Here is a 57,671-nt window from a genome sequence, read left to right as displayed (position 1 = left end):
GGCGCAACGTCAAGGTGATCTTTAATCTTTGATATAAGATTTTGCGGCGTTTTGCACGGTATTAATCAGCGACTTGACGCCATTCAACTGTGAGCCGCTTATCTGCTGTTCTAGCCCAAGTTGGTGGAATAGCGCCAACAGGTTAGTCGCTAAAACTTGTTCCGGTGTTTTGCCTTCTACGGCAGTCAAGATCACCGCCAGTAAGCCTTTTACAATGCGGCCTTCGCTGTCGCCATAAAAATGCAGATGACCGTCTGGCAGTAATTGATGCCCTAACCAAACCCGGTTTTCACAGCCGGACATTTCAGTGTCTTGCTGTTTTAAATTTTCAGGCAGTGCGGGCAGTTTCTTTGCCAGTAAGATTAACTGGCGATAACGATCTTCCCATTGGCGACATTGGTTAAAGGTTGCAATGAGCTGTTGTTGGCTGATTTCCCGGCCGAATGGGTGTGGTGCAATCCGGTTTTCAGCGGTTTGAGTCATAATGTCATTCATCCTGTAATTCATTCATCCTGTAATAGAGAAAGGCCAAATCTTACTGCTTGAATTAAAGCATCGGCATCCTGCCGGTTGTTGTAAGGCATAAAGGAGGCGCGCAAACAGCCTCTGATACCTAAAGCTTCGATCAGTGGTTGGGCACAGTGCTGACCGGAGCGTAAGGCAATATTTTGTTCTGCCAGAATAGCTGCCAGATCACTGTGATGAATGTCGGTAAAATTAAAAGCCAATAAGCTAGAACCGGCAATGCGATAGCTGGTAAATCCGGGTAAAGCGGAGAGTTGTTCTTCGGTATAATCGGCAAGTGTGACCGCATGGGTTTCGGCTTTGGCAATATCAATATCTTTCAACCATTCCAGCGTGGCAGAAAAACCAATAATACCAGCAACATTCGGTGTGCCTGCTTCAAACCGGAAAGGCACCGCTTCTGGTATAAAATCGCTGAATGAAGTGTGGGAGAGCATTTTTCCGCCGCCTTGCCAGGGAGACATGGCATTAAGTAATTCACTTTTACCATAAAGTATACCAACGCCGTTCGCGCTGTAGAGTTTGTGAGCGGAGAATGCGTAGAAATCGATATCTAATTGTTGGACATCAATGGGATTGTGAACAACGCCTTGTGCGCCATCGACAACGACTAGACAACCGTGTTGGTGTGCTATTTCTGTTATTGCAGTGAGATCAACTGTTCCGCCAGTCACGTTGGACATTTGGCTGATTGCTATCAGTCGACTATGTTTGTTTATCAGTTCAGGCAGAATGTTGATATCAGGCAATTTACCATTGCCTAGAGGCCATTTAATAACTCTGGCGCCGGTTTGTTCTGCCAACATTAACCAAGGGATCAGGTTGGAATGGTGTTCCTGTTCACTCACTATAATTTCGTCACCAGGCTGGAGATGAGTACGGAAATAACTTTGAGCAACTAGATTGAGGGATTCCGTTGTTCCTTTTGTCCAGATAATATTTTCAGCTTGTGGCGCGTTGATGAGTTCGGCAACCTGCTGCCGGGCCAGTTCATAGCGGGATGTGATTTCCTGCGCTGCTTGGTGCTGACTACGATGTACGGTAGCGCTACTGTTTTGATAATAATTTTGTGTTGCCTTTATCATGGCTTGTGGTTTGAGTGCGGTGGCGGCACTATCCAGAAATACTGTCTGTTTTTGTGTAGAAAATTGTTGTGCTGGAAGCTGTTGTAGCGCTGGAAATTGCTGGCGGAACTGTTCTGGTTCGAACTTTTTCATAGATATATTAATTTTGTTTTGGTGGTTATGGTGCTTAACCATTTGTTTCTGGCTGAAAATGGATATACCTGTCATCTTTCAAGTTGCCTCTTTGTTGGCTGCACTCACTCACCCCGGTCACATAGTTATCTATGCTCCCGGGGATTCGCTCCCTTGCCGCCGCGATGCATCTTGAAATCCATAGGGTATAGGTTATTACATTGAATAATATTGCCATGTTCGAGTCTTTATGCCAAAAAAAAGCACCGCAACTGCGGTGCATTAAAAAATCACTATGGACAGACAGGGTAAATGTACAGGAAGTGAAAAAAAACAGTAGCTTAAGCTACAGGGTCTGGTTTCCCAGACAACTTGCAAACACAACATCACAACCACAAAGCCAAAAGTTTCATAGCGTTAAGCTGATTCACTTTTCGTTCCGGCTTAGGAAGTGGCGCCACTATAGGGATTTACTGGAGTATCCTCAATGGACAATTTATAATGATTCGGATTACAAAAACTAATAACTAAATATAAAGAGTTACCGGTATCGCTAACATTACATAAGGGCTCACATGTCCAAACGTTTACCACCACTTAATGCGTTGCGGGTTTTTGATGCCGCAGCGCGCCATTTAAGTTTTACTAAGGCGGCAGAAGAATTATTTGTGACGCAGGCCGCAGTTAGCCACCAGATGAAAAGTCTGGAGGATTTTCTTGGGTTGAAGTTGTTTCGTCGTCGCAATCGCTCACTATTGTTGACTGAAGAAGGTCAAAGCTACTATTTGGACATTAAAGAGATATTCACGGCGATAAATGAAGCAACACGTAAACTTCAAGCCAGAAGTGCCAAAGGAGCTTTGACGGTTAGCCTCTCACCTAGCTTTGCTATCCAGTGGCTGGTTCCAAGGCTGTCCAGTTTTAATTTAGCGTATCCGGGCATTGATGTCAGAATACAGGCGGTAGACAGAGAAGAAGATAAGCTTGCTGATGATGTTGATGTTGCCATATTTTATGGTCGTGGAAATTGGCCGGGGTTACGTACTGATCGCCTTTACGCAGAATATTTGCTTCCCGTTTGTTCTCCTTCGTTACTGACCGGAGAAAATCCTTTGAAAACCCCCGCAGATTTGGCGCGTCATATGCTGTTACACGATTCTTCTCGTCGTGATTGGCAAGCGTATGTGCGCCAGCTTGATATGCAGCAGCAGATAAATGTTCAGCAAGGACCAATATTTAGCCACAGTGCAATGGTGATCCAAGCCGCTGTTCACGGGCAGGGTATTGCACTGGCGAATAATGTCATGGCTCGGACTGAAATTGATGCGGGGCGTTTAGTTTGCCCATTTAATGATGTGTTAGTGAGTAAGAATGCATTTTACCTTGTTTGTCATGACAGTCAGGCTGAATTGGGGAAAATTGCCGCATTCAGACAATGGGTTTTGGCGCAGGCAGCCAGTGAGCAGGAGAAATTGGGCTTTATTACCAATGAGTAAGAACCGGAATAAGGCATTCGGGCTGTAAGAGCTCTCAGATAGAATATGAAAAAGGAAGATAACAGTGAATAGTCGCTTAATGCTTATCTTTGCTGGTTTCAGTGGTTTTTTCTACGTGGCGTTTGGGGCTGTAGGGTCACATTTATTATCTCCGATGATGGAAAAATATCAGATAAGTTGGATTGATCTCGGTCTGCAATATCAGGGGATTCACACTCTGGCAATGATGGCGATGTCTGCCATGCTAATGCGTAAAGTTGTGCTCTGGTTTTACTGGAGTGGCGTCTTTTTTGCAGTAGGTATTTTGTTGTTTAGCGGCAGTCTCTATTGTATGGCCTTATTGCAGGTTAAATTTTTCACTTATATTACGCCAGTTGGAGGGTTCAGCTTTCTTATCGGCTGGTTTTTAGTATTAATTGGCGCTTTGCGTCTAAGGAAATCGGCGCTTCGCCATGAATAAAATTGCTTTATATTGCCGCCCTGGTTTTGAAAAAGAGTGTGCAGCAGAAATCACTGATAAAGCGGGGCAAAAAGAGATTTACGGTTTTGCCCGGGTGAAAGATAACAGTGGCTATGTCCTGTTTGAGTGTTATCAACATGAAGATGCTGATCGGCTGATTCGTGAGATCCCATTTCGCGAGCTGATTTTTGCCCGCCAGATGCTGGTTGTGGGTGAATTATTGCGAGATTTGCCTCCTGAAGATCGGATAAGTCCGATTATTGGTATGCTGCATGGCGTCATTGAGCGTGCAGGCGAGTTACGGGTTGAGGTGCCTGATACTAATGAAAGTAAAGAGTTATTAAAATTCTGCCGAAAATTTACTGTTCCGTTGCGTAGTGCTATGCGGCAGGAAAAGATCTTGCTGATTCGGGAAAATGTTAACCGCCCGGTAATACACGTTTTCTTTATTGCTCCGGGTTGCTGTTATGTTGGTTATTCTTACAGTAACAATAACTCGCCATTTTATATGGGTATTCCCCGGTTGAAGTTTCCTTCGGATGCGCCAAGTCGTTCAACATTAAAACTGGAAGAAGCGTTTCATGTTTTTATCCCATATGACGAATGGGAAGAGCGATTAGCTAGCGGTTTATATGCGGTTGATTTAGGTGCGTGTCCGGGTGGTTGGACTTACCAACTGGTGAAACGTAGTATGATGGTGCATGCGGTAGATAATGGCCCAATGTCGGAAAGTTTGATGGATACGGGGCAAGTTAAACATCACAAAGTTGATGGTTTTAAGTTTGAACCTTCGACAAAAAACATTTATTGGCTGGTATGCGACATGGTGGAAAAACCGGCAAAAGTGACGCAGTTAATGGCAGATTGGTTGGTTAATGGCTGGTGCCGGGAAGCCATTTTTAATCTTAAATTACCGATGAAAAAGCGTTATGAAGAAGTTGCTCATAATTTGCAGAAAATGAACTTGCAATTAAAAGAGGGTGGTGTAAATGCACAAATTCAGGCAAAACACCTTTATCATGACAGGGAAGAAATAACGGTTCATGTCCGTCGTATTTGGTCTGCTTATGCAGCTAGCCGGAATGATTACTAATTCACGATTGTTCATCATCATTCTGGAATAAACCGATAAAATAAGCTTTCCTAAAGCGCCTCAGTTATATTCTGAGGCGTTTTTTTCAATATTGAATGACATTATTGCATTTTGTCCCTCATTACTGTGTGGAGTAAAATGAGTGTGTTAGAAGGATTTAATTCATTTTTTCAGTTAAGAAAGTATCACATAATGCTCTGTTATGAGGTGATTTTATTTAATGTGACAGTGAATTATTGTATGATTTGCGTCTTAAAATTGTTGATTTTTTCACTTGACTTAAGGTAAATAGCGAAATGAATATATTATTATAATCGTTTAATTAAACGTAAAATTAGTGTGAAACAACTTAATAAATTAAGATTATAAAATTGAAATAGTGAAATAGATCGTGTTTTTAATGGGTTTAATTAAGATTTAAAGTATGAGGTTTAATTATATCAAAATTAAATTTATTGTTTATATTTGTCAATTATTAATAGATGTTGCTATTATTATTTTATGTTAAAAAATTACGAATATAATTTAATTATATTGGGAAAAGTGCTTTAGAATAAAGTAAATATTAACTGCTCTGTGATATATGTTTTTTATTGATTTAATTAAGTTGCTATTAATTTGTTTAATAATATATAGGTGTTTACTGGTTTAGAGTCTTTCCATATATGTCATATCGTTCAATATTTCAGTCGAAGGTGGTAGATTATTCTGATTTTGCCTATTCATATAACGGCTTGGGATAATTGCTGATTAAAATTATCAGTAATAATGCTATAAATTTTTTAAAGTTTACTTCATGGATAGTTAAATAAATAGATAATTAATTCGTAAGAAAATACCGCTATGAAATTAGCGGTATTCTTTTCGCCTTAAATAGTTATGTTATATAAAACAATCGCTTATTTGTTTTATGTTATTTTTATCACGTTTATATTAAAAAAATATGTTAATTGCTTTTTACATAATTAACTTTAATGTTACGTTTATGTGAAAGGGATTTTAGTTGTTAATTTGTATGACCAGGGTCGGTCTGTGGTTTTCAGGTTTTATTGACTTGTATTTAATAAAATAAAAAGATTTTTATATCTAAGTCCTGAATTTATGGAGAAATATATGTCTTTAAAGAAGAAAATTTCATACTCGGAAGACAAAGACGTTAGCGGTTCAGAGAAGGCAAATGAGTTGCTGAAATGGTTACAGGCTTATATACCAGGTAAAGATTCTAATATTGTTGTTGAACATGAGCCCAGTAAAGATGCTGCTAAAGAATTAATCCGGGGTGATTATCGTTGGGGGCATCAGGACGACGATAAATCTAAAGCTTTCCAATTAAAGTATACTTTTCTGGAGAGTAAGCCGGATGATATGCCGTGGCATATTTCTGAATTTTCAGCATTTAATGAAAAACAAAAAGCTGCGGCGAAACTGTCAATACAATCTTGGGCTGATGTGGCTAATATCAATTTCGTTGAAACCACTGATGCCAAAGAGGCAAATATCACTTTTGGGTTCTTTGATGTTAGTTTGACGGGGAGTTATGCATTTGCTTATCTGCCAAGGCCAGAGAAGACGCAGTTAGGGACTTGGTATAACGCCAAAAGCCGTACTTTCTCAAACAACGATATTGATGTGAATGGCTATGGCCGTCAAACGTTTACTCATGAAATTGGCCATACTCTGGGGTTACAACATCCGGCTGATTATAATGCGTCTGATGAGGTAAGCCCAACTTATAAGAACAGCGCTACTTATTTTGAAGATAGCCGTGCTTATACCGTCATGAGTTATTTCAGTGAGAAAAATACGGGTCAGGACTTTAAAGGTATTTATTCTTCTGCGCCATTACTTAACGATATTTCTGCCATTCAGGCGGTATATGGCGCGAATAATACCATTCGTGCTGATGACACAGTATATGGCTTTAATTCCAACACAGATCGTGACTTCTATACCGCAAAAGATGAGAACAGCAAGCTGTTGTTCACCGCTTGGGATACAGGTGGCAATGATACGTTTGATTTCTCTGGTTTTACTCAGGATCAACGCATCAATCTGAATGAAGCCTCTTTCTCTGATGTCGGTGGACTGAAAGGGAACGTCTCTATTGCCCGTGGCGTCACGATTGAAAATGCGATTGGCGGCAGTGGTAATGATGTTTTGATCGGGAATGATGCCGCCAATACTCTGAAAGGTGGAGCGGGTGATGACATCATTTACGGTGGCTTAGGCGCAGATAATCTCTGGGGCGGGGAAGGCAAAGATACCTTTGTCTACCTGAGCGCCAAGGAATCACCGCCGCTTGAGCGTGATTGGATCCATGACTTTGTTTCCGGTGAAGACAAGATTGATGTGTCATTGTTCGATCTGGGTGAAGCCGGGAAGGGGGGCGTCAGGTTTGTAAGGGAATTCACGGGTGAAGTCGGAGAAGCGGTGCTTCGTTATAACACGGTTGATAAGGTGAATGATTTCGCCATTAATTTGGGCGGTGAATTTTCCTACGATGATTTTTGGGTGAAGATTGTCGGAGAGCCAATATTAGAGTCTGATTTCATTCTTTCATAACATAACAACACAACCGCATCTGATTTGGATGCGGTTATTTGTTTGGAGGCGGCATGGTTTTTGCAGCTTGGTATCTGAAATTTGCATTCTTTGTTGCTCTTGCATTCAGCATTATCGGAGGAAGTATGGCAAGTAGTCTTGTTCTCCCACACGCCAGTGAATTGAAAGGCGTATGGCAACTGTCGGACAAACATCAACAATGTGATGTGTCATTGACTGACCAACCCTTACCGGAGGGATCAATTTGGTCACTTAATGGTGATAACGATTGTTTGGCGTATATGTTTGGCGAAGTGCCTGCCGGTTGGCGGCCTACGCCAGATGGCCTCACAATTACTGATGAACAGGGTAGTGGTTTGGCTTTCTTTGCTAATGAGCCGGATGGTTGGTTTGCCCGTTTTGCCGATGGCCGGGAATTAATGATGAAGCCCAATAAGACTAATAAGAAAAATGAATAAAAAGGAAAACATTAACATCAGATAGTTATATTTTTAAAAAAATAAAAATAAGGAAATAGTGTGAAATTACTGCTCCCGAAGGATGAAATTACTGATGTCATTCGTGCTCGTAGCCGGGTATTTTGGGCTATCGGGTTGTTCACTGCCTTTATTAACCTGCTGATGTTAGTTCCGTCTGTTTATATGTTGCAGGTTTATGACAGAGTATTGCCGTCGGGCAATGAAATCACTTTGCTGATGTTAACTCTGATTACCCTCGGCATGTTTGCCATGATGGGAATGCTGGAATATATCCGTAGCATGATTGTCATCCGCATTGGTAGTCAGCTTGATATGAAGCTGAATAACCGGGTTTATACCGCATCTTATGAATCAAATCTGAAAAATGGCACTACTGATGCCGGTCAGATGCTTAATGACTTGGCAAATATCCGCCAGTTTCTGACGGGTAACGCCTTGTTTGCCTTCTTTGATGCCCCTTGGTTTCCAATCTATCTGCTGGTCATTTTCCTTTTTAACCCTTGGCTTGGTCTGTTATCACTGGGCGGTGCGCTGGTATTGATTGCCTTGGCTGTGCTGAATCAGTGGTTATCAAGTCAGCCGTTATCCGAAGCCAGTAAACTTTCTCTACGTTCAGCGAGTCTTGCCAGTACTAATTTACGTAATGCCGAAGTCATAGAGGCGTTAGGTATGTTACCGGTGCTACGTCGGAGATGGTTTGGGTTACATGAGCGTTTCTTGGATTTCCAGCGCATTGCCAGTGAGCGGGCTTCGGTGATTAATTCAGTCACTAAAACAGTGCGTTTGGCCTTGCAGTCATTGATCCTCGGATTAGGGGGCTGGTTAGCGATTGGTGGGCATATTACGCCGGGCATGATGATTGCGGCTTCAATTTTGATGGGACGCGCGCTTTCACCGATTGAACAATTGATCCAAGCCTGGAAAGGCTGGAGTGGCGCTCGTTTGTCATGGCAACGGTTAACCAACTTGTTGGAACAACAACCGGAACGCAAACCGGGCATGTCATTGCCCGCGCCAAAAGGAAATTTGTCCGTGGATAAAGTTTCCGCAGCGCCTCCGGGAAGAAACAGTAAGGTTGTGTTAGAGGATGTTAGCTTTTCGTTGGATGCCGGTGATGTGATGGGATTAATTGGCCCCAGTGCGTCTGGCAAATCGACTCTTGCCCGGTTACTAGTCGGAATATGGCCTGCACAGGAAGGGGTTGTTCGTCTGGATAATGCAGATATTTATCAGTGGAATAAAGATGAACTAGGCTCTTCAATCGGTTATTTACCACAGGATATTGAGTTATTTGGCGGCACGATCGCTGAAAATATTGCTCGTTTTAATGAAGTAGAACCAGAAAAGGTGGTACAGGCGGCAAAAAAAGCGGGCGTTCATGAGCTGATATTAGAACTTGATAAAGGTTATGACACCGTAATTGGTGCTGGAGGCGTTGGGTTATCTGGGGGGCAGAAACAGAGAATTGGCCTTGCGCGTGCACTATATGATGAGCCGTCATTGGTGGTGTTGGATGAACCTAATTCCAGCCTGGATGAGGCAGGAGAAAGAGCATTGAATGAGGCGATTTCTCAGCTTAAAGCGCAAGGAAAAACGGTGATTGTCATTACTCACCGTACCTCATTGTTATCACAGACAAACAAAATATTGTTACTGGTTCAGGGGAAAATGAAGATGTTCGGTCCATCTCAGCAGGTGATGGCCGCTTTATCGCAAAGAAATAACAGTCAGGAACGTTCTGCGGCCAAGGCAGTCCCGCAGGCATCATAGGTAACAATAGGTAAATGTGCATTTAATTATAATAATATCAAATAGCTGAGACGGAGATTTCTGTCCGGGAGTGGATATGTCTGATCAGATTACGCCGGTAAGAGATGAAAAAGGATTATTGCCTTTGGAAGAAAGGCATTTTTTACGACTAGGATGGTTAGTGATTGGTGTGGGGATCTTGGGATTTCTCATTTGGGCAGCATTAGCGCCGTTGGATAAAGGGGTGGCGTCTTCGGGTGTGGTGGTTGTGGATGGTAATCGTAAAACAGTTCAGGCCCCGGCAAGCGGTATTATCAGCCAGATTAAGGTTGTTGAGGGAGAAACAATAAAAGCGGGTCAGACACTCGTCCAGCTCAGTCAGGTACAGGCAAAGGCACAGGTCGATGCGATTCAGGATCAACTGTATACCACGTTGGCAACGGAAGCCCGTTTATTAGCCGAGCAGCATGGTGATGAAGTGTTAATTTTCCCCGACATATTACAGCAATTACAATCTGAACCGCGGGTGAATGAGATAACCGAACTGCAAAAACAACTTTTTAAATCACGCCGTGAAGTATTGAGAAGCGACCTGGAAGGGCTTGAGCAGTCCGTCGAAGGAATAAATTTTCAAATTAAAGGGCTGAAATCTTCCCTTCTCAGTAAGCGCATGCAGCAGGGGGCGCTTAAGGAGCAGATAACAAATCTAAAATCTTTAGCGGATGAGGGCTATTTTCCGCGTAATCGTTATCTGGAACTTCTGCGTGAACAGGCTGAACTAAACAGCAGCACGGCGGAAATGGCAGGACGAGCGGGTCAGCTTGAAAAACAGTTACAGGAAACACAACAGCGTATTATTCAGCGCAAAGCAGACTATCAGCGGGAAGTGCGCACGCAATTAGCAGAGGTGCAGGTTTCCGCCAGTGAATATAGAAATAAGTTGGATACCGCACAGTTTGAACTGACTCATACCTCAATTGTCGCGCCGGTTGACGGTACTGTTGTGGGGTTGAATGTTTTTACCCAAGGTGGGGTTGTTGCCCCCGGCGAAAAACTGATGGAAATTCTGCCGACCCAAGTGGCGCTTGAAGTGGACGCTCGTGTTGCGGTTAATTTGGCGGATAAGATTAGTAAAGGGTTTGATGTGGACCTGATGTTCACCGCTTTTAACCAGAATCGTACGCCAAAGGTTGAAGGTAAAGTCGCGATGGTTTCCGCGGATAGGTTGGTCGATCCAGTAACCAGTCAACCTTATTATCAGATGAAAGTGGTTGTCTCTCCTGAGGGGATGGAAAAATTAAAAGGGTTGGATATCAGGCCAGGGATGCCGGTTGAGGTGTTTGTCAAAACGGGTTCCCGCTCTCTGTTAAGTTATCTGTTTAAGCCATTGTGGGATCGGGCTTCAACATCGTTGATAGAGGAGTGATTATGAAATTGAATAATGCTTCTTTATCCATTGGTTTGCTGGTTCTTTTTAGCGTCAGTTTGTTCTCTTTTCCTACATGGGCATTGAGTTTGACGGAAGCCTATGCTCTGGCGTTAGAAAATGATCCCACTTTTCTCGCTGCCGTGAAAGAGCGGGAAGGCGGTGAAGAGTATGAAAAGCTCGGCAGGGCAGAACTGTTCCCTAAGGTAATGATGTCTTATCAGAATTCACCACGGAATTGGCAACATATGGAGTCTGTTGGCTATGACTTCTGGGGCAGGAAAACAACTAGCAGCCGGGATCGCCAATATAACAGTTATAACGCGGCTATTGTGTTGACACAGCCATTGATCGATTTTGAGATATGGGCTCGTTATAAAGCCAGCCAGGCTCACACTTTGATGAGCAATGAGCGTTTTCGGGCAGATTTTCAGCAACTGGCTGTTCGGGTCGTGAATGCTTACGTAGATGTGGCTTATGCACAGGATCAAATCGATTTAGTGATAAGCCAGAAAATGGCTTATGAAAAGCAACTGGAACTGAATAAGAAATTGTTTACTTCTGGTGAAGGGACACGTACTGATGTGGTGGAAACGCAATCCCGTTACAGTCAGGCGATTGCCGATGAGATAGCCGCCAAAGACGATTTGGATGCGGCGATCCGAAGTTTACAGCTCATTGTGGGTGTTCCTCTCCCTATTGATTTGCCTGTGCAACGGCTATCAGATAAAAAGCGTTTTCAGATATTGAGGTTGTTGCCTGAGCGTTATGAGGAGTGGGAAAAATTGGCATTGGCTAACAACCCGGTTTTGGCTGCTTCTCGTCAGGAAGTGCAAGCCGCGTACCATGAAGTGCAGCGTAACCGGGCAGGCTATTTACCCAAGCTGGAGTTCTACGCTTCCCATTCTGAAAACGAATCCAGTAGCGATAATACCATAGATCAAAAATATCGAACCGATACCATTGGCTTGCGGATGAGCATGAATATCTATAATGGTGGCGCGACGTCTGCTTCTGTACGTCAGGCGGCGGCCAACTATGGCAGGACTAAATATGATCTTGATGCTCAGGCCGGAGAAATCCTCAATGCATTACGTCGCAATTATAATCAGTACTTAAATAGTGAAAAACGGATTAGTGCTTATGAGATGGCGGTTGAATCAGCTAGCTTGCAGGTAGACGCGACCAGTAAAAGTGTTGCGCTTGGACAGCGGGTCAATGTGGATGTCTTGAATGCTGAACAGCAGTTATATACCGCTCGACGTGATCTCTCACAAGCAAAATATAATTATATTAAGTCTTGGATCGGCCTGCTTAATGAGGCCGGAGAATTAAAAGGCGAACATCTGGATAAGATAGCTAAGTATTTTCGTTAGGTTGAAGTATTTCCGTTAGGTTAATGTTGTCAGCCGGAGTTGTTGCAGATTACCATTTAAATCTAGATCGGTACGTAATGATGCAACTTCCCGGCTGATAAACGCCATTTCTTTATTGGATTCTAGTTTATTGCGCCATTTATCGGGTTGTTGGTCGAGGTTCTGGAACAGATTATCCAGTGTACCGGCCTGTTGCAGTAAAGTGGCGGCGGTTTTCGGCCCGATCCCCTGAATCCCCGGAATTTTACTGCTGCTTATCCCCGCCAGACCCCAATAATCAGGTAGTTGTTCTGGTAAAACGCCAAACTCTTGCTGAACAAATGGCATATCCAACCAGCGTTTTTGAAAGTAGTCACGGATACGAATATTGGGTGAAAGTAGCTGGCAATACCCTTTATCAGTAGAAACAATTGTCACGTTGTGACCAGCAGAAGTCACTTTTACCGCCAGTGTCGCTGCCAGATCGTCAGCTTCATGTCCCTCGGCATGCCAGCAGGCGACCCCTTGTTGCTCAAATGATGCTCTGATTTGCGGCATTTCCTGTTGCAGATTGTCAGGCATGGCCGAACGGCCGGCTTTGTAGTCAGGTAATATCTGATGACGCCAACTGTGACTGCGATTTTCTTCATCGAATACTGCGACGGCATGTGTGGGATGAGTATGTTGGATAAGCTGCCTTAGCGCATGTTCACAGGCAGGAATGCATGGGCTGCCCTGTACAGCATGAATGCGTCGGATAAGGTTAAGAGCATCAACAATAAGAAGGTGTATCATATGGAATCACTTTAAATGGCACAATGCTCCATCCGTGGAGCGCGAATATTTTTTTCAGGTAACTTTATTTAATAATTTCGTAGCAAGGCTCGTAGGCAGTGCCTCCCGGTAGTTTCATTCGATGCTGTTCCACAAAGTCTTTCAATAGCTTATCCATATGGCGCATTATTTTAACATCCCCGTGGATTTTGAATGGACCCTGTTTTTCAATCGCTTGAATACCCACCTCTTTCACATTACCGGCAACAATCCCGGAAAAAGCCCGGCGCAGTGACGCTGCCAGTTTTTCAGATGGTTGATCAGAATGGAGATTAAGATCAGCCATGTTTTCATGGGATGGTTCAAACGGCTGTTGCAAATCATAATTGATCTTCATTGACCAATTAAAACTATATGCATCACCGGTACTGTGGCGGCTATCTCTCACTAATGGCATCGCTTCTTTCATTATTCTGGCAACTTCGGGCGCATTATCAATGATGATGTGATAGTAGCGTCGTATATCTTCGCCCAAGGTATGAACAATAAATTCGTCCAGAACCTGGAAATAGTCCTCACTCTCCTTTGGTCCGGTAAGAATTAATGGCAGGACTTGCTCCTGATTTTCCGGGTTCATCAGAATGCCTAGCAAATAAAGTAATTCTTCCGCTGTACCGACGCCACCAGGGAAAATAACGATACCATGAGCAATACGAACAAAAGCTTCCAGACGCTTTTCTATGTCTGGCATGATAATCAGCTCATTCACCAATGGATTTGGGGGTTCCGCCGCAATGATTGAGGGTTCGGTGATACCAATAAAACGGCTATTTTTATAATTCTGTTGGGCATGGCCGACAGCCGCGCCTTTCATCGGTGCTTCCATTGCGCCGGGGCCACAGCCAGTACAGATATTCAGTCCACGTAACCCAAGCTGATTACCGACTTTACGGCCATATTGATACTCTTGCTTACTAATTGAGTGGCCTCCCCAACAGACGATCATGTTGAGATCGTCATCGGTATGCAGCGCTCTGGCATGGCGCAGAATAGAGAATATTCTGTTGGTGATATGCGCACTATTCTCTGAATCGGAATAATCCGGTTGTCCTGGATCGGTAATTTGTGTATGGACAAACAAGATATCCCGCAGCACTGCGAACAGGTTAGCTTGTAGTGAATGAATAATTTTTCCATCAACGAATGCGTCTTCTGGTGGATCTATCAGTTCCAGTTTTACTCCACGCTCACGGCGCAGTACGTTAATTTCAAAATCGGTGTATTTAGAGAGCAGCTCTTTACTATTATCGGTTTGGCTACCTGAATTGAGTACGGCCAGTGAGCAATTACGGAACAGGCGATACAGATCACTTTTTGCGGTACTCTTTAGCATATCTACTTCAAGTTGAGATAATAAATCCATTGAGCCGAGTGGGTTGATATGTGTGATCAAGAATGACTCCTTGTATACCGTGTATGGATTACATATCAATAGCACTAAACTGAATGTATTACATACCCTATTTCAGCTTATTTTTCAGAAATTGCGCTTAGGAAAACAGATTTAAAGCAGATCTATTGACGTGCCAGTCTGCCTATAGCTGGAATAAAGCTTGCACTATTTGTGCGCCACGGGTTGATATCTAATCCCCCACGACGGGTATAACGAGCGTAGACTGAAAGCTTTTCTGGTGCACATAACTGTTGTAAATCGTTGAAGATACGTTCGACACATTGCTCGTGAAACTCATTGTGATGCCGGAATGATATTAGGTAGCGTAACAATGCTTCCCGATTGATTTTTGCCCCTTTGTAGTGAATCTGGACAGATCCCCAGTCAGGTTGATGGGTGATCAGGCAATTAGATTTCAGCAGATGGCTAACCAAAACTTCTTCTACCAGCGGGCCTTGTGCTGCATCTTGCAGATAATGACGATTGAAATCATATTCAGTCACTTCAATGTCCTGATCGTCAATACATTCGCCTGTAAAAGTGGAGATTGGCTGATTATTGAAATGATCTAAATGATGAAGTGTCACTTCCACCTTGCCTTCAGCACAAGCAGCCAGATCGCGCTGTAGTGTTTCTTCAACGACTTGCCAGTTTTCAAAGCGAGTTTGGTTAAAACTGTTCAGATAGAGCTTAAAACTTTTAGATTCAATCAGATTTTTACTTGTTGCACTTAAACTAACATGCCCGACAGCAACTTGTGGCAAACCACGGCTATTCAGCCATGACAGCTCATATAGCGTCCAGATATCAGCGCCATGAAACGGCAAATTATCAGGGAAAATTTCCAGCGGTTCACGGTTCATATTGCGGGGTACAGCTTGCAATAAGCTGGCATCATATTGGTCACGATATAAAGTGGTTTTACCCAGAGTAAGTTGCTCAAGAGCTTGGTGATCCCGATATAACGACATGTTATTCCTCAAAATCTGATATTAGTGATTGCTTAAGTTTAGCAAGTTAGGGCGTTTGTCTGAATTTTATTTATTCGCTCAGTTCATTATCTTTGGTTTAGTATAAAATTATTAAGTACACCCTAACAGTTACCGGTTGAAAATAATATGATTTCTAATGTTACAGAAGCGTTGTCTAATTTTACCCGTTGTTATGTTGATTTGTGGCAAAAGGAAACCGAAGCCCCTCCTGCCAGCCGTGAACTTTATGGTGTACCATCACCTTGTATTGTCCAGACTGGTGACAACATGGTTTATTGGCTTCCACAGCCTTTTCCTTTAGAGGATAAGCTGAATAGCGTCGAAGTTGCACTGGATATTCAATTACAACCGGCAATTCATGATTTTTATACATCACAATTAGCCGGTGATATGACGGTAACGTTTGAAGGTCAGCGGTTTAGTTTGATTCAGGTTTGGAGTGAAGATGACTTTATCCGTTTACAGGAAAATCTGATAGGACATTTGGTGACGCAGAAGCGGTTGAAACTGTCGCCAACGGCGTTTATTGCGACGATGGAATCGGATGATATGGGGATGATTTCTCTGTGTAATTTGACCGGTGAAGTGATCTTGGAACAATTTGGCAGCCATAAACGAACGCGGTTATTTACCGACTTAATTGGGTTTCTTGGTGCAATTGAGCCTGTCTTTATTCGTTAGGTATAACGACTTACAATTGAAAACCGCTCGACCTGCAATCAACAGCGGTTTTCAGTTTACATTAAGTGATTCTCACCGAGCCTCCAACCCAGAATAAATGACAATAAATCCACATTGTTTGCCCCTAAATCTGCATTCCATCCCGACCAACCTAGATTATTTGCAAATGAAAAAAATGCTTCATTATCGTGTCAAGGTTCGATGTAATGGGACGTAGAAAAATGAACACTGTAAAAGAACACCAAATGTCACAATTTTTGGCAAAAAATATGCAAAGTCATCAATGTTCAAAGAATCCTCGTTTGCTGGAGGCTGATGCTCGTCACTTGGATTATTTAATGACGTCGTAGATCGATTTTTCATTCAGGAAATTGGAGGCCAGTCCTGAGGCCGGTGAAAATGGACTCCCCTTTATTGAAGAAAAGTTGGCGTTACTTGTGCCATGAGAAACTTGGCGCTCCCCTTTATTGCTTTCGGTAATTAAAGTATAAGAATTACTATGCATTTTTGTATACAGGTCTGCATTTCTTTCCATGGCTTTATGGAGCTCCAGTAGTTGCGCATCATCCAAATTAAGCTTTTTATCCAGATTGCATCCCCATCTTGTCAAGCATACTTCGGCAAAATGACGGACAATCATTCCTGGCTCATACAAAACTTTACCACTGCTGATCCCATCAAGGGATGCGTTACCGACAAGTGTGGCGTGCCGGCCGGGCATTGGATAAATATGTACAGCCGTTGATTTATCCGTTTCCGGGATCACGCAAGAAAAACCTTTTGAACGTTCATCCTTTGCATAAAATGCCACGTATTCTCTGACGTTTTTTCCTAAAGAAACCCTTTCTTGTTGGAAATTTCCTAGGCCAGGTACTGGGTCTATTACAAAAATATTCACCGGGATCGCTTCTAAGTCAGGATCTTTAAGCATCGAATTGGCGAGCATATGGCAACTTATTCCTCCCCGACTCCAGCCTATAAGGTTGACCTGTGTTGGAAGTATTCCGTCCTTACGAAAAGTTTTAATAATTTGCTGCTGTAGTTGTTGCTGCGTAACTTTTCGTTTGCCATAGTCATAGTGTCGCCAGAAAAAGGAACCTGTGACTTCAACATCCTTAATTGGAATTCCCGATTCTTTGAGCTTATTATATTGTTGTTCAGTTAACTTTTCGCGTTGCCAGCCGAAACTACCTTTAATAATATGGGCGGCATGCTTGACATTTTCTTCCCAGCCGTAGCCGAGTGTTTTGCCTGCCCAGTCGTAATGTTCCCCGCTTTTTTCCCAAAGTTCATCATCCTGAAGGTTGCCGCTACCTGGACCATCGATGATTAACCATTCGGCAAACTCGCGTCCCAAGTTATGGGACGCCAGAGTGGAAACCAATTCCCCGTTCCAATAATTAGGGTTTGAATCATCAAACTTGGTGGCTGCTGTCCCGCAGAAATAAATCGTCATTACTGTCATAATAACCTCTGTTGTTTTATCTGTGTGTCAGACTCTGCCTGGTAAAGCGTCTCTCCGGCGGGAGATAAAGCTTAATTGAAATTATTTCTGCACAGCCGGTGACTATTTGGCAGAATGGTTGTTAAGTGAAAACCATGTTGTTAAGTGAAAACTATATAGTTTATTGCCGCTCTTTTTTCTGGCCCGCAATATCTACAAATGAAAACCTATATCGACTCGGAAATAATCGACTTTAAGCCATGATTATTCTGGGAAGTAATGCCCTTTAAAATAGACCCTGGGATTTTTTTCCTCCGGGTATAAGGTGGAAAATAATTAGCTACAGTAAAATATATGTTGATTTTAAAATATTAGGGAATTACAACATGATTAATGCCAATTGTTTTTTCTATCATTTTATTTACCTATTATATTAATAGGCTGCGATGAATTTTTTAATATCATTAATATTTTTATTCAAAAATTCAATAACTAATCTTTGCTCATCTAATTAAATTTTAAGTTGACTGTTGATGATAAGTTTTATCCTTTATTCACAAAAAGACATTGCTATTTTTATCTGTCATGTCATTAATTAAGTATAGCTAAAGATCTATTTATTTCCACTAAATTTTAAAATTATTTAATAACATCTTATTAACCTGCATGTTGAGATATAGAAAGACAATAAAGTTATTTGGTTTTAAAAATAAAGTTAGTGAATCATTGTTCTATTTACATCGATAAGAAATATAAACAGGATAATATTATGTCATGCTTATTATTATTATTTTTAATAGAATTAACCATCCTAACAATCGTCATATTTAGGTGTATTCGCAATTAATCTTGGAATTATTTTATTATTGATGACTTATTAGACGCAGGGCCGACTCGGTATCCTCACCGTAAATGCAGTGGTATTCCTGATACGTGCCGTTCTGATCGTCCATCCCACTGAACAGCATCAGGGTAGGTTTGCCTTTATCCGGATCAATCTACTCTAGTATATCAATGTGTTTCAGATCGGAAGGTGACATATCAAACTGCCAGTAACCCAGTGTTGCGGGTTGACGGTCTATCGTGATGAGCGTGATACTTTATCTACAAAACAGTGGCTTACTGGATGGCGTATGGGGAGTTGTACAACGGTAAACACACTTCACTTACGCTCTGACACGGGATTCATTTTCTGCAAGGCACAACAGGTTATAGATTTCATTTTCAGTTATTGTGGGTCGAAAAACACGATAAATGCAGGTTGCTACAGTTAGTCCCGGATTTTTAACTCTACATTTGTGAGATATCTCTTACACTTCATGTAAGAGATATCATTGTTTACTTTTGTGAGTTTCACATTAGTTTATTATTTTCATTTTATTTCAATAGGCTATAAATAATCACAGATTTTATTCCCTGCCCTCATTTACTGGTTCCATTATGTGTAGCTTGTTTCATCGAACGAATTAATTCATGCTGTCCTCAGCAGGAAAGGAATCATTGCGCACAATTTCTCAAGGACAGATAAGTGATGATGGTCAGGATGACACAATGCATAACAGGATCGTATGCAACATAAATAAAATGATGGGTAAGGGATAACCAACAGGGACAATTTGTCAAGGAGTGAGCAAGGAGCATATTATTAGCGGGACTGCTATAAAATCAACTTAAGGGGAGCGCTTGTTCGCTCCCTTCTCTTATTTGGTGGAGCAAGCAAATTTTCAGCTTAAGGGGTATCGATGGTATTCTTGCGAACTTGGTTGTTTTGAGTAAAAACTGAGTCAGGCTGAAAATATGAGTACTGCAAAACAAATTCTGCATAAATTACAGTTAATTGAAGAAGCCATGAGGGAAATTGACCTGTGGCAGAGCCATCCGCCTAAACCGAAAGCTTTCGAAAGTGTTGAGCCATTTTCCATTGATACGATGTTAGCTGAAGAGTGGCTACAGTGGGTATTGATTCCGAGAATGTATACATTATTGGAACAGGGATTGGCGTTGCCTACGGCATTTGCTATCGCGCCTTACTTTGAGGAATCTTATAAAGAAGATACTACCGGGCGTTACCAGCAACTGCTTGAACATCTTCGTGCGTTGGATCGCTTATTTATGCAGGATAACGTCTGATATGTTGGAAGTATTATATCAGGATGATCATATTGTGGCAGTTAACAAGCCAGCGGGGTGGTTAGTTCATCGTAGTTGGTTGGCGCGTCACGAAATTCTCTTTGTCATGCAGACATTGCGTGATCAGATTGGCCAGCATGTTTTCCCGGTGCACCGTCTGGATAGACCAACGTCAGGTGTATTGCTGATGGCGCTTTCCAGTGATGTTGCCCGTCAGCTTTCCCAACAGTTTGAACATCATCAGTTACAAAAAACTTATCATGCCGTCGTGCGCGGTTATGTGTTGGAATCAGCTATTATTGATTACGCTCTGGTTGAAGAGTTGGATAAGATCGCGGATAAATTTGCACAGGGTGAGAAAGAGGCTCAGCCCTGCGTGACTTATTACCGACCACTGGCAACGGTGGAATGTCCGATAGAAATAGGCCGTTATCCTACATCACGTTTTAGTTTGTTGGAATTGACACCGAAAACAGGCCGAAAACATCAATTAAGACGCCATATGGCACATATTCGTCACCCAATTATTGGTGATACGACACATGGTGATTTACGGCAAAACAGAGGGGTTGCCGCTCATTATCAAACCAGTCGATTGATGCTTCATGCCAGTTGTCTTGAGTTAAATCACCCTGTTACGGGTGAAAAATTATCGCTTACGGCAAAATGGGATGCGTCATGGCAGCATTTAATACAACAATTTGGCTGGCAAGGTATTATCCCGGATTTGGAATATGATGAAGCGAGTAAAATAGAAAGTTTCGTAGATTAGGATATTTTCAAGGAATACTCATTAGTCTTTATCTCTTAATTGAGATAATTAAGAGATAAAGGCAACATTTATATATTATTAGTAAAGATTGGTAATATATGAATTTATTGGTTTTTACTGATCAATGTTATTATTTGAATTGATTCTTGAAAGAAAAATAGTCGAGATAACTATTGAAGAAATTAATAATATTGTAAACCCAGCAATAATTTCTTCAACGCCAACACCTAAATAAATAGTATAAAAAAGAATGATCATAGTAATAAATACATAAATCCCTGATTGCATACCCAAAGTATAAAGAGAATTTTTTGAATATAATCCTAGATAAGAGAAAAAAACAGGTTGCATAATGGTATTAGCTAAAAATACCATAATTGTGAATAGCAAATAGAGTATGCCAGAATTTGTCATAATGCTAAGTAAACAGAATCCGAGAGAAAATAATTGCATGATATTACCTATCATGATTCTTTTGGTTAAAAGTACGGATTTTATGACTTTCATGATCCCAATTGCACAGGGGAACCATATAACCACTAATATGATATACATTTGAATTATATCAATATGCTCAAAATATTTTGTTCGCATCGCTGGCATAATCATTAAGGATAGGAAAAAGCAAACATTGATTATAACTAAGCTGGAAAAGGCAAAGAAAACAACTAATTTATTGGTTGTTTTTACGGAGTGTTTAATATCGTGTTTTTGTTTTTTATTATTGTTATTTTTAAAGCCAGTGAAATAGATAATTGAAGCAATAGAGTAAATAAAAGCAGCAAAAAAGTCTGCTGATGTACGGGAATTTAAACGTAAAAGAGAGAAAATAATAGGGATTAAAAATGGTAGACTTAATAACGCCAGGCTTAAAATAGAAAAATCACTATTAGTTTTCTTTTCATTTTCTGCGGTTATAAGGATATTTCTTCCCATTATGACAATAAATCCACTTATTACTCCCCATAATATTCTATGCAGAGTATCCAGCCAAACTGGAATAAATGTTGTTTCTTTTGCAAAGAGAATGCAGTTTATGGTTGCTAGTAATAAGAAGAAGCCAAAAATATTTCTTTCAAAAAAAGCAATATTCATTTTCCGAATAAAAAAGGATATGGTCATACACCCCAGAGATAATCCCAATAAATAGGAAAAAACAGGAACGTAAGCGTTTAAAATCATGCCTCCATCTTTAAGCACGGTATCTACCCAAATCATTAGACCCGATGAGCCGGTAATATTTGCGGTACTTAATAGTATACTCAGCACAACAGCTCTATTGTTAAACATAGTGATGGTTTTCCTTTATTTAGTGTTTATTTTCGTCATTCTATTAACCTCATAATACTATTTCTCATCTTGAAATAAAGTATATGGTCATTTTTCATATTAATATCAATAATATCAGTTAAAGTTGTTTAAAAAAATGATTTTAATACTGAATTATTATTGGTTAAATAACTTGATCTAAGACGACATCACTTCTGTTACTTTATCTTGGTTGTCACAGAAAACGAGGCTTTTGATGATTATCTGTTACCGTTTTATGTAGAATAACCACAGTTATTGATCGCTACGTCTGTTCGTAATTAGCTTAACAGATATATGATTATTCATTAGTGCTGATGGAGTACTGTTTACATGACAAAGTGAACTTAGTAGTGGCAATATTTGATTTGATACGACTACTTAGCTGGTAAAGGTAATTATCCCTGATTTGGGAAGGGTTGAGTTTTCTGCTGTTGCCAGCGAGGATAACTAATAATTCCTTTAAAAAGAGATAATAAGTTATGGCAAAGATAGGTATTTTCGTTGGTACTGTTTATGGTAACGCGCTTGCTGTTGCAGAAGAAGCACAGCAGATCCTTGAACAACAAGGTCATGATGTAGAAGTTTTTGAAGAAGGGGAGCTGGAACAATGGCAATCCTATCTTGATCAAATGGTTTTGGTTATTACTTCAACTACCGGGCAAGGAGATTTGCCCGATAATATTCGGCCTCTTTACCATTCCCTGCGAGATGAATTGGGGTATCAGCCTGAATTACGCTATGGCGTGATCGCTTTGGGTGATAGCAGTTATGAAAATTTTTGTGGTGGTGGGCGCACTTTTGATGAGTTGCTACAAGAACAAGGGGCGATAAGAATCGGTGAAGTTTTGATGGTGGATGCGGTGGAAGAAGCTGAACCGGAAGTTTTTGCTCAGCCTTGGATCAAGCAATGGGGAGAGTTAATTGAATAATCTCAATACACCGCTTATACCAAATAAGATATAGGCGGTGTAATTAATAGAACCGTTTTATTTACGGGTTAGTTTTTCCAGATCGGCTTCAATCTCGGCAATCTTGTTGGCAACAACGTGTTCAAGATGACGTAAGTCATCAAGAATTTTGTGTTTCAAATCGACTTCTGCTTGGTCGCGTTTGCAAATTTGATCTAACTCTTCAATCACATAACGTAGGTTAGTGTTGATTTCGTTGATCTCTTTGTATCCTTGCTCTGTATTGTTTGCAGTTACAGTCTTGCGTTGACGCGGATATTTGAATTTCACGCTTTTAGCAAAGAATTCACCTTTATCCTTGCGGAAATAGATTTTCAGAATATCGTTGTTAGCTTCCTGACGTAGACTATAGCGGTCAATTTCTTCGGGATATGTGATCCCCAGGCTCTTTAAGTTATCGTACATAGCACCACCTTAAGGGTATTTTTCCCAGTAGGTTATTTTATGTGTCATTTTGAATCCAGAGCGTCGCTAAACGCCTTACGTACTCTGTGTACGTTTCGGGTTGTGCACGTTGTCCGCATTCAAACTCCCTATATTAATAACACTGACTGAGGTCGGTAATGATGATAAAAAGCAAAAAAATAGCGGACTTATTTATTATCCGCTATTTTAAAGTTTAATCTATCGATCTGAGTAGTTCATTAATGCCCACTTTTCCTCGTGTTTTGGCATCCACTTTTTTGACAATGACAGCACAATACAGGCTGTAACTACCATCTTTTGATGGGAGGTTGCCAGAGACAACAACGGAACCGGCAGGGACGCGGCCATAATGGATTTCGCCTGTTTCACGATCATAGATTTTGGTGCTTTGACCGATATAGACACCCATTGAAATCACTGAACCCTCTTCGACAATGACACCTTCCACAATTTCAGAACGGGCGCCAATAAAGCAGTTGTCTTCAATGATGGTTGGGTTCGCTTGCAATGGTTCCAATACGCCGCCGATGCCGACGCCACCGGATAAATGGACGTTTTTACCAATTTGGGCACAGGAGCCGACAGTCGCCCAGGTATCTACCATTGTCCCTTCATCAACATAGGCGCCGATGTTGACATAGGAAGGCATCAGTACGCAGTTACGGGCAATGAAGGCCCCTTGACGTGCTGCCGCAGGAGGCACTACGCGAAAGCCCTCTTTTTCAAATCTTGCCTGATCATAGTCAGAGAATTTCATCGGAACTTTATCGAAATAACGGCTTTCTGTGCCATCGATGATCCGATTTTCATTAATACGGAAAGAGAGCAGTACAGCCATTTTTAGCCATTGATGAGTGACCCACTGACCGTCAATTTTCTCTGCAACGCGAAGTTTTCCACTATCCAGCAGGTTGATGACTTGAGTAACTGCATCCCGTATTTCATGGTTGACTGTTGCTGGAGTAAGCGTTGCGCGGTTTTCAAATGCACTTTCGATAATGGATTGTAATTGCTGCATTGCATCGGGTTCCTTGGTTATCGTCCGAATCATGGGCTTATATTGAGTTATATTTTATCCTTTGGATTTAGGGTTGCTGTCAACCTTTCTGATAATTCTTCTCTGACTTTTTTATTTAATGCTTTGTGGTCTTTATCCGCCAGAACAAAAAAATCTTCGACACGTTCACCGATGGTGGTGATATGCGCACCATGTAGTGAAACCCCCATTTCAGCAAAAATATTACCGACTCTTGCCAGTAATCCCGGTTGATCCAGGGCAAATAGTTCCATATAGGTTCGTCGTTCGTTATGGGTAGGTAAGAAGGTCACTTTTGTTGGTACGTTGAAGTGGCGCAATTTGGTTGGTAATTTTCGTGTTTTCGGTGTCTTGGTATAAGGGTCCAGAACGACTTGTAAAAGTGCGTTACGTATTATTTCATGGCGATCCAATGCTAAAGGATGACCATTGGGTTCCAGTACTACGAAGGTATCCATTGTCATGCCATCACGATTGGTAAATATTTGAGCATTATGAACACTCAGGTTACGTCTATCCAGTTCGCCGACAACTGCCGCAAACAGGGAAGGGCGATCTAAGCTCCAGATAAAAATTTCTGTACCGCCGCGGGTTGGCTTGGTACTTATCAGTATCAGCGACTCTTGAGAATCATGTTGCACTAGATGACGGGCGTGCCAGGCAAGTTGTTTTGGCGTATGGCGAAGGAAATAATCTGCATGACAACGACTCCAGAGCCGATGAAGTTTCTGTTCGTTAATATTATTTTGGCGTAACAGAGCAAGTGCCTGAAAACGGTTGTGGCGGATACGTTCACGAAAATCTGGTGTATTTCCCTGGCGTAATTGATGCTCTGTAGAAAAATAGAGCTCCCGTAACAAGCTCTGTTTCCAACTGTTCCATAGATTGATATTGGTTGCGCAGATATCAGCGACTGTCAGGCAGATTAGGTAGCGTAACCGGGTTTCATTGAGGATTTGATGGGCAAATTGCTTGATGATTTCTGGGTCCTGAATATCTCGTCGTTGAGCTGTGACTGACATTAACAGATGATGACGAACCAGCCAGGCTACCAAATCAGCTTCTCGTGAGTTAAGCCCGTGTTGCAGTGAAAACGCTAGCGCATCGTCAGCGCCAAGTTCAGAATGGTCGCCAGTACGCCCTTTGGCGATGTCATGAAATAGCGCAGCAAGACGTAGAAGCTCAGGTTGAGGCAGACGAGGGTATAGCTCAACACAGAGCGGATGGGCTGGACGGTTATTCTCATCGGCAAAACTTTCCAATTTTCTCAGTACGCGGATGGTATGTTCATCGACGGTATAGGCGTGAAACAGATCAAACTGCATCTGACCGACAATATTGCCCCAAAGCGGTGTGTAAGCGCCAAGAACACTGTGACGATGCATGGGCACAAATGCGCTTTCAACCGCCCTGGGGTGACGTAGAATATCCATAAAGATTTGGCGAGCCTCCGGCAATTCGCACAATGGCTGAGACAGGTTGCGGCGCGCATAACGGAGGTGGCGTAACGTAGTAGAATAAATGCCTTGAACTTCTTCATATTCTGCCATGCGATAAAACATCCGCATAATAGCTGCGGGTTCTTTGATAAACAGGGTTTCGTCGATTAGATCAATAAGTTGCCCCCGTAGCTGGAATTCACTGTCCAGTGGGCGGGATTTTTCATTGGTTTCCAGTGCCAGAATAGCTTCATCAAACAGTTGCAGTAGCATATTGTTGAGTTCGCTAACGCGGCGTGTCATCCGATAGAAATCTTTCATCATTCGTTCTACCGGTTGATTACGTTCCCCTTGATAACCTAATAATTGAGCAATACTGAACTGGCGATCAAATAACAAGCGATTATCATAACGGTTGACTACCAGATGAAGAGCAAAGCGGATACGCCAAAGGAAGCTTTGGCATTCATTTAATTCATTACGTTCTTCCACTGTTAGGAAACCAAAGTCGACCATTTCATCTATGGAGGTTGCACCAAAATGGCGACGGGCAACCCACAGTAGAGTATGAATGTCTCGCAACCCTCCGGGGCTGCTTTTGATATCAGGTTCCAGATTATAACTTGTACTGTGATAGCGCTGGTGGCGTTCGTGTTGTTCAACAATTTTGGCATCAAAGAAGTCAGTAGAAGGCCAAAAACCATCACTGAAGGTATGTTGCTGTAATTGAAGAAAAATGGCTGGATCGCCGCAAATTAATCGTGATTCGATTAAATTCGTCGCGATAGTTAGATCTGACAGCCCTTCCAGCAAACACTCTTCGAGTGTGCGAACACTGTGGCCGACTTCCAGTCGGATATCCCATAGCAAAGTGATAAATTGTCCAACATTCTGAGCTTGAGGCGGTGTGAGCGGCTGCTCGCTGAGTATCAGCACGTCAATATCAGATAGCGGATGCAGTTCCCGTCGGCCATATCCGCCGACGGCAATCAATGAAAGTGATGAAATCTTATCAAATCCATAGGCATGCCATAATTGTTGTAATAACTGGTCTATGTAATCACTGCGTGCAGAAATCAAGGCTTCTGCGGAAATCCCCGCTTTAAATGCATGCTCTAGCCAAAGTTGAAATTCTTCGAGGTGCTGTTTCAACACAGGGTAGCGAAGTTCTTCACTAGAAAAATCAGCGGGAGAAAGTGGCGGGATAGGGGCCCGAATTGTGGCGATATCTGCTGGCATAAGCATAAACCTATGAGAAGGGCGAATCATAACGGCCAGATTACTGAGAAAGTAGGGGGTTAAACAAGAGGATATTGCAGAGAAGAGATGAGAAGCCTTGTATGATTTCAGCAAGGCTTCGTAGTTTGCTATTTTAATTATTCATTTACCAAGACTGCGGAAAGCTCTGGCTCTTCTTCTTTACGCAATGTCATGATTTCACAGCCGTTATCAGTAACAACAATGGTATGTTCATACTGTGCGGACAGGCTGCGGTCCTTCGTTTTGACTGTCCAGCCATCTTTCATGGTACGGATGCGGTAGTCACCGGTGTTAACCATTGGTTCAATAGTGAAAGCCATACCTTTTTGCAGAACAACACCACCATCATCGGCGTCGTAGTGCAGTACTTGTGGTTCCTCATGGAAGCCTTCGCCGATGCCGTGACCACAATATTCACGGACCACAGAAAAATCGTTGGCTTCAACAAATTGTTGGATGGCTCTACCAAGAGTGCGCAGACGAATGCCGGGTTTCACCATTTTTAAGGCCAGATAGAGGCTTTCCTGAGTGATGCGGCATAGGCGCTCGCCCTGGATGGTTGGTTTACCGACAATGAACATTTTTGATGTATCACCGTGGAAGCCCTCTTTGATGACAGTCACATCGATATTAACAATATCGCCATCTTTCAATGCTTTATCATCACTTGGGATACCGTGACACACTACGTCATTAACAGAAATACAAACGGATTTTGGGAAACCGTGATAACCAAGACAGGCAGAGACAGCTTGTTGTTTATTGGTAATGTGATCGTGGCAGATACGATCTAATTCACCTGTTGTTACACCGGGTTTGACGTAAGGTTCAATAATTTCCAACACTTCTGCCGCCAGTCGACCGGCGACGCGCATTTTTTCAATATCTTCAGAGGTTTTAATTGAGATTGCCATGAAACTTGTCCATTCAATGCCAGCGAATCTGCTGGTTGTATGTTTTTCAACAAGGAAAAAATTATTGAACTAATGGTATCAGCCTACAGAATATCTGCCAATAACAGTTGGCAGCCCTATTTCCCTCGTTACCTTTTTGCCTATCAAGAATACCTTCCGTAACCCTGCCTTTCTTTTCACATTGAGCTATCGGAAAGTGACAACAAAAGTTGGTGTCTTAGGTGGGTTTATGATATAAAGCGCGCCGGCGTTCTCTGTATTTGCCACTGAGGCAAAACAGAGTGGCGTTAAATATACTCACTGTGTAATAACACACACGAGTCGGCACATACACCGGGGTGCTCTCATGCAGAACATGCAGCTAAGGAGTCGGTGTTATGGGGCTCGTGGAGGCATAACCCCAACTTAATATTTTACAGAGGTTTACAATGGCAACTGTTTCCATGCGCGATATGCTGCAAGCGGGCGTTCACTTCGGTCACCAGACTCGTTACTGGAACCCAAAAATGAAACCATTCATCTTTGGCGCTCGTAACAAAGTGCATATCATCAACCTGGAAAAAACTGTTCCAATGTTCAATGACGCGTTAGCTGAACTGAACAAAATTGCTTCACGCAAAGGCAAAATTCTGTTTGTTGGTACTAAGCGTGCTGCGAGCGAAGCGGTTAAAGAAGCAGCTCAGAGCTGTGATCAATACTTCGTTAATCACCGTTGGTTAGGCGGTATGTTGACTAACTGGAAAACCGTTCGTCAGTCCATCAAACGTTTGAAAGATTTAGAAGCACAGTCTCAGGACGGTACTTTTGACAAACTGACCAAGAAAGAAGCGTTAATTCGTTCTCGTGAACTTGGTAAGTTAGAAAATAGCTTGGGCGGTATCAAAGATATGGGCGGCTTACCTGACGCTCTGTTTGTTATCGATGCTGAACATGAACACATTGCTATCAAAGAAGCAAACAACCTGGGTATCCCAGTATTTGCGGTTGTTGATACTAACTCTGATCCAGATGGTGTTGATTTCATCATCCCTGGTAACGATGACGCAATCCGTGCAGTAAAACTGTATCTAGGTGCTGTTGCTACCGCTGTTCGTGAAGGTCGTTCTCAAGATCTGGCTGTTCAGGCAGAAGAAAGCTTTGTAGAAGCTGAATAATAAGGCAAGCTCATTATTGAGCCCTTATTAACCAGGTATTGAAATATATTGGTTAGGGGGGCCTGTTATGGCCCCCTTTTACGTATCTAATATAAGAACTATCCATGCGGAATACTCTCTTCCTGCGGGATACATCGAGGAATAAAACAAATGTCTGGAATTACCGCTGCTTTGGTAAAAGAACTGCGTGAGCGTACTGGCGCAGGTATGATGGAATGTAAAAAAGCGCTGGTTGAAGCTAATGGCGATATCGAGTTAGCGATTGACAACATGCGTAAATCAGGTCAAGCGAAAGCGGCTAAGAAAGCTGGCCGTGTTGCTGCTGAAGGTATCATCCTGGCAGAAGTGGCTGCTGATGGCAAATTCGGCGCTTTGGTTGAGCTGAACTGTGAAACTGACTTCGTTGCTAAAGATGCTGGCTTCATCGCTTTCGGTAAAGAAGTTATGGCGACAGTATTGGCTGATAAAATCTCTGATATTGAAACGCTGAAAGCTAAGTTCGAAGAGCAGCGTACCGCACTGGTTGCTAAAATCGGTGAAAACATCAACATTCGTCGCGTTTCTGTATTAGAAGGCGAACAACTGGGTACTTACCTGCATGGTGCGCGTATCGGTGTTCTGGTTGCGGCTGAAGGCGCTAATGAAGAGCTGATTAAGCATGTGGCTATGCACATCGCTGCAAGCAAGCCAGAATATGTTAACCCAAGCGATGTACCTGCTGACGTTGTTGAGCGTGAGCACCAAATCCAACTGGATATCGCAATGCAGTCTGGTAAGCCACGTGAAATCGCAGAGAAAATGGTTTCTGGCCGTATGAATAAATTCACCGGCGAGATCTCTCTGACAGGTCAGAATTTCGTGATGGATCCGAGCAAAACTGTCGGTGATCTGTTGAAAGAAAACAATGCTAAAGTGACCAGCTTCATCCGTTATGAAGTGGGTGAAGGTATTGAGAAAGTTGAGACTGATTTCGCAGCAGAAGTTGCTGCAATGAGTAAATAGTCTTAATTTTTACAAACAGGGCCGCCAAATGGCGGTTCTGTTTTATCTAATCTAAACTGCCTATCCCAGTAGGCATTGAGTTTTTGCATCTGGTCAGAATGACCCGGATGTATGTAAATCCCCAATATACTTTTCTGCTTAGGACAGAACATCATGGCAACCAATGCAAAACCCGTATATCAGCGTATCCTGCTTAAACTCAGTGGCGAAGCCCTGCAAGGTGCAGAAGGTTTTGGTATAGATGCCAGCGTTTTAGATCGCATGGCTCAGGAGATCAAAGAACTGGTTGAGTTAGGCGTACAGGTCGGTGTCGTCATTGGCGGTGGTAATCTGTTTCGTGGTGCTGGCTTGGCAGAAGCAGGAATGAACCGTGTAGTCGGCGACCACATGGGCATGTTGGCAACAGTAATGAATGGTCTGGCAATGCGGGATGCATTACACCGCGCCTATGTGAACGCCCGTCTAATGTCTGCAATTCCTTTAAATGGCGTTTGCGATAACTATAGTTGGGCAGAAGCGATTAGTTTGCTACGTCATGGTCGTGTTGTTATTTTCTCTGCGGGTACCGGCAATCCGTTCTTTACTACAGATTCGGCAGCGTGTTTGCGCGGTATTGAGATTGAAGCAGATGTTGTGCTAAAAGCAACTAAAGTAGATGGTGTTTACTCGGCTGATCCGGCGAAAGATTCAGAAGCGGTATTGTTCGATAAGCTCTCTTATCAGCAGGTATTAGAGCGTGAATTGAAAGTTATGGATTTGGCGGCATTCACTCTGGCTCGTGATCATAGCTTACCCATTCGCGTATTTAACATGAATAAGCCGGGGGCGTTACGTCGTGTGGTGATGGGGGAAAATGAAGGTACCCTGATTTCTCATGAGTAATGTTCAAAGACACCAGAGATGTTTGGCGGTATGATGAGTCGCCTGATACGCCAAATTTAACAAATCATGGTCATAATGATTTATGGCTTGAAAACAACCAGTTCCCAAGGGTTTGTAACGTGATTAATGAAATCAAAAAAGACGCACAAGACCGTATGGAAAAGAGCGTCGAAGCACTTAAAAACCAAATTAGCAAGGTTCGTACCGGCCGAGCTTCTCCTAGTCTGCTGGATGGTATCACTGTTGAGTATTATGGTGCGCCAACGCCTTTGCGTCAGCTTGCTAACGTTGTTGCTGAGGATGCACGTACCCTGGCTATCACGGTATTTGATCGTACTATAACGCCGGCGATTGAAAAGGCAATCATGGCTTCTGATTTAGGGCTGAATCCATCTTCTGCGGGGACAACAATCCGCGTTCCTTTGCCACCATTGACAGAAGAGCGTCGTAAAGATTTGATTAAGGTGGTTCGTGGCGAAGCTGAGCAGGGGCGTGTCTCTGTGCGTAATATTCGTCGTGATGCTAACGACAAAATCAAAGCGCTGTTGAAAGACAAAGAGATCAGTGAAGACGATGAGCGTCGTGCGCAGGATGATATTCAAAAGCTGACGGATAATTTCATCAAAAAAGTTGATGAAGCTTTAACGAAGAAAGAAGAAGAACTGATGGAGTTCTAATCTCTTTCGTGAGATATATTGAGCGCTGCTATCTTGCGGCGCTATTTTTATTCGGCATTTCTCTGAAGTCATGAGCGTTCATAGCCAGGCAAATCAGACAAGTATTAATACACACCAAATAAAACAATTCAGAGCATCAGTATGAAAAGGTTGACCATCCTTGGTTCCACAGGTTCCGTAGGCAAAAGTACACTTACTGTAGTTCGCAATCATCCGGATAAATTTAAAGTAACAGCGCTTGCCGCAGGAAAAAATATCCAGGTTATGGCTGAGCAATGTCTGGAATTTCGGCCTCAATATGCTGCAATGGCGGACGAAGTTTCCGCAAAAGAGTTGCGTCAGTTGCTCATTGAACAAGGCTGTAAAACCGAAGTATTTTTCGGGGAACAGGCTGCGTGTGATTTGGCTGCGTTGAATGATGTTGATCAGGTGATGTCTGGGATTGTTGGTGTTGCCGGTTTATTACCAACGCTGGCGGCCATCCGTGCGGGTAAACAGATTTTACTTGCTAATAAAGAGTCGCTGATTACCAGTGGTCGGTTTTTTATGGATGCGGTGGCGCAACATAATGCTCAACTATTACCCATTGACAGTGAACATAATGCTATTTTCCAGAGCTTACCTGAAGTCATACAGCGAAACCTTGGACGCGGAGATCTAAAACAACACGGAATTGCTAATATCATTCTGACAGGATCTGGCGGGCCTTTTCGTCATACTCCTTTGGAGCAATTGGCTTTTGTTACACCGGACCAGGCTTGTGCTCATCCGAATTGGTCGATGGGGCGTAAGATTTCGGTAGATTCTGCGACAATGATGAATAAGGGGTTGGAATATATTGAGGCGTGTTGCTTGTTCAATGCATCTGCGGCGGAAATGGAAGTGGTAATCCATCCTCAATCGGTTATTCACTCTATGGTCCGTTATCAGGATGGCAGCGTTATTGCTCAATTAGGAACGCCGGATATGTGTACACCAATTGCCTATGCAATGGCGTACCCAAATCGTATTGCTTCTGGTGTTGAACCTCTTGATTTTTATTCTTTAGGTACACTGACGTTCTCGAAACCAGATTATGAACGGTATCCATGTTTGAAACTGGCTATTGAAGCTTGCCACGCAGGCCAGGCTGCAACGACAGCCTTGAATGCAGCGAATGAAGAGATCGTTAAGGTTTTTTTACAAAATGGAATCTCTTTCACAGATATTGCAATTATAAACCGGCAGGTTGTAGAAAAATTAAATTTGCCGGAACCTCAGAGCATTGAGGAGGTCTTACAGATTGATAATCTCGCAAGAGAGTTGGCTATGAAGACTATTCGTTCATTTATCAGGTAGTCTTGGATTGGCAAATGGGTATTTGTCCGCATTTTTACCTGATGGTATAGTTTGCGTATAACTGTTGGTTGATATAATTAACGGTCCAGATTTTGGAAGTTCTCTTCCAGATAATTAGGCTTTTACCCAGGCCGTGGATACCAGACACGGCTTTTTTACGTTTGGATGCCTGAACTTGTAAGAGAATTACCCTGACCAGTAAAGGATTAATTGAGTGATATTATCCAGCAATCATCATCAGAACGATTTATCGTCATTATTACCTAAACATGTTGCTATTATTATGGATGGTAATGGCCGTTGGGCAAAGAAGCGAGGGAAATTAAGAGCCTTTGGTCATCGTGCGGGGATTAAAGCGGTACGGAGTGCGGTGAGTTTCTCGGCTAAACATAAAATTGAGTCACTGACGCTATACGCTTTCAGTAGTGAAAACTGGAATCGACCGGAGCAAGAAGTCAGTTCTTTAATGGAATTATTTATTTTTGCACTAGATAGCGAAGTCAAAAGTTTACATAAGCATAATATTAGATTATCTGTTATTGGCGATATCAGCCGGTTCAGTGAGCGTTTACGGGATCGTATCTGTCGCTCAGTTAAGTTGACTGCTAATAATACGGGGCTGCGACTTAATATTGCTGCAAATTATGGTGGTCGTTGGGATATAGTTCAAAGTGTTCAGAAAATTGCTCAACAGATTAAAGATAATTCCTTTGAGCCACAGGATATTACTGAAGAATTAGTTAATAATTATATGAATCTAAGCCAGCAGCCTCAGGTTGATTTAGTCATCAGAACCGGAGGTGAGCATCGTATCAGTAATTTTCTGTTATGGCAGATAGCTTATGCAGAATTCTATTTTACCGATATACTCTGGCCTGATTTTGATGAAACTGTTTTTGAAGGTGCAATTAATGCCTTTGCTAAAAGAGAACGCCGGTTTGGCGGAACAATACCAGACGATGCCGATGTGGGATCATAGGAGGAACTCTTGCTGAAGTACCGCCTTATAACGGCTGTGATATTAATCCCTCTTGTGATTGCCGCTCTGTTTTTGCTGCCGCCAGTAGCGTTTGGGCTGGTTATTATCGCTGTTTCAGCCCTTGCCGCATGGGAATGGGGGCAATTCGCTGGCTTATTCAGCCAAACGAAACGGGCTATTCTGGCGGCTCTGTTTGCTATTGGTTTATTAGCCCTACAGTATACTCTGCCAGATTTCACTGATTTGATTGGACAGCCGCAAATCACTTTTGCCCTATGGGGGGGGATGATTTGGTGGATTGTCGCGACGCTTCTGGTTGTTACCTACCCTTCTTCCGCTGCAATTTGGAAGAAATCCATTTTATTGCGCCTTTTGTTTGGTATCCTGACATTAGTGCCGTTCTACTGTGGAATGATGGTCTTACGGACCCAAGGATATGGTGATAATTCATATTATGGCGCATGGTGGTTACTGTATGTCATGTTGCTGGTATGGGGGGCGGATTCTGGTGCTTATCTTTTCGGACGTACTTTAGGTAAACGTAAAATGGCGCCGAAAGTTTCTCCAGGAAAAACGCTGGAAGGATTAATCGGAGGATTAATGACAGCGGCCATTATTTCATGGTTGTTTGGGAAATATGCTCCAGTACCTGCAATGCCTGAAAAACTTATGTTGTGTTCTGCTATTGTTGTTATCGCTTCTGTATTTGGTGATTTAACTGAGAGTATGTTCAAACGTGAATCAGGTATTAAGGATAGCAGCCAGCTAATTCCGGGGCATGGCGGTGTTATGGATCGTATTGATAGTTTGACTGCTGCGATCCCTGTCTTTGCCGGCATGATATTGCTGGTGTTTTGATCTCTCTGTTTGACGGCGTTTAAAAAATATGATGGGAATTCTCTGGAATCTGGCGGCTTTTATTATTGCGCTAGGCATATTGATCACTGTGCATGAGTTCGGTCATTTTTGGGTAGCCAGAAAGTGTGGTATTCACGTTGAACGTTTCTCCATTGGTTTTGGTAAAGCGTTATGGCGGCGTATGGATAGCCAGGGAACGGAATATGTTATAGCCCTTATTCCATTGGGGGGATATGTGAAAATGCTTGATGAGCGTGTTTCACCTGTTTCTCCTGAACACCGTCATATGGCATTCAATAATAAAACACTTGGTCAACGTGCCGCGGTTGTCAGTGCTGGGCCAATTGCTAACTTTTTATTGGCGGCTGTGGTTTATTGGTTAGTGTTTATTATTGGCGTGCCGGCAATACGTCCTGTTGTTGCGGATATCAAATCAGATTCTATCGCTGCGCAAGCAAATATTTCATCGGGAATGGAACTAAAATCCGTAGATGGTATCGAAACGCCTGATTGGAATTCAGTTCGTTTTGCTCTGGTGGGCAAGATAGGTGATGATAATATGACCGTTCAGGTTATCTCTCCTGGTTCATCATATCCGGTAGAGAAAATTCTGGATTTGCGGCAATGGAGCTTTGATCCTGATAAGCAGGACCCTGTATTGTCTCTAGGGATTATGCCTGTCGGTCCTCGTTTGGATTCTCTGGTGGAAAAAGTTATTCCTGGCTCCGCAGCGGAAAAGGCGGGTTTGCAAAAGGGGGATAGGATAGTTAAAGTCGGTGACCAGGAAATAGATGCTTGGCATACTTTTACATCCTTTGTCAGTAATAATCCTAATGTCCCGCTGGAACTTTCCGTGGATCGGGCTGGTCATATTATTTCTCTTTCTATGACGCCGGAAGTAAAACAACAATCCGGTGGCAGGAAAGTTGGTTTTGCCGGTGTGGAACTGCGAGTTGTGCCATTAGCCGATGAATATAGAATCGTTCAGCAATACGGGCCTTTCTCTGCCATGTATCAAGCTGGAGATAAGACTTGGCAACTGATGCGATTAACTGTCAGTATGATTGGTAAGCTGATCGTTGGTGATGTGAAAATTAACAACCTGAGTGGGCCTATCTCTATCGCCAAAGGAGCGGGGGTGTCGGCTGATTCCGGCTTGGTGTATTATTTGATGTTTTTGGCGCTGATAAGCGTCAATCTTGGGATTATTAACCTAATCCCATTACCTGTGTTAGATGGTGGACACCTGCTCTTCTTGTTTATCGAAAAGATAAAAGGGGGGCCGGTTTCCGAGCGTGTACAAGACTTCAGCTATCGCATCGGTGCCATGATACTGGTGTTATTGATGGGGCTTGCACTTTTCAATGATTTCTCCCGTTTTTAAAGCGGAAGACTGGTTAGGAAGACGCATTACAACGATGGCGATGAAAAAGTTACTCATAGCGTCGCTGCTGTTCGGCAGCGCCACTGCATACGGTGCAGACGGATTCGTAGTTCAGGACATTCACTTTGAAGGTCTTCAACGCGTCGCCGTAGGTGCAGCATTATTGAATATGCCAGTTCGCGTAGGTGATACGGTCAGCGATGAAGATATCGGTCGTACCATTCATGCACTATTTGCTACTGGTAACTTTGAAGACGTTCGTGTCCTGCGTGATGGCAATACACTTATTGTTCAGGTAAAAGAACGGCCGACTATTGCCAGCATCACTTTCTCCGGCAATAAATCGGTGAAAGATGACATGTTGAAACAAAACCTTGAAGCATCTCATGTTCGAGTCGGAGAAGCCCTTGACCGCACGATGCTGTCCAATATCGAAAGAGGATTAGAGGATTTCTATTACAGTGTGGGTAAATACAACGCCAGTGTAAAAGCGGTTGTTACGCCACTTCCACGTAACCGTGTCGATTTAAAACTGGTTTTCGCTGAAGGTGTTTCGGCAAAAATCCAGCAAATTAACATTGTCGGTAATAAATCATTTTCTTCTGATGAGTTATTGAATCGTTTCCAACTTAGAGATGATGTGCCGTGGTGGAATTTGACTGCCGATCAGAAATATCAGAAACAAAAACTGACTGGTGACCTTGAAGCATTGCGCAGTTTTTACCTTGATCGCGGTTACGCCCGTTTTAACATTGATTCGACTCAGGTCAGTTTGACGCCAGATAAAAAAGGTATTTATGTCACGATAAATATAACTGAAGGGGATCAATACAAAATATCAGGTATTGACCTGAACGGTAATATGGCGGGTTATCAGTCAGAAATTACTAAACTGGCTGTCATTGAGCCTGGATCTCTGTATAACGGGACTCAGGTGACTAAAATGGAAAATGACATCAAGAATTTGCTTGGTCGCTATGGTTATGCTTACCCACGAGTGATGACGCAACCTGAAATCAATGATCAAGACAAGACAGTAAAACTGCATGTCAATATTGATGCGGGTAACCGTTTCTATGTTCGTAAAATTCGTTTCTCTGGTAATGACACCACTAAAGATTCTGTTCTGCGTCGTGAAATGCGTCAGATGGAAAGAGCTTGGTTAGGGAGTGATCTGGTTGAACTGGGTAAAGAGCGTCTTAACCGTTTGGGTTATTTCGAAACGGTAGATGTTGAAACTCAGCGTGTACCAGGCAGCCCTGATCAGGTAGATGTCGTTTATAAAGTTAAAGAACGTAATACCGGCTCTTTGAACTTTGGTGTTGGTTTTGGTACAGAAAGCGGCGTTAGTTTCCAGGTTGGCGCTCAGCAAGATAACTGGTTAGGTACAGGTAATGCTGTGGGGATTAATGCTAGTAAGAACGATTATTCAACCTATGCAGAGCTCTCCTTCACTGACCCATACTTCACAGTTAACGGAGTGAGTCTTGGTGGCCGGGTATTCTACAATGATTTCAGAGCTGATGATGCTGAATTATCCGGTTATACCAACCAAAGTTATGGTATAGATGGTTTCCTCGGTTTCCCGGTTAATGAAAATAACTCCCTGCGTTTTGGGTTAAATTATGTGCATAACTCACTGTCTGATATGCTTCCTCAGGCAGCTATGTGGCGCTATCTGAATTCTATGGGTGAGAAACCAGATTATAAAAATAAAGCTGAGTTCAAAGCGGATGACTTTGCTTTGAATATAGGTTGGACATATAACAACCTTGACCGTGGCTTCTTCCCAACATCCGGCGTGAAATCGACTCTGAATGGTAAAGTGACTATTCCTGGTTCGGATAACGAATTCTATAAAGTGACTCTTGATACTTCTGCGTATTATCCGATCAATGACGATCATACTTGGGTGATTTTAGGGCGTGGTCGTTTAGGTTATGGGGATGGATTAGGCGGTAAAGAGTTGCCATTCTATGAAAACTTTTATGCAGGTGGCTCCAGTACGGTTCGCGGTTTCCGTTCTAACAATATTGGGCCTAAAGCGATTTATCTGAATGGAAAAGATGATCCTAAGAAAGATAGCCCATCTCGCGATGCCGTGGGGGGGAATGCAATGGCGGTAGCTAGCCTTGAGCTGATTACTCCAACGCCGTTCCTTGATAGTAAGTATTCGAACTCTGTCCGAACTTCATTCTTTATTGATTCAGGTACGGTTTGGGATACCTATTGGAATGATTCTGCTGCTATGAAGAGCAGAGGCATACCTGATTACAGTAAACCAGGTAATATCCGTGTTTCGGCGGGTATTGCATTGCAATGGATGTCTCCTTTAGGTCCGCTGGTATTCTCTTATGCTAAGCCGATCAAAGACTACGAAGGTGATAGATCAGAGCAATTCCAATTTAATATTGGCAAAACCTGGTGATAATGCGTTTTTATCTTATTATTGATAGAGCAAGCTCTGAAATCGTAGGTTTCAGAGCATTGACTAAGTTTTCCAATAGGTTACAGATAGCGTGGTTTAAGGAGTTTATAGTGAAAAAATGGTTGTGTGCAGCAAGCTTTGGTATTGCATTAGCTTTCTCTGCTGGCGTTCAGGCAGCAGACAAAATTGCCGTTGTAAATGTTGGCGAGATTTTCCAGCAATTGCCAGCCCGCGAAGCTGTTGCGAAGCAGTTGGAAAATGAGTTTAAAAACCGCGCATCTGAATTGCAACGGATGGAAACTGACTTGCAATCCAAGATCCAGAAATTACAGCGTGATGGTTCCACTATGAAATCCAGTGAGCGTACTAAGCTGGAAAAAGATGTGATGGCTAAGCGTGAAGAATTTGCCAAGAAAGCTCAAGCTTTTGAACAAGATCACCGTCGTCGCGAGATGGAAGAACGCAACAAAATTCTAAGTCGTATTCAGGACGCGATCAAAGTAGTTGCTGGCAAAGAAGGCTATGATGTCGTTATTGATGCGAATGCTGTTGCTTATTCAGTATCTGGCAAAAATATTACTGCAAGTGTATTGAAACAGGTTAAATAATAGATGTCTTCAATTCGATTGGCTGATTTAGCTCAGCAGTTGAATGCACAATTACATGGTGATGGCGATATTGTTATCACCAGTATTGCACCAATGCATTCTGCCAATAGCGAGCAGATCACTTTTTTGTCTGACAGTCGTTACCGTGAGCGTTTAGGTGAATGTCAGGCAGCCGCTGTCGTTCTCCAGGCGTCAGATCTTCCTTATTGCAATATTCCTGCGTTGGTTGTCGCCAATCCTTATCTGGCATATGCCTATATGGCTCAGATTATGGATACAACACCGGTTCCCGCACAGGATATTCACCCTTCTGCGGTGATTTCACCTCTGGTGACTTTGGGTAAGAATGTTGCTGTTGGAGCCAATGCGGTTATCGAGTCTGGCGTTGTGCTTGGTGACAATGTGGTTATCGGCGCAGGCTGCTTTATTGGTAAAAATACGCGTATTGGCGCGGGAAGTCGTCTTTGGGCGAATGTCTCTGTTTATCACAATATTGAAATGGGTGAACAGTGTTTGATCCAATCAGGAGCAGTGATTGGGTCTGATGGTTTTGGCTATGCGAATGATCGTGGTAAGTGGGTTAAAATCCCTCAATTAGGTTCAGTTATTATTGGTGACCGGGTTGAGATTGGCGCTTGTACGACGATCGATCGGGGAGCTTTGGATAATACTATTATCGGCAATGGCGTCATTATCGATAATCAGTGTCAGATTGCTCATAATGTTATCATTGGTGACAATACGGCGATTGCTGGCGGTGTGATCATGGCTGGTAGTCTGAAAATTGGTTGTTACTGTATGATTGGCGGCGCCAGTGTAATTAATGGACATATGGAAATCTGTGATAAGGTAACAGTCACGGGAATGAGTATGGTGATGCGTCCTATCACTGAACCTGGTGTATACTCCTCTGGCATTCCGGCACAACCAAATAAAGTTTGGCGTAAGACGGCAGCTTTAGTCATGAATATCAATGAAATGAATAAACGTCTTAAGTCAATGGAGAGTAAACTGGAAGGCGAAAACGAGTAATTGCACTATATTTAATTGTACTAGATTTAATTGCACTATATTTTTATTTTTGGTTGTGTTTTATTTTGCGGCCTGCCTGGGAACTCTGGATTTGGGGTTTAAGCGGGCCGTGTCGTTAATACAATTAGTCCTTTTTGACAGGAAGAGTATTTAGATGAGTGATAATCATACTCTGCACATTGAAGAAATTTTAGATCTACTTCCACATCGTTATCCGTTTTTATTGGTGGATCGCGTTCTTGATTTTGAGGAAGGTAAATTCTTACGTGCAGTAAAAAATGTATCTTTTAACGAACCCTTCTTTCAGGGACATTTTCCCGGCAAACCTATTTTCCCTGGCGTTCTGATCCTTGAAGCTATGGCACAGGCTACCGGAATTCTGGCATTTAAGAGTGTGGGTAAACTAGAGCCAAATGAGCTCTATTATTTTGCCGCTATCGATGGTGCCCGTTTTAAACGTCCGGTAGTGCCTGGGGATCAAATGATATTAGAAGTAGAATTTATTAAGGAGCGTCGAGGGGTTGCGCGTTGTAGAGGCGTAGCGAAAGTCGATGGAGAAGTAGCTTGCGAAGCAGAAATGATGTGTGCTCGCCGTCGTGAGGTCTAGTCTATGATTGATGAAACCGCTTATATACATCCTAGCGCTATTATAGAAAATGGCGCGGTTATCGGTGCTAATGTTCGTATTGGACCGTTTTGTTGTATTGGTTCTCAGGTTGAAATTGGCGAAGGTACAGAGCTGAAATCTCATGTTGTTGTCAATGGAATAACCAAAATCGGTCGTGATAACCAGATTTTTCAATTTGCTTCTATTGGCGAAATGAATCAGGACCTGAAATATCACGGTGAACCAACCCGAGTTGAAATTGGTGATCGTAACCGTATCCGCGAAAGTGTCACCATTCATCGTGGCACCGTGCAAGGTGGCGGTGTAACGAAAATCGGCAATGATAATTTGTTGATGATTAATGCCCATATTGCTCATGACTGTATTGTCGGTGATCGTTGTGTCATTGCGAATAATGGTACTTTAGGGGGGCATGTTATCCTGGGGGATTATGTCATCATTGGTGGTATGAGTGCGATTCATCAGTTCTGTCAGATAGGCTCTCATGCTATGGTGGGAGGGTGTTCCGGAGTGGTACAGGATATTCCGCCATATGTTATTGCTCAGGGGAATCATGCAACACCTTTTGGCACCAACGTCGAAGGTCTGAAACGCCGTGGTTTTGATAAAGAGTCATTGCATGCAATTAGAAATGCGTACAAAATTTTGTATCGTAACGGAAAAACGTTAGAAGAAGCACAACAAGAAATTGCTGAGCTGGCTGAAAATAATCAGCATGTAAAGATTTTCAGTGATTTTTTGGCAAATTCTACCCGCGGCATTATCCGTTAAGTAGATGAAGGATACTCCTTTGGCTACCATTTCTTCTATTGATAGTCTGCGTCCGCTGACTATTGGATTAATCGCCGGAGAAACCTCCGGTGATATCCTTGGTGCAGGTTTGATTCGTGCTTTAAAAGCAAAAGTACCTAATGCCCGTTTTGTCGGTGTGGCGGGTCCTCTTATGCAGGCTGAAGGTTGTGAAGCTTGGTATGAGATGGAAGAGCTAGCAGTAATGGGGGTTGTTGAAGTTCTCGAACGTTTGCCTCGTTTGCTGAAAATACGTAAGGATCTGACAACCCGTTTCACTGAATTGAAACCTGATGTATTTGTGGGTATTGATGCGCCGGATTTCAATATCACCTTGGAAGGTCGGTTAAAACAGCGAGGCATTCGCACTATTCATTATGTTAGCCCGTCGGTATGGGCTTGGCGGCAAAAACGTGTTTTCAAAATTGGTAAAGCTACAGATATGGTTCTCGCTTTCTTACCTTTTGAAAAAGCGTTTTACGATAAGTTTAATGTTCCGTGCCGGTTTATTGGACATACGATGGCGGATGCCATGCCATTGCAACCAAATAAAGCAGCGGCGCGTGAACTATTAGATATTCCGCCAGAGGCTGTTTGCTTGGCTTTATTGCCTGGGAGTCGTCATTCTGAGGTTGAGATGCTGAGTGCGGATTTTCTTAAAACAGCTCAGTTATTGCAGCAAAGCATACCTGATCTGCATGTATTTGTGCCGTTGGTGAATGTTAAACGGCGTGAACAATTTGAGCGCATTAAGCAGGAAGTTGCGCCAGAGCTGAATGTTCATCTTGTGGATGGCAAAGCGCGAGAAATCATGATTGCAAGTGATGCCGCGCTTTTGGCCTCTGGTACCGCTGCTTTGGAATGTATGTTGGCAAAATGTCCAATGGTGGTTGGTTACCGGATGAAGCCATTAACTTTCTGGTTGGCAAAACGTCTGGTAAAAACGCCTTATGTTTCATTGCCTAACTTATTATCCGGTGAAGAGTTAGTTAAAGAATTATTGCAGGAAGAATGTCAGCCGCAAAAACTTGCAGATAAATTGTTGCCGTTACTACAAGGCAATGAAAAAGTTGAAGTATTGAAACAGACATTTTTACATTTGCATGAAAGCATTCGTTGTAATGCTGACGAACAAGCAGCACAAGCCGTGTTGGAATTGGCAGGAAAATGATGGAATTTATATATCCTCAGGCGAGTCTGATTGCTGGGGTTGATGAAGTTGGTCGAGGCCCGTTAGTGGGTGCAGTTGTAACTGCGGCTGTGATTTTAGATCCGTTACGGCCGATAGTGGATTTGGCTGATTCTAAAAAACTGAGTGAAAAACGCCGTGAGGCACTGTATCTGGAGATCACAGAAAAAGCGTTGTACTGGAGTTTAGGGCGTGCAGAACCGGCGGAAATTGATCAATTGAATATCCTGCATGCAACTATGCTTGCGATGCAGAGGGCGGTGGCTAATTTGCCTATTTCTCCTGAATATGTGCTGATTGATGGTAATCGTTGCCCTAAATTACCTATGCCAGCACAAGCGGTGATAAAAGGCGATGGACTTGTTGCTGAAATCAGTGCCGCTTCTATCTTGGCAAAAGTTACCAGAGATCGGGAAATGGCTGAACTTGATCAACTGTTTCCTGAATATGGATTTGCTAAGCATAAAGGGTACCCGACCGCATTTCATTTAGAAAAGTTGGCTCAGTTGGGTGCGACAGAACATCATCGTAAAAGCTTTGCGCCAGTTAAGAGAGCGATTGGCTTTTAAGTAAACTGGTTGACTGAATACCGCTATTCTTCAAATTGATATCATCTGGATAAATATATGGCCGAACCCCGTTTTGTGCACTTACGTGTTCACAGCGACTATTCAATGATTGATGGCTTAGCCAAAACCAGCCCTTTAGTGAAAAAGGTTGCGCAGTTAGGTATGCCGGCTTTTGCGATCACTGATTTTACTAATTTGTGTGGGTTGGTGAGATTTTACGGCAGTGCTCATGGAGCAGGAGTAAAACCGATTATTGGTGCTGATTTCTATGTAGAAAGTGAACTGCTTGGTGATGAGTACGCTAGCCTCACCATTCTTGCGCGCAATAATACCGGTTATCATAATCTGACGTTGCTGATATCAGAGGCTTATCAGAAGGGATATGGTGCGATTGGTCCGACAATTAAACTAGAATGGCTGATAAACCATAAAGAAGGTCTAATCTTACTCTCTGGTGGCCGTATGGGGGATGTGGGTAAATTCCTGCTACGTGGTAATCAGGTCATGGTGGACCAATGTCTTGAGTTTTATCAGGAGCATTTTCCCGGCTGTTATTATTTGGAGTTGATCCGCACTGGGCGTGCGGATGAAGAGAGTTATCTTCATGCCGCGGTTGCACTGGCAACGGAAAAAAACCTGCCAGTCGTTGCAACTAATGATGTTTGTTTCATTGATAGCGAAGATTTTGATGCACATGAGATTCGCGTAGCGATTCATGATGGCTATACTTTGGCCGACCCCAAACGCCCGAAAAATTACAGTCCTCAGCAATATCTGCGTAGTGAACAGGAAATGTGTGAACTATTCGCTGATATTCCTGAAGCGCTGGAGAACAGTGTAGAAATTGCTAAGCGCTGTAATGTCACTATTCGCCTTGGTGAATATTTCCTGCCGCAATTCCCTACGGGAGAAATGAGTACTGAAGATTATCTGATAGATAGATCTAAACAAGGGTTGGAAGAACGCTTGGCATTTCTCTATCCAGATCCTAAGGTACGTGCAGAAAAACGTCCTGAATATGATGAGAGGCTCGATATTGAACTTCGGGTTATCAACCAGATGGGATTTCCTGGCTACTTCCTGATCGTGATGGAATTCATTCAGTGGTCGAAAGACAACGGTGTTCCTGTAGGTCCTGGACGTGGTTCGGGGGCTGGTTCTTTGGTGGCTTATGCCCTGAAAATAACCGATCTCGATCCTTTGGAATTTGACCTGCTATTTGAACGATTCCTAAACCCTGAACGTGTTTCGATGCCTGATTTTGACGTCGATTTCTGTATGGAAAAACGCGATCTGGTGATTGATCATGTGGCTGATATATATGGCCGTGACGCCGTATCTCAGATCATCACATTCGGTACAATGGCAGCGAAAGCGGTAATCCGGGATGTTGGCCGAGTGCTAGGGCATCCATACGGATTTGTTGATCGGATTTCCAAATTGATACCGCTTGATCCAGGTATGACGCTGGAGAAAGCATTTGCCGCGGAGCCACAACTTCCTGAAATCTATGAAGCGGATGAGGAAGTTAAGGCGCTGATAGATATGGCGCGTAAATTGGAAGGTGTTACTCGTAATGCCGGGAAACACGCGGGTGGGGTGGTTATCGCTCCAACTAAAATCACCGATTTTTCGCCTCTCTATTGTGACCCGGAAGGTTTGAATCCGGTTACTCAGTTTGATAAGAACGATGTGGAATATGCAGGGTTGGTGAAATTTGATTTCCTCGGACTGAGGACACTGACCATTATCAACTGGGCATTAGAGATGATCAACGCGCGTAGAGCGAAGAAAGGTCTGGAGCCGATTGATATTGCAGCAATTCCGCTGAGTGACGCTAAAAGCTTTGATATGTTGCAACGCGCTGAAACAACAGCGGTATTTCAGCTTGAATCCCGTGGTATGAAGGATCTGATTAAACGTCTGCGTCCCGACTGCTTCGAAGATATGATCGCGCTTGTTGCTTTATTCCGTCCAGGTCCTTTGCAATCAGGCATGGTGGATAACTTCATTGACCGTAAACACGGTCGGGAAGAGATCTCATACCCGGATATACAATGGCAGCACGAATCTTTACAGCCAGTGTTAGAGCCAACTTACGGCATTATCCTTTACCAAGAACAAGTGATGCAGATTGCTCAGGTGCTGGCGGGATATACTCTCGGTGGTGCAGATATGCTCCGACGAGCGATGGGCAAGAAAAAACCGGAGGAGATGGCTAAGCAGCGTTCTGTCTTTGAAGACGGAGCAAAAAAACTGGGTATTGATGGCCAACTGGCAATGAAAATCTTTGACCTGGTAGAAAAGTTTGCCGGTTACGGATTTAACAAATCTCACTCTGCTGCGTATGCCTTGGTTTCTTATCAAACCTTATGGTTGAAAGCACATTACCCGGCTGAATTCATGGCTGCGGTAATGACTGCTGATATGGATAATACAGAAAAAGTTGTTGGTTTGATTGATGAATGCTGGCGCATGGGGTTGAAAATCTTACCACCTGATATCAATAGTGGCTTGTATCATTTCCACGTTAATGATGACGGGGAGATCGTATATGGTATCGGTGCAATTAAAGGGGTAGGTGAAGGGCCGATTGAAGCGATCATCGAAGCTCGTCAGAAAGGTGGTTATTTTAGAGAACTGTTTGATTTATGTGCCCGTGTTGACATCAAGAAGTTAAGTCGCCGAGTGATGGAAAAACTGATCATGTCAGGGGCATTTGACCGTTTGGGGCCGCACCGTGCAGCATTGATGTCTACGCTGGAAGATGCCCTAAAAGCGGCGGATCAACATGCTAAAGCGGAAGCGACTGGTCAGACTGACATGTTTGGTGTATTAGCTGAAGAGCCAGAAGAAGTGGAACGCTCTTATGCCAATATTCCTCAATGGCCGGAACAGATTGTTCTTGACGGTGAACGGGAAACGTTGGGTCTCTATTTAACCGGGCACCCTATTACTCGTTATTTAAAAGAAATTGAGCGCTATACTAATGGATTGAGGTTAAAAGATGTGAATCCAACACCGCGCGGTCAGGTAACGACTGTGATAGGGTTAGTGTTAGCATCCAAAGTGATTATAACCAAACGGGGTAACCGGATTGGTATTTGTACCTTAGATGACCGTTCAGGACGTCTAGAAGTTATGTTATTTTCCGATGCCTTGGAGAAATATCGGCATTTGTTAGAACAAGACCGGATATTAATTGCTACAGGGCAGGTCAGCTTTGATGACTTCAATGGTGGTCTTAAAATGACAGCTCGTGAATTAATGGATATTAGTGAAGCGCGTGAAAAATATGCGCGTGGGCTTGCTATCTCGCTGTCAGACAGGCAAATTGATGATCAATTGTTGAACCGTCTTCGTAGTGCATTGGAACCACATCGTTCGGGAACGATACCAGTTCATCTTTATTACCAGAGGGAAGACGCCCGCGCCCGTTTAAGATTTGGTGCGACGTGGAGGGTAACGCCAACGGATAACCTTCTGACAGATTTGCGAACTCTGCTGGGTAATGAGCAGGTAGAATTAGAATTTGACTAAAATAGGAATGTTATGAGTCTGAATTTTCTTGAATTTGAACAGCCGATTGCCGAGCTGGAAGCGAAAATTGATTCGCTAACCGCAGTTAGCCGTCAAGGTGAAAAATTAGATATAAATCTGGATGAAGAAGTACAACGTTTGCGGGAAAAAAGTCTGGAATTGACTCGAAAAATCTTTTCAGATTTAGGTGCCTGGCAAATTGCTCAACTTGCTCGTCACCCACGTCGTCCTTATACGTTGGACTATATTCAGCATATTTTTACTGATTTTGAAGAGCTTGCGGGTGATCGTGCATATGCTGACGACAAAGCGATTGTGGGTGGTCTGGCTCGTCTTGATGGGCGTCCAGTGATGGTTATTGGTCACCAAAAGGGCCGTGAAACCAAAGAAAAAATTCGTCGTAATTTCGGTATGCCAGCGCCAGAAGGCTATCGTAAGGCTTTGCGCCTGATGGAAATGGCAGAACGCTTTAAACTGCCAATTATTACTTTCATTGATACTCCTGGCGCATATCCAGGGGTTGGTGCAGAAGAGCGCGGTCAATCTGAGGCGATTGCTCGCAACTTGCGTGAAATGTCCCGCCTGTCTGTGCCTGTTATTTGTACTGTGATTGGTGAAGGCGGCTCTGGTGGCGCATTGGCGATTGGTGTTGGTGATAAAGTGAATATGCTGCAATACAGTACTTATTCTGTTATCTCCCCAGAAGGTTGTGCTTCAATTTTGTGGAAAAGTGCGGAAAAAGCACCTTTGGCGGCAGAAGCGATGGGGATTGTCGCATCTCGTTTGAAAGAATTGGAATTGATCGATACTGTGATCTCAGAGCCATTAGGTGGCGCCCATCGTGACTATGAAGCAATATCCGCGTCGTTGAAAGCTCAGTTGTGGGTTGATCTGGCAGAGCTTGATCATCTGACATCTGAAGAGTTAATTGACCGCCGATATCAGCGCTTAATGCAATATGGTTATTGTTGATATCTGAACTCATTGTTTGAATGAGGGATGGAAATGATTGTAACTGATAAATTTCAGCTACTTCCATCCCTTACTATTTCTGTTTTATTTATTTTGTCTTTTTAATGAAAGTGACTAAAAACATTATTAACGGGCAGTGATCTTAAACTGAATAAAATAGGCGATAACGAATTCATATTATTGCACATTAGAGAACGCTTGAATCTGTAATGACAAACATTAATGAGCGACTATTTGTCACTTTGGCTAAACAGCTTGGTGAATATAAGAAAATTCTGGTTGGATTCAGTGGTGGGTTAGATTCTTCTGTTTTGCTTCATTTGCTGGTTAATTGGCGTAATCAACATAATCAGGAAATTCAACTAAGAGCAATGCATATTCACCACGGTTTAAACCTAAAAGCAGATCAATGGGTTGAACATTGCCAGCAGATCTGTGATGACTGGCAAGTGGCGTTTCATTCTGCAAGAGTCACGATAGATGCTCGTCAAAAGGGGATTGAGGCTGCGGCTCGCGAGGCTCGATATCAGGTATTCAAGCGCGAATTACAAAAAGACGAAATTTTGGTAACCGCTCAACATCTTGATGATCAGGCGGAGACTTTTTTACTGGCATTAAAGCGAGGTAGTGGTCCGGCAGGTCTTGCTTCTATGCCTTCAATCGCTGTATTTGCTGATACATTATTGTTACGTCCGTTACTTGACTATAGTCGGAATGAATTGGAAATGTATGCCAGTAAACATCGTCTGAATTGGATTGAAGACGACAGTAATCAAGATGATCGTTATGACAGAAATTTTCTGCGTTTACATATCATGCCGTTACTGAATCAACGTTGGCCGCATTTCCCTCAGTCGGCTGCTCGTAGTGCAAGTTTATGTGGTGAACAAGAACAGCTTCTAGATGAATTACTGAATGAGTCTTTGAAAGAGTTGATAACCCAAGATGGTGCTTTGGGTATTTCGTCTTTGGTTGTATGTTCAGAAGCCAAACGAAATGCTTTGTTACGCCGTTGGTTTGGTTACCATGAGATAAAAATGCCTTCACGAGAACAGCTTAGCCGGCTTTGGCATGAGGTGGCTCTTGCTCGTACTGATGCTGAGCCTCGGCTACAATTTGGTAAATATGATGTACGCCGTTATAAGCAAAAACTCTGGTTGGTTCCTCAATGGCAATCTTTGAGAGAGACTATTCTTGAGTGGGATATTTGCAATACTTTGGTATTACCGGATCGCTTAGGAGAATTGAATATTGCTGATTGCGGTATTCAAGTAAGGGTTCCGGCTGATAATGAACGAGTGACTATTCGCTTTGGTGTCCAGGGAATGATAAGTATTGTGGGGCGTCAACACTCCAGGCATAGTAAAAAATTGTGGCAAGAGCTTGGGGTCGCTCCGTGGTTTAGAGAACGAATTCCATTGCTTTATTACAACGAACAATTGATAGCGGCGTTAGGTGTTTTTGTTACCAAGGGAAGTGAAGCGGTAGAAGGAAGAGAGATGTTAACAATTAACTGGCATAAAACGCTGTTAAAATAAAACGTTAAGCCGCCAAAGGCGGCTGTTTTCTATCAAGATTCAGAGTGTTCAATAGTAATAGTGCCAATTTTAGGGTGACTGAAACTGGCAATATGATCTAACCGCAATTCACGGGGTTTACCTTCTGTTTCAATTATCAAGTATTCAACTTTTTTTCTTAAAACCAAATCACAGGCTTTTCCTTCAATAACTTCCCCGCCCCGCAACTTTATGTGGAGATGGAGCTGATGTTGGCAAGTTGACTCAAGATTGTCGTAGTCGTCACAGTTAATTGGTTGATATTCAGTATTTATAGACATATTCGCTCACCACTATGGTTAGTGGCGGTTATTGCCGCCCGTGGTTGTTAAAAATTGTAACTCAAAAGCACTGTTAATGACTATAGCACAGGAAATCAATCGTGATTAATGAATAACTTTGGTTATTCATTCTGAACAGTAAATAAATAAAAGTCTTATTTCACAGCAAGTTCCTGACAAAAGTATTAAAATCAGCCCACGTTATTTTACTATTATTGGGTAACATCCTTAAGAAGGACGGTACTTACGCTATTAGGCTTGAATAATCGCTATGTTCCTTGTGTTACTTATAAGATGAGAATTATAGAGTTCATTATACTGTGTGGAGATAAATGTGAATAAAAAACTTTTGACAGCGTTAGTTGCAGTGGGAGTATCTGCTTTGATGGGATGTAAAGGTAACTCAGCACAGCAAACGAGTTCACAGCCAGTAGATCAAACTTTTCATGGTACTCTTCCTTGCGCTGATTGTTCTGGTATTGATACCACACTGTTATTGGATAATGACGGTACTTATATTCTGGAACAAACTTATCTTGGTGCTCGTGATGGTGACCAGTCATTCTTTGAATCCGGTCTATGGGCGAAAGATGGAGAGAAAATTCGCCTGACAAAATCAGACGACCAGAAATCTTATTATCTACCGGAAGGTGAAAACTTGGTAATGCTCGATATTGAAGGCAATAAAATTGAATCATCATTCAATTATGAACTGCAACGGGTAAAACCGAAGAAACTGGCGGGTGAATACAGTTATATGGCTGATGCTGCTTTGTTTACAGATTGTAGCACAGGTAAGCGGTATGCTGTAACGGAAAGTCTAGATTTGGAGCAAGGTTATCACCAAGTCGGTGTGGAAGGTGGAACACCGGTTTATGTTGAAGTTGAAGGTTATTACAGCGTCCGCCCTTCAATGGAAGATGGGCAATTTGATCCCGCTTTGATTCAGACAGGTAAAATCCATTTCGATAAATCAAAATCTTGTAATATGAAGAAATAATTCTAGTTTCAGTATATATGGTGATAATGGGCAAGAAACGTAAAATGCTCTGTTGCGATATGACCATTATCACCATATTATTCAATAAATTACTGCAATAATCTTAATTAACAACCAAGTTGTTGCTTCAAGTAATCAACAACATCGTCTAGTTTCAGCATCTGTTTTTCATCACCGCGACGATGTTTATATTCTACTTCTCCATTATCGAGATTACGGTCACCAATAACGATAGTGTGTGGTACACCGATAAGCTCCATATCGGCAAACATCACGCCTGGGCGTTCCTTGCGATCATCAAAAATAACATCAATGCCGCTAGCGCGTAGATCGGCATACAGTTTCTCTGCAACTTCTTTAACACGGTATGACTTGTGCATATTCATTGGCAAAATAGTAACTTGGAATGGTGCAATTGCATCAGGCCAGATGATACCGCGGTCATCGTGATTTTGCTCAATCGCTGCGGCGACAATACGAGTAACACCAATACCATAACAGCCCATAGTGACTATCTGATTGTGACCGTCTTCGCCTTGAACTGTCGCTTTCATGGCATCAGAATATTTGGTGCCAAGTTGGAAGATGTGGCCAACTTCAATACCACGTTTGATGAGTAATGTCCCTTTACCATCTGGACTGGCATCACCTTCAACAACATTACGGATATCAGCAACTTCTGGTAGCGGCAGATCACGCTCCCAGTTGATGCCGAAATAGTGTTTGTCATCGATATTGGCGCCTGCGCCAAAGTCACTCATTACTGCCACACTGCGGTCGATAATAACGGGTATTGGCAGATTGACAGGTCCCAATGAACCCGGGCCTGCGCCAACAATTGAGCGAATCTCTTCTTCGGTAGCAAAAGTCAGTGGGCTGGCAACTAAAGATAATTTCTCTGCTTTGATTCCATTAAGCTCGTGGTCGCCGCGAACCAGTAAGGCAATCAATTTATGACCTGCGTCTTCTGTTGCGTGAACCATCAGGGTTTTAACGGTTTTCTCAATTGGCAGATTGAATTGCTCAACCAGTTCTGCAATTGTTTTTGCATTTGGAGTTTCTACCAGATGCATTTTTTCTGTTGGTGCTGCGCGATCATGAGCCGGGGCAACAGCTTCGGCTAATTCAATATTAGCTGCGTAATTGGATTCAGTTGAGAAAACGATATCATCTTCTCCACTGGCTGCCAGAACCTGAAATTCATGGGAAGCACTACCACCGATGGAGCCGGTGTCTGCCAGGACAGCACGAAAATCCAAACCTATACGGGTAAAAATTTTGCTGTAGGCTTCGTACATGTTGTCGTAAGTTTCTTGTAATGATGCTTGGGTAGCATGGAAAGAGTAAGCGTCTTTCATTAGGAATTCACGGGAACGCATCACACCGAAACGAGGGCGAACTTCATCGCGAAATTTAGTCTGAATCTGGAATAAAGTCAGTGGTAACTGCTTATATGAACTGACTTCATTGCGAATCAAATCGGTGATGACCTCTTCATGAGTTGGACCTAGTACAAAAGGACGATCACCTCGGTCAACAAAACGCAGTAACTCTGGACCATATTGTTCCCAACGGCCACTTTCTTGCCATAGATCTGCCGGCTGTACGACGGGCATAGATATTTCAATCGCTCCGGCATTGTTCATCTCTTCTCGAACAATTTTTTCGACTTTTTTGAGTACACGGATACCTGTAGGCATCCAATTATACAGACCTGAAGCGAGTTTACGGATCATGCCCGCACGCAGCATCAGCTTATGGCTGACAACCTCCGCATCGGCAGGAGTCTCTTTTAATGTAGAGAGCAGATATTGGCTAGTACGCATTGTTAGGTTCCATTAGAGCAGCAAATTGCTTCTGACTGGCAAAAATTTGCCAGCCAATAAAAAAACGAAAATAAGCCTTTAGTCTACCAGTGAGTTTAAGATGCCAAAAGGGTATATGCTGATTTTTAATGGGGATCTATGGAGACCACTTCGGTTAATGTGTCACAGATTCTCCAGCGTACATTAAAATCCAGTAAATGAGCTGCATATTCCCGATTTTCCTGTTCTCCTCTCCGGTAAGCAGGACGAGGATCTTGAGCCAAAACCTGACTAATAAAACGGCGTAAGTTCGGATAAATATTTTGAACTGAAATGAGCTGTTGCTCAGCGGCAGGCGAAAATATCACTTCCATATCGGTAGAAGGGGCTTGCTGTGCAAAACCTGCCACTGCATGTGGCTGACATTCAGCAAAAGGTAAATAAGGCTTAATATCAATAACAGGCGTGCCATCAACTAAATCCAGGCTACCCAGTTCCAGAGTAACTTGACCTTTCTTGTATTCGATCCCTTTAAGTTCAATCAGAGACATACCAATTGGGTTTGGTCGAAAAGTCGAACGGGTTGCGAATACGCCCATTTTTGCATTGCCGCCTAGACGAGGAGGACGCACCATTGGCTTCCAACCGCCTTCTATTGTTTGATGGAAGATAAAAATAACCCACAGATGACTAAATTGTTCCAGACCACGAACTGCATCCGGTTGATTATAGGGAGGAAGAAGTAGCAATTTCCCACCACCATCTTCAATAAGACCTGGTTGGCGGGGAACGGCAAATTTTTCTTTATAAGGGGAGTGGATAACCCCTATCTGCGTGAAATGGAAATCGGTCATTGGGTGATAAGCAGGGCTGAACCTTCACATATCGCTATCTGGTAGCATCCTTGGCCTGATAATATTTCGCATTGATGCAATAAAACAGCGTTAGCATCCAAATAAGCTGCTTTGGTTATCATCTGGTTGCGAGCCACGGTGATATTCGCTGGTGGATCTTGTAAGGAGCTGCGACATGATTGACCAGAAACAATCCCTAAATCTTTAAATGAGGCACCTAATAATTCTTCACTCTTGGTATATAACTTTACGGATGAGGAAAAATGTTTTTTTTCGCCAGTTGATAGTTTTGTGAGTCTCATATCTGATAACTGGGAAGAGTCAGTAAATGTTGTTTGTTGAATTGAACATCCTGTTATGGACAGTACTAACAAAGAGGCAAGTAGCCTACGCATTATAGATCCTCGAATTTTTACTGTTAGAGTTAAGCGAGTAGATCAGGTTAACAAAAAATACCGAAAACATGATGCCATAATAAATCAGGCGGACAATCTGTCCGCCTGATTATTCTAATATCGATGAGCGTAATATGAAAGATTACCAACCTTTCACAGCACCACCATTAAAGATCTTATTGGCAGCTTCATCAACTTCGTCGGATTGATATGCCTTAACGAATTTCTTAACGTTTTCAGCATCTTTATTATCTTCTCGACTAACCAGTAGGTTTACATATGGAGAATCTTTATCTTCAACGAATAAACCATCTTTTGCTGGAGTCAGGCCAATCTGGCTGGCATATGTTGTGTTGATGATTGCCAGAGCAATTTTTTGATCATCCAGTGAACGTGGTAATTGTGGAGCTTCCAGTTCGACTAGTTTTAGATTCTTAGGGTTTTCAACAATGTCTAAAACTGTTGGCAATAAACCTATACCATCTTTCAGTTTAATTAGACCTTGTTTCTGTAACAGTAATAAAGAACGGCCTAAGTTCGTTGGATCGTTTGGTAACGCAATTTGGGAACCATCCTGTAATTCATCCAAAGATTTAATTTTTTTGGAATAACCCGCAATTGGATAAACAAAAGAGTTGCCAACTATGACCATCTTATAACCACGGTCTTTGATTTGCTGATCCATATAGGGTTTGTGCTGGTATGCATTCAGATCAATATCACCTTTACTCAGCGCTTCGTTTGGTAATACAAAATCATTAAAGGTTACTAACTCTACATCAAGACCATATTTATCTTTAGCAACTTTTTTCGCAATTTCAGCAACTTCCTGCTCTGCGCCGACGATAACGCCGACTTTAATATGGTTTGGGTCTTGTTTTTCTTGCCCACAACCCGCCAAAATTAATGAACCTAAAAGAGCGCTGATAGTTGCGATTGTTCTTAATTTAACAGACATACTTTACCCCTATAGAATACTGATTTATTAGTACCGACACAGGTACTGCTATTAAAATGATCTTATTATTTATGTGTTGTGGCCTTGACTAAACGGTCACCACTTAATTGAATTAAATAAACTAAAATAACCAGTAATACTAACACGGTATTCATTACTGTTGCATTATAGCCGATATAACCGTATTGGTAGCCAATCTGGCCTAACCCACCTGCACCTACAGCACCTCCCATTGCAGAATAACCGACTAAAGTAATGAGGGTAATTGTGGCTGCATTGAGCAAACCAGGTAATGCTTCAGGTAACAGAATTTTCTTTATAATCTGGAATGGGGTTGCTCCCATTGCTCGAGCGGCTTCAATTAGTCCCGATGGAATTTCTAATAAAGCATTTTCCACCATACGAGCAATAAATGGCGCAGCACCTATGGTTAATGGGACAATGGCAGCTTGTAAACCGATCGATGTTCCCACAATTAGTCTGGTAAAAGGAATCATCCACACCAGTAAAATAATAAATGGAATAGAACGGAAAATATTAACTATCGCTGAAAGAAAACGATAGAGTTTGCTATTTTCCATAATTTGACCGGGACGGGTGACATATAACAATACACCTATTGGCAACCCGATAATGAAGCCAAAGAAACCAGAAACAAAAGTCATTACTAGAGTTTCCCAGACGCCTTTAGCCAGTAATAAAATCATTCCTTCAGACATAACCGAGAACCTCTACTTTCACATGATGATCTTGTAAAAACTTAATCGTTGATTCAACGCCGCCATTTTCACCGTGTAATTCCGCTAGCATCACACCAAATTTTACGCCACCGGCATAGTCGATTTGAGAACTTAATATATTCATATCAATATCAAAACGACGTACAGCCATTGAAATTAGTGGAGCATCTACAGACTGACCGGTGAACTCTAATTTCAATAATGGACTAAGATCTGGTGCTGGGTGGCTTTGCATTTTTTGTACATAATCTTCAGGGATATCCAGATGCAAAGTTGACTGAATAAATGCCTGAGCGATAGGTGTTTTGGGATGAGAGAACACTTCACTAACAATGTCTTGTTCAATCAATTGCCCGCCACTAATAACGGCTACCTGATCACAAATACGTTTGACGACATCCATTTCATGTGTAATCAACAGAATGGTTAGCCCCAGACGGCGATTAATGTCTTTCAATAATTCCAGAATAGAACGTGTTGTTGCGGGATCCAGAGCGCTGGTTGCTTCATCACATAAAAGTACTTTAGGTGAATTAGCCAGAGCACGAGCAATAGCAACACGTTGCTTCTGTCCGCCAGAGAGATTTGCTGGATAAGCATCATGCTTATCTGCAAGACCAACAAGCTCCAATAACTCGTCTACCCGCTTTTTGATTTCGGCCTTTGGAATGTTATCTAATTCCAAAGGTAAAGCTATGTTGCCAAACACTGTTCTTGAAGACAGCAAATTGAAATGCTGGAAAATCATGCCGATACGACGACGTGCACGGGTTAAATCACTATCAGATAAGATAGTTAAATCCTGACCATCGACCAGTACTTGCCCGGAAGTTGGACGCTCAAGCATATTTACACAGCGAATCAGTGTACTTTTACCTGCGCCGGATGAACCAATGACCCCGTAAATTTGCCCTTGCGGAACATGTAGGCTGATATCTGAAAGCGCGTTAATAGAACGGGCACCCTGCTGGAATATTTTATTGATATGAGACAGTTTTATCATTTTTATTCTTATTTATTTTTATAAAAATTTTGAAAATTGATAGCTTGAACATTTTTGAGAAAGCAAACCACCCGTTGAATCGGATGTTAAGGTGTCTAGACGTCTAAGTCAACTGTGAATAAATTAATTGCTGCATTCTCATTCATGGCTAAATCGTGCGATACTGAGGGCTTCTTACATTCTTGGAGCAATCGGGTGACACAAGGTATTCCTGCCGTATTTTTAGATCGTGACGGAACAATAAATATCGATCATGGTTATGTACATGAAATAGATGATTTTCAATTTATCGATGGTGTCATTGAAGCCATGATTGAATTGAAAAAAATGGGGTATGCACTGGTATTAGTCACAAACCAGTCAGGTATTGCCCGTGGCATTTTCAATGAAGATCAGTTTTTGCAACTGACGGAATGGATGGATTGGTCGCTAGCAGACCGTGGTGTGGATTTGGATGGCATCTATTATTGCCCTCATCACCCAGATGCAACTCAAGAACAATATAAGAAGAGTTGTGACTGCCGTAAACCACAGCCGGGTATGTTGTTGGACGCGCAGAGCGAACTTGGTATTGATATGACGGCTTCTTTTATGATTGGTGACAAACTCGAAGATATGCAAGCTGCGACTCTGGCAAAAATTGGCACTAAGGTATTGGTTCGCACAGGTAAACCCGTTACCACTGAAGCTGAACAAGCGGCTGATTTGATAATAAATAGTCTTGCAGACTTACCTAAAGCAATTAAAGGCATCAAAAAATAGGCTTTCTGTTCTTTATGTCATCATGTTGAAGAAAAAATCTTCAAATGAAAGTTTTTTTCAAATAAATGCTTGCCAGCGTCAAAGAACTCCCTATAATGCGCCACCACTGACCGACACAACGCTGATAAACATTGTGAGGTCAGGCAGAAGGAAAGCGAATAAGCGCTTGACTCTGCGGGCTAACAGCGTAGTATACGCAGCCCGGCTGAACGAGAATGTTATTTTTTGATTCAGCCTGCTCTTTAACAATTAATCAGACAATCTGTGTGGGCACTCACAAGACCGTATCACAAAAAAATACGTTTTAAAGTCTTGAAGAGTGAACAACAGTTAATTCATTACGAACT

Annotated in this window: 51 protein-coding genes and 1 pseudogene (1 of these 52 running past the window's edge); 33 read left to right on the top strand and 19 right to left on the bottom strand. The window is 42.6% G+C overall.

Annotation, left to right across the window (positions count from 1 at the left end):
* Window positions 1-25: the 3' end of a tRNA cyclic N6-threonylcarbamoyladenosine(37) synthase TcdA gene (gene tcdA, locus EAE93_RS12915; RefSeq protein WP_036781567.1), read on the top strand. The gene continues 788 nt to the left of window position 1, outside the view; only the last 25 of its 813 coding nucleotides appear in the window; its start codon lies off the left edge, out of view; the stop codon is at window positions 23-25.
* Here tcdA and csdE read toward each other — a convergent pair.
* Together csdE and csdA are read right to left on the bottom strand one after the other, a co-directional pair.
* Entirely contained in the window at window positions 22-483 is a 462-nt protein-coding gene (gene csdE, locus EAE93_RS12910) for a cysteine desulfurase sulfur acceptor subunit CsdE (RefSeq protein WP_214039820.1), read from the bottom strand. The two genes, tcdA and csdE, sit on opposite strands and share 4 nt — an antisense overlap.
* 20 nt (window positions 484-503) lie before the next feature.
* Window positions 504-1,742: a cysteine desulfurase CsdA gene (csdA, locus tag EAE93_RS12905; RefSeq protein WP_214039851.1), complete on the bottom strand. Its 1,239-nt coding sequence runs from the start codon at window positions 1,740-1,742 to the stop codon at window positions 504-506.
* A 554-nt stretch (window positions 1,743-2,296) separates the two neighbouring features.
* Here csdA and EAE93_RS12900 point away from each other — a divergent pair.
* The 8 genes from EAE93_RS12900 (at window position 2,297) to EAE93_RS12865 (ending at window position 12,362) form a co-directional block, all read left to right on the top strand.
* Window positions 2,297-3,217 (top strand): transcriptional regulator GcvA, encoded by a 921-nt coding sequence (locus tag EAE93_RS12900; protein WP_036781565.1) that lies wholly within the window; start codon window positions 2,297-2,299, stop codon window positions 3,215-3,217.
* 64 nt (window positions 3,218-3,281) lie between these two features.
* Window positions 3,282-3,677, top strand: a complete 396-nt coding sequence (locus EAE93_RS12895) for a DUF423 domain-containing protein (RefSeq protein ID WP_036781562.1) — start codon at window positions 3,282-3,284, stop codon at window positions 3,675-3,677.
* Entirely contained in the window at window positions 3,670-4,770 is a 1,101-nt protein-coding gene (gene rlmM / locus EAE93_RS12890; RefSeq protein WP_036781560.1) for a 23S rRNA (cytidine(2498)-2'-O)-methyltransferase RlmM, read from the top strand. Before EAE93_RS12895 ends, rlmM begins: the two co-directional genes overlap by 8 nt.
* A 1,101-nt stretch (window positions 4,771-5,871) precedes the next feature.
* Window positions 5,872-7,332, top strand: a complete 1,461-nt coding sequence (gene prtA / locus EAE93_RS12885) for a serralysin (protein WP_265183092.1) — start codon at window positions 5,872-5,874, stop codon at window positions 7,330-7,332.
* A 53-nt stretch (window positions 7,333-7,385) separates the two neighbouring features.
* Window positions 7,386-7,790 carry a protease inhibitor Inh/omp19 family protein gene (locus EAE93_RS12880; RefSeq protein WP_181148462.1) on the top strand — a complete coding sequence of 135 codons (405 nt, stop codon included), beginning with the start codon at window positions 7,386-7,388 and terminating at the stop codon, window positions 7,788-7,790.
* Window positions 7,791-7,850: 60 nt separating this feature from the next.
* The gene (locus EAE93_RS12875) at window positions 7,851-9,581 is read left to right on the top strand and encodes a type I secretion system permease/ATPase (protein ID WP_214039819.1); all 1,731 of its coding nucleotides are present in this window, start codon (window positions 7,851-7,853) and stop codon (window positions 9,579-9,581) included.
* Window positions 9,582-9,657: 76 nt separating this feature from the next.
* Window positions 9,658-10,986, top strand: a complete 1,329-nt coding sequence (locus tag EAE93_RS12870; RefSeq protein WP_036781552.1) for an HlyD family type I secretion periplasmic adaptor subunit — start codon at window positions 9,658-9,660, stop codon at window positions 10,984-10,986.
* Window positions 10,987-10,988: 2 nt separating this feature from the next.
* On the top strand, window positions 10,989-12,362 hold the full coding sequence (locus tag EAE93_RS12865; protein WP_036781548.1) for a TolC family outer membrane protein: 1,374 nt from the start codon (window positions 10,989-10,991) through the stop codon (window positions 12,360-12,362).
* Window positions 12,363-12,377: 15 nt separating this feature from the next.
* On the opposite strand, the gene xni is transcribed toward EAE93_RS12865, so the two are convergent.
* From xni to queF, 3 genes are all read right to left on the bottom strand, one after another.
* Window positions 12,378-13,136 carry a flap endonuclease Xni gene (xni, locus tag EAE93_RS12860; protein ID WP_214039818.1) on the bottom strand — a complete coding sequence of 253 codons (759 nt, stop codon included), beginning with the start codon at window positions 13,134-13,136 and terminating at the stop codon, window positions 12,378-12,380.
* 64 nt (window positions 13,137-13,200) lie between these two features.
* Complete coding sequence (gene ppnN, locus EAE93_RS12855) at window positions 13,201-14,568, bottom strand: nucleotide 5'-monophosphate nucleosidase PpnN (RefSeq protein WP_036812134.1); 1,368 nt, start codon at window positions 14,566-14,568, stop codon at window positions 13,201-13,203.
* Window positions 14,569-14,690: 122 nt separating this feature from the next.
* A complete protein-coding gene (gene queF / locus EAE93_RS12850; protein ID WP_214039817.1) occupies window positions 14,691-15,539 on the bottom strand; it encodes an NADPH-dependent 7-cyano-7-deazaguanine reductase QueF in 849 nt (282 codons plus the stop codon).
* 147 nt (window positions 15,540-15,686) lie between these two features.
* On the opposite strand from queF, the gene syd reads away from it, so the two are divergent.
* Entirely contained in the window at window positions 15,687-16,241 is a 555-nt protein-coding gene (syd, locus tag EAE93_RS12845) for a SecY-interacting protein (protein WP_105398876.1), read from the top strand.
* 331 nt (window positions 16,242-16,572) lie between these two features.
* Here syd and EAE93_RS12840 read toward each other — a convergent pair whose 3' ends face one another.
* Together EAE93_RS12840 and EAE93_RS24585 are read right to left on the bottom strand one after the other, a co-directional pair.
* A complete protein-coding gene (locus tag EAE93_RS12840; RefSeq protein WP_036812126.1) occupies window positions 16,573-17,706 on the bottom strand; it encodes a hypothetical protein in 1,134 nt (377 codons plus the stop codon).
* An 854-nt stretch (window positions 17,707-18,560) separates the two neighbouring features.
* Window positions 18,561-18,737 (bottom strand): annotated as a pseudogene (locus EAE93_RS24585) (IS481 family transposase); the annotation flags it as partial.
* Window positions 18,738-19,482: 745 nt separating this feature from the next.
* Between EAE93_RS24585 and EAE93_RS12835 the strand changes: the two are divergent.
* Together EAE93_RS12835 and truC are read left to right on the top strand one after the other, a co-directional pair.
* Complete coding sequence (locus EAE93_RS12835; protein WP_036812124.1) at window positions 19,483-19,815, top strand: YqcC family protein; 333 nt, start codon at window positions 19,483-19,485, stop codon at window positions 19,813-19,815.
* 1 nt (window position 19,816) lies between these two features.
* Entirely contained in the window at window positions 19,817-20,587 is a 771-nt protein-coding gene (truC, locus tag EAE93_RS12830) for a tRNA pseudouridine(65) synthase TruC (protein WP_214039816.1), read from the top strand.
* Window positions 20,588-20,701: 114 nt separating this feature from the next.
* Here the strand turns inward: truC and EAE93_RS12825 are convergent, their stop codons facing one another.
* Entirely contained in the window at window positions 20,702-21,877 is a 1,176-nt protein-coding gene (locus EAE93_RS12825; RefSeq protein WP_214039815.1) for a hypothetical protein, read from the bottom strand.
* Window positions 21,878-22,377: 500 nt separating this feature from the next.
* Between EAE93_RS12825 and EAE93_RS12820 the strand changes: the two genes are divergently transcribed.
* Entirely contained in the window at window positions 22,378-22,827 is a 450-nt protein-coding gene (locus EAE93_RS12820) for a flavodoxin (protein ID WP_110086589.1), read from the top strand.
* Between the two features lie 57 nt (window positions 22,828-22,884).
* Here EAE93_RS12820 and EAE93_RS12815 read toward each other — a convergent pair whose 3' ends face one another.
* From EAE93_RS12815 to map, 4 genes are all read right to left on the bottom strand, one after another.
* On the bottom strand, window positions 22,885-23,271 hold the full coding sequence (locus tag EAE93_RS12815; RefSeq protein WP_036781518.1) for a DUF3461 family protein: 387 nt from the start codon (window positions 23,269-23,271) through the stop codon (window positions 22,885-22,887).
* Between the two features lie 214 nt (window positions 23,272-23,485).
* Window positions 23,486-24,310: a 2,3,4,5-tetrahydropyridine-2,6-dicarboxylate N-succinyltransferase gene (gene dapD / locus EAE93_RS12810; protein WP_040151399.1), complete on the bottom strand. Its 825-nt coding sequence runs from the start codon at window positions 24,308-24,310 to the stop codon at window positions 23,486-23,488.
* Window positions 24,311-24,357: 47 nt separating this feature from the next.
* Window positions 24,358-27,006, bottom strand: coding sequence for a bifunctional uridylyltransferase/uridylyl-removing protein GlnD (gene glnD / locus EAE93_RS12805; RefSeq protein ID WP_214039814.1), 2,649 nt, complete (start codon window positions 27,004-27,006; stop codon window positions 24,358-24,360).
* Between the two features lie 137 nt (window positions 27,007-27,143).
* A complete protein-coding gene (map, locus tag EAE93_RS12800; RefSeq protein ID WP_036812107.1) occupies window positions 27,144-27,941 on the bottom strand; it encodes a type I methionyl aminopeptidase in 798 nt (265 codons plus the stop codon).
* Window positions 27,942-28,369: 428 nt separating this feature from the next.
* Here map and rpsB point away from each other — a divergent pair, with 428 nt between their 5' ends.
* From rpsB to tilS, 18 genes are all read left to right on the top strand, one after another.
* Window positions 28,370-29,095 carry a 30S ribosomal protein S2 gene (gene rpsB, locus EAE93_RS12795; RefSeq protein WP_036781258.1) on the top strand — a complete coding sequence of 242 codons (726 nt, stop codon included), beginning with the start codon at window positions 28,370-28,372 and terminating at the stop codon, window positions 29,093-29,095.
* A 150-nt stretch (window positions 29,096-29,245) separates the two neighbouring features.
* Complete coding sequence (gene tsf / locus EAE93_RS12790; RefSeq protein WP_036812104.1) at window positions 29,246-30,097, top strand: translation elongation factor Ts; 852 nt, start codon at window positions 29,246-29,248, stop codon at window positions 30,095-30,097.
* Window positions 30,098-30,250: 153 nt separating this feature from the next.
* Window positions 30,251-30,979: a UMP kinase gene (gene pyrH, locus EAE93_RS12785; RefSeq protein ID WP_036781253.1), complete on the top strand. Its 729-nt coding sequence runs from the start codon at window positions 30,251-30,253 to the stop codon at window positions 30,977-30,979.
* A 119-nt stretch (window positions 30,980-31,098) separates the two neighbouring features.
* Window positions 31,099-31,656 carry a ribosome recycling factor gene (gene frr, locus EAE93_RS12780; RefSeq protein ID WP_036781275.1) on the top strand — a complete coding sequence of 186 codons (558 nt, stop codon included), beginning with the start codon at window positions 31,099-31,101 and terminating at the stop codon, window positions 31,654-31,656.
* Between the two features lie 141 nt (window positions 31,657-31,797).
* Window positions 31,798-32,994, top strand: coding sequence for a 1-deoxy-D-xylulose-5-phosphate reductoisomerase (gene ispC, locus EAE93_RS12775; protein WP_036812102.1), 1,197 nt, complete (start codon window positions 31,798-31,800; stop codon window positions 32,992-32,994).
* 283 nt (window positions 32,995-33,277) lie between these two features.
* On the top strand, window positions 33,278-33,973 hold the full coding sequence (gene ispU / locus EAE93_RS12770; RefSeq protein ID WP_250151016.1) for a (2E,6E)-farnesyl-diphosphate-specific ditrans,polycis-undecaprenyl-diphosphate synthase: 696 nt from the start codon (window positions 33,278-33,280) through the stop codon (window positions 33,971-33,973).
* 9 nt (window positions 33,974-33,982) lie between these two features.
* A complete protein-coding gene (gene cdsA, locus EAE93_RS12765; RefSeq protein WP_036812101.1) occupies window positions 33,983-34,831 on the top strand; it encodes a phosphatidate cytidylyltransferase in 849 nt (282 codons plus the stop codon).
* A 28-nt stretch (window positions 34,832-34,859) separates the two neighbouring features.
* A complete protein-coding gene (gene rseP / locus EAE93_RS12760) occupies window positions 34,860-36,215 on the top strand; it encodes a sigma E protease regulator RseP (protein WP_082301055.1) in 1,356 nt (451 codons plus the stop codon).
* Window positions 36,216-36,249: 34 nt separating this feature from the next.
* Entirely contained in the window at window positions 36,250-38,643 is a 2,394-nt protein-coding gene (bamA, locus tag EAE93_RS12755; RefSeq protein WP_214039849.1) for an outer membrane protein assembly factor BamA, read from the top strand.
* 110 nt (window positions 38,644-38,753) lie between these two features.
* Entirely contained in the window at window positions 38,754-39,251 is a 498-nt protein-coding gene (gene skp / locus EAE93_RS12750) for a molecular chaperone Skp (protein ID WP_036812315.1), read from the top strand.
* A gap of 3 nt (window positions 39,252-39,254) precedes the next feature.
* Complete coding sequence (lpxD, locus tag EAE93_RS12745) at window positions 39,255-40,283, top strand: UDP-3-O-(3-hydroxymyristoyl)glucosamine N-acyltransferase (protein WP_040151394.1); 1,029 nt, start codon at window positions 39,255-39,257, stop codon at window positions 40,281-40,283.
* Window positions 40,284-40,437: 154 nt separating this feature from the next.
* Window positions 40,438-40,890 carry a 3-hydroxyacyl-ACP dehydratase FabZ gene (gene fabZ, locus EAE93_RS12740; protein WP_036781244.1) on the top strand — a complete coding sequence of 151 codons (453 nt, stop codon included), beginning with the start codon at window positions 40,438-40,440 and terminating at the stop codon, window positions 40,888-40,890.
* A gap of 3 nt (window positions 40,891-40,893) precedes the next feature.
* A complete protein-coding gene (gene lpxA / locus EAE93_RS12735) occupies window positions 40,894-41,682 on the top strand; it encodes an acyl-ACP--UDP-N-acetylglucosamine O-acyltransferase (RefSeq protein WP_214039813.1) in 789 nt (262 codons plus the stop codon).
* Between the two features lie 4 nt (window positions 41,683-41,686).
* Window positions 41,687-42,871: a lipid-A-disaccharide synthase gene (gene lpxB, locus EAE93_RS12730; RefSeq protein ID WP_046397437.1), complete on the top strand. Its 1,185-nt coding sequence runs from the start codon at window positions 41,687-41,689 to the stop codon at window positions 42,869-42,871.
* Complete coding sequence (gene rnhB / locus EAE93_RS12725; RefSeq protein WP_214039812.1) at window positions 42,868-43,458, top strand: ribonuclease HII; 591 nt, start codon at window positions 42,868-42,870, stop codon at window positions 43,456-43,458. The genes lpxB and rnhB overlap by 4 nt, the downstream gene beginning before the upstream one ends.
* A gap of 57 nt (window positions 43,459-43,515) precedes the next feature.
* Entirely contained in the window at window positions 43,516-46,998 is a 3,483-nt protein-coding gene (dnaE, locus tag EAE93_RS12720; protein ID WP_040151390.1) for a DNA polymerase III subunit alpha, read from the top strand.
* A 12-nt stretch (window positions 46,999-47,010) separates the two neighbouring features.
* Entirely contained in the window at window positions 47,011-47,970 is a 960-nt protein-coding gene (gene accA, locus EAE93_RS12715; protein ID WP_214039811.1) for an acetyl-CoA carboxylase carboxyl transferase subunit alpha, read from the top strand.
* Between the two features lie 209 nt (window positions 47,971-48,179).
* A complete protein-coding gene (tilS, locus tag EAE93_RS12710; RefSeq protein WP_214039810.1) occupies window positions 48,180-49,508 on the top strand; it encodes a tRNA lysidine(34) synthetase TilS in 1,329 nt (442 codons plus the stop codon).
* 32 nt (window positions 49,509-49,540) lie between these two features.
* Here the strand turns inward: tilS and rof are convergent, their stop codons facing one another.
* Complete coding sequence (gene rof, locus EAE93_RS12705; protein WP_036781226.1) at window positions 49,541-49,807, bottom strand: Rho-binding antiterminator; 267 nt, start codon at window positions 49,805-49,807, stop codon at window positions 49,541-49,543.
* Between the two features lie 334 nt (window positions 49,808-50,141).
* Between rof and nlpE the strand changes: the two genes are divergently transcribed.
* The gene (gene nlpE, locus EAE93_RS12700; RefSeq protein ID WP_105398858.1) at window positions 50,142-50,807 is read left to right on the top strand and encodes an envelope stress response activation lipoprotein NlpE; all 666 of its coding nucleotides are present in this window, start codon (window positions 50,142-50,144) and stop codon (window positions 50,805-50,807) included.
* Between the two features lie 107 nt (window positions 50,808-50,914).
* Here nlpE and proS read toward each other — a convergent pair whose 3' ends face one another.
* The 6 genes from proS to metN form a co-directional block, all read right to left on the bottom strand.
* Window positions 50,915-52,633 (bottom strand): proline--tRNA ligase, encoded by a 1,719-nt coding sequence (gene proS, locus EAE93_RS12695; protein ID WP_214039809.1) that lies wholly within the window; start codon window positions 52,631-52,633, stop codon window positions 50,915-50,917.
* Window positions 52,634-52,758: 125 nt separating this feature from the next.
* The gene (gene tsaA, locus EAE93_RS12690; protein WP_036812087.1) at window positions 52,759-53,466 is read right to left on the bottom strand and encodes a tRNA (N6-threonylcarbamoyladenosine(37)-N6)-methyltransferase TrmO; all 708 of its coding nucleotides are present in this window, start codon (window positions 53,464-53,466) and stop codon (window positions 52,759-52,761) included.
* The gene (rcsF, locus tag EAE93_RS12685) at window positions 53,463-53,861 is read right to left on the bottom strand and encodes an Rcs stress response system protein RcsF (RefSeq protein ID WP_214039808.1); all 399 of its coding nucleotides are present in this window, start codon (window positions 53,859-53,861) and stop codon (window positions 53,463-53,465) included. Before rcsF ends, tsaA begins: the two co-directional genes overlap by 4 nt.
* A 142-nt stretch (window positions 53,862-54,003) precedes the next feature.
* Window positions 54,004-54,819: a MetQ/NlpA family lipoprotein gene (locus tag EAE93_RS12680; RefSeq protein ID WP_036812082.1), complete on the bottom strand. Its 816-nt coding sequence runs from the start codon at window positions 54,817-54,819 to the stop codon at window positions 54,004-54,006.
* A 65-nt stretch (window positions 54,820-54,884) separates the two neighbouring features.
* A complete protein-coding gene (locus tag EAE93_RS12675) occupies window positions 54,885-55,538 on the bottom strand; it encodes a methionine ABC transporter permease MetI (RefSeq protein ID WP_036781212.1) in 654 nt (217 codons plus the stop codon).
* Window positions 55,531-56,562, bottom strand: a complete 1,032-nt coding sequence (gene metN, locus EAE93_RS12670) for a methionine ABC transporter ATP-binding protein MetN (protein ID WP_036781210.1) — start codon at window positions 56,560-56,562, stop codon at window positions 55,531-55,533. Before metN ends, EAE93_RS12675 begins: the two co-directional genes overlap by 8 nt.
* 195 nt (window positions 56,563-56,757) lie before the next feature.
* On the opposite strand from metN, the gene gmhB reads away from it, so the two are divergent.
* Complete coding sequence (gmhB, locus tag EAE93_RS12665) at window positions 56,758-57,324, top strand: D-glycero-beta-D-manno-heptose 1,7-bisphosphate 7-phosphatase (RefSeq protein WP_036812079.1); 567 nt, start codon at window positions 56,758-56,760, stop codon at window positions 57,322-57,324.
* Window positions 57,325-57,671 lie beyond the last annotated feature (347 nt).

The organism is Photorhabdus akhurstii (assembly GCF_018448925.1).
Lineage (GTDB): Bacteria > Pseudomonadota > Gammaproteobacteria > Enterobacterales > Enterobacteriaceae > Photorhabdus > Photorhabdus akhurstii.
The sequence above is the reverse complement of the archived record's forward strand: the minus strand, read 5'-3'. Positions and strand labels throughout refer to the sequence as shown.

Bases quoted from the DNA above. Each gene is read 5' to 3' on its own strand.
- bamA (WP_214039849.1), top strand. From the start codon at position 36,250: ATGGCGATGAAAAAGTTACTCATAGCGTCGCTGCTGTTCGGCAGCGCC.
- queF (WP_214039817.1), bottom strand. From the start codon at position 15,539: ATGTCGTTATATCGGGATCACCAAGCTCTTGAGCAACTTACTCTGGGT.
- truC (WP_214039816.1), top strand. From the start codon at position 19,817: ATGTTGGAAGTATTATATCAGGATGATCATATTGTGGCAGTTAACAAG.
- rseP (WP_082301055.1), top strand. From the start codon at position 34,860: ATGATGGGAATTCTCTGGAATCTGGCGGCTTTTATTATTGCGCTAGGC.
- EAE93_RS12815 (WP_036781518.1), bottom strand. From the start codon at position 23,271: ATGTACGATAACTTAAAGAGCCTGGGGATCACATATCCCGAAGAAATT.
- EAE93_RS12835 (WP_036812124.1), top strand. From the start codon at position 19,483: ATGAGTACTGCAAAACAAATTCTGCATAAATTACAGTTAATTGAAGAA.
- accA (WP_214039811.1), top strand. From the start codon at position 47,011: ATGAGTCTGAATTTTCTTGAATTTGAACAGCCGATTGCCGAGCTGGAA.
- EAE93_RS12880 (WP_181148462.1), top strand. From the start codon at position 7,386: ATGGTTTTTGCAGCTTGGTATCTGAAATTTGCATTCTTTGTTGCTCTT.
- dnaE (WP_040151390.1), top strand. From the start codon at position 43,516: ATGGCCGAACCCCGTTTTGTGCACTTACGTGTTCACAGCGACTATTCA.
- lpxA (WP_214039813.1), top strand. From the start codon at position 40,894: ATGATTGATGAAACCGCTTATATACATCCTAGCGCTATTATAGAAAAT.
- csdA (WP_214039851.1), bottom strand. From the start codon at position 1,742: ATGAAAAAGTTCGAACCAGAACAGTTCCGCCAGCAATTTCCAGCGCTA.
- ispC (WP_036812102.1), top strand. From the start codon at position 31,798: ATGAAAAGGTTGACCATCCTTGGTTCCACAGGTTCCGTAGGCAAAAGT.
- tsf (WP_036812104.1), top strand. From the start codon at position 29,246: ATGTCTGGAATTACCGCTGCTTTGGTAAAAGAACTGCGTGAGCGTACT.
- tilS (WP_214039810.1), top strand. From the start codon at position 48,180: ATGACAAACATTAATGAGCGACTATTTGTCACTTTGGCTAAACAGCTT.
- rlmM (WP_036781560.1), top strand. From the start codon at position 3,670: ATGAATAAAATTGCTTTATATTGCCGCCCTGGTTTTGAAAAAGAGTGT.
- syd (WP_105398876.1), top strand. From the start codon at position 15,687: ATGATTTCTAATGTTACAGAAGCGTTGTCTAATTTTACCCGTTGTTAT.
- proS (WP_214039809.1), bottom strand. From the start codon at position 52,633: ATGCGTACTAGCCAATATCTGCTCTCTACATTAAAAGAGACTCCTGCC.
- pyrH (WP_036781253.1), top strand. From the start codon at position 30,251: ATGGCAACCAATGCAAAACCCGTATATCAGCGTATCCTGCTTAAACTC.
- EAE93_RS12820 (WP_110086589.1), top strand. From the start codon at position 22,378: ATGGCAAAGATAGGTATTTTCGTTGGTACTGTTTATGGTAACGCGCTT.
- EAE93_RS12825 (WP_214039815.1), bottom strand. From the start codon at position 21,877: ATGTTTAACAATAGAGCTGTTGTGCTGAGTATACTATTAAGTACCGCA.
- map (WP_036812107.1), bottom strand. From the start codon at position 27,941: ATGGCAATCTCAATTAAAACCTCTGAAGATATTGAAAAAATGCGCGTC.
- EAE93_RS12840 (WP_036812126.1), bottom strand. From the start codon at position 17,706: ATGACAGTAATGACGATTTATTTCTGCGGGACAGCAGCCACCAAGTTT.
- rcsF (WP_214039808.1), bottom strand. From the start codon at position 53,861: ATGCGTAGGCTACTTGCCTCTTTGTTAGTACTGTCCATAACAGGATGT.
- EAE93_RS12870 (WP_036781552.1), top strand. From the start codon at position 9,658: ATGTCTGATCAGATTACGCCGGTAAGAGATGAAAAAGGATTATTGCCT.
- glnD (WP_214039814.1), bottom strand. From the start codon at position 27,006: ATGCCAGCAGATATCGCCACAATTCGGGCCCCTATCCCGCCACTTTCT.
- rpsB (WP_036781258.1), top strand. From the start codon at position 28,370: ATGGCAACTGTTTCCATGCGCGATATGCTGCAAGCGGGCGTTCACTTC.
- EAE93_RS12865 (WP_036781548.1), top strand. From the start codon at position 10,989: ATGAAATTGAATAATGCTTCTTTATCCATTGGTTTGCTGGTTCTTTTT.
- lpxD (WP_040151394.1), top strand. From the start codon at position 39,255: ATGTCTTCAATTCGATTGGCTGATTTAGCTCAGCAGTTGAATGCACAA.
- metN (WP_036781210.1), bottom strand. From the start codon at position 56,562: ATGATAAAACTGTCTCATATCAATAAAATATTCCAGCAGGGTGCCCGT.
- rof (WP_036781226.1), bottom strand. From the start codon at position 49,807: ATGTCTATAAATACTGAATATCAACCAATTAACTGTGACGACTACGAC.
- tsaA (WP_036812087.1), bottom strand. From the start codon at position 53,466: ATGACCGATTTCCATTTCACGCAGATAGGGGTTATCCACTCCCCTTAT.
- rnhB (WP_214039812.1), top strand. From the start codon at position 42,868: ATGATGGAATTTATATATCCTCAGGCGAGTCTGATTGCTGGGGTTGAT.
- dapD (WP_040151399.1), bottom strand. From the start codon at position 24,310: ATGCAGCAATTACAATCCATTATCGAAAGTGCATTTGAAAACCGCGCA.
- EAE93_RS12675 (WP_036781212.1), bottom strand. From the start codon at position 55,538: ATGTCTGAAGGAATGATTTTATTACTGGCTAAAGGCGTCTGGGAAACT.
- fabZ (WP_036781244.1), top strand. From the start codon at position 40,438: ATGAGTGATAATCATACTCTGCACATTGAAGAAATTTTAGATCTACTT.
- prtA (WP_265183092.1), top strand. From the start codon at position 5,872: ATGGAGAAATATATGTCTTTAAAGAAGAAAATTTCATACTCGGAAGAC.
- lpxB (WP_046397437.1), top strand. From the start codon at position 41,687: ATGAAGGATACTCCTTTGGCTACCATTTCTTCTATTGATAGTCTGCGT.
- ispU (WP_250151016.1), top strand. From the start codon at position 33,278: ATGGATGGTAATGGCCGTTGGGCAAAGAAGCGAGGGAAATTAAGAGCC.
- EAE93_RS12680 (WP_036812082.1), bottom strand. From the start codon at position 54,819: ATGTCTGTTAAATTAAGAACAATCGCAACTATCAGCGCTCTTTTAGGT.
- xni (WP_214039818.1), bottom strand. From the start codon at position 13,136: ATGATACACCTTCTTATTGTTGATGCTCTTAACCTTATCCGACGCATT.
- EAE93_RS12900 (WP_036781565.1), top strand. From the start codon at position 2,297: ATGTCCAAACGTTTACCACCACTTAATGCGTTGCGGGTTTTTGATGCC.
- csdE (WP_214039820.1), bottom strand. From the start codon at position 483: ATGACTCAAACCGCTGAAAACCGGATTGCACCACACCCATTCGGCCGG.